Here is a 57,671-nt window from a genome sequence, read left to right as displayed (position 1 = left end):
CCCCGAACCGGCCCTCCCGGCCCAGCAGCAGCGCCTCGGTCAGCCGCAGGTCGTGGCAGCGCGCCAGCCGCTCCGGCAGGGCGGCCAACAGCGGGCCGTACCCGGTGTCCGCCGTCGGCCACACCCAGCGCGGGGCGTGCGCGGCCTCCACCGCGGCCACCGCCTCGGCGAGTCGCGGCGCGCGCTCGGGCGGGCCCAGCGGCGCGCCGTCCTCGCCGAGCGGCCGCAGTCGGCCGCCCGGGCCGTGCGGGTCGGGCACCAGGGCGTAGCGCACGGGCGGCGGCTCCTCTCGGCCGGCTGTTTCGGTGCTTCTCGGTGCTGCTCAGTGCTTCTCGGGGGCGTCCGGGGCCCGGGGACGGGACCTGACGACGGTAGCCGGTGGGGGTGACAGCCGGCGTCGCGGCGCGAGCGGGAGACGCGCGGGTGAAGGGGCGCGCGGGCCGGGGGTACGCGGCCGGAAGGGGTGCGCGGGCCGGGGGAGGGGGTGCGGGCCGGGGCGGGTGGGGCGCGCGGGGCGGGGCCGGGCGGCGGCTTGCCGTGCCAGTGTTCCGCCGGCGCCCGGGGGCCCGTAATCTCGCCGACATGAGCGACAATCCCTTCCTCTCGCCCAGCGCCCTGGTGTACGAGCTCCCGCCCTTCGCCGAGATCCGGGAAGAGCACTACCGCCCGGCCTTCGAGCGGGGCATGGCCGACCAGCTCGCCGAGGTCGCCGCGATCGCCGCGGACCCCGAGCCGCCGACCTTCGACAACACCGTGGTGGCGCTGGAGCGTTCGGGAGCGGTGCTGCGCCGGGTGACGGCGGTCTTCTTCAACCAGGACTCCTCCGACACCACCCCCGGCGTCCAGGCGCTCGACGCCGAGATCAGCCCCCTGCTGGCCGCGCACGCCGACGCGATCCACCTCGACCCGGCGCTGTTCGCCCGGCTCGACGCCCTGCACCGGGCCCGGCACGGCCTCGGCCTGGACGCCGAGTCGCTGCGCCTGCTGGAGCGCCGGCACACCGCCTTCGTCCGGGCCGGCGCCCGCCTGGACGCCGACGGCCAGCGCCGGCTGCGCGAGATCAACGCCGAACTCGCCGCCGACGGCGCCGCGTTCCGCAGGAACACGCACGCGGCCTCGCTGGCCGGCGCGGTCGCGGTGGACAGCGCCGCCGCCCTCGACGGCCTGCCCGAGGCCGAGATCGCCGCCGCCGCGGAGAACGCCCGGGCGCTCGGCCGGGACGGCCGCTGGGTGCTCAGCCTGAAGAACTTCTCCCAGCAGACCGAACTCGCCCGCCTCACCGACCGCGACCTGCGCCGCCGCCTGCTCACCGCCTCGCTCAGCCGCGGCCTGGACACCAACGGCCCGCTCGCCGCCGAGATGGCCGCGCTGCGCGCCGAACGCGCCGCCCTGCTCGGCCACCCCACCCACGCCTCGTACGTGGTCGCCGACGAGACGGCCGGCACCGTCGAGGCGGTCGGCGCGATGCTCGGCCGGCTGGTCGCCCCCGCCGTCGCCAACGCCGAGCGCGAGGCCGCCGACCTGGCCGCCGCCGCGGCCGCCGACGGGATCGACGACCTGGCCGCCCACGACTGGGCGTTCTACGCCGAGAAGGTGCGCGCCGAGCGCTACGACGTGGACACCGCGGCGCTGCGCCCCTACTTCGAGCTGGAGCGGGTGCTGCGCGACGGCGTCTTCTTCGCGGCCGGGCTCGCCTACGGGCTGACCTTCACCGAGCGGCCCGACCTGACCGCGTACCACCCCGACGCGCGGGTCTTCGAGGTGTTCGACGCGGACGGCTCGGCGCTGGGCCTGTTCATCGGGGACTTCCACGCCCGCGAGTCCAAGCGCGGCGGCGCCTGGATGAACGAACTCGTCGCCCAGTCGCGGCTGCTGGGCACCCGCCCGGTGGTCGTCAACAACCTCAACATCGCCCGCCCGGCGCCCGGCGAGCCCGCCCTGCTCAGCTGGGACGAGGTGCGCACCCTGTTCCACGAGTTCGGGCACGCGCTGCACGGGCTGTTCTCGGACGTCGAGTACCCGTCGTTCGCGGGCACCGAGGTGCCGCGCGACTTCGTCGAGTTCCCGTCCCAGGTCAACGAGATGTGGATGACCCGGCCCGAGGTGCTGGCCAACTACGCCCGCCACCACGAGAGCGGCGAGCCGCTGGACGCCGCCGTGGTCGGGCGGATGCTCGCCGCCGAGAACTACGGGCAGGGCTTCCGGACCGTCGAGTACCTGTCGGCGGCGCTGCTCGACTGGGCCTGGCACACCCGCGGCGCGGACGACCCGGTCGTCGCGGACGCGGAGGAGTTCGAGGCGCGGGCGCTGGCCGAGGCGGGCATCGCGGTCGCGGCGGTGCCGCCGCGCTACCGCACCGGGTACTTCAACCACGTGTTCTCGAACGGGTACAGCGCCGGGTACTACGCGTACATCTGGTCGGAGGTGCTGGACGCGGAGACGGTGGAGTGGTTCGGCTCCGGCGGGCGCGACGCGCGGGAGAGCGGGCAGCTGTTCCGGGAGCGGCTGCTGTCGCGGGGCGGGAGCCGGGACGCGCTGGAGTGCGTGCGGGACGTGCTGGGGCGGGAGCCGGAGATCGGGCCGCTGCTGGTCCGCCGGGGGCTCGACTAGGGGCGCGCGGTCGCCCGGGTCGGGGGCTACGAGGCGAAGACCGGCCCGTAGCCGGGGGCCGGGCGGCCGTCGGGGGTGAGGGCGCAGTAGCCGCCGTCGCCGCGGCACCAGTACCACATGGTCCAGCCGGCGGCGAAGGCGCGCATGGCGGTGAGCTGGCGGCGGATCAGTTCGGCGTTGCCGGGGGTGGCGGCGGAGGGCGGGCCCCACTCGCCGACCAGGACGGGCAGCCGGTGGGCGCGGGGGTAGGCGGTGACGGCGGCGGTGTACGCCTCGACGAAGCCGCCGGACGGGTCCCAGTCCAGGCCGGCCTCGACGGCGGTGTCGTAGAAGTGCGGGGCGTAGCCGATCCGGTCGGCGCCGGGGCGGGGGTCGGTGAAGCCGGGCAGGCGGGTGGGGACGCCCTGGCCGACCAGGACGGTGGGTTCGACGAACAGCCAGGCATCGCGGTCGGCCCGGCGGACGGCGGTGATCAGGCGGCGGTACATCGCGGCGAGCCGGCCCCGTTCCAGGGCGGCGGAGGCGGCGGCGAGGACGGCCGGGTCGGCGGGGTCGCCGGCGACCGGGCCGAAGGGCTCGTTGAACAGGTCGTAGCCGAGCAGGGCGGGCGCGCCGCGCAGTTCGCGGGCGACGGTGGTGTACAGGTCGGCCTGGGCGCGGCGCAGGTCCGGGTCGTCGTAGAGGTGGCGGAAGGCGGCCTGGACGGCGGGCTGGAAGTAGCCGGCGAACCAGTCGTCCGGGTCGGGGGTGAAGGGCAGGCCGTCGTCGCGGGTGGCCCAGGCGGGGGCGCCGCCGTCGCCGCCGAGGAAGTACTGGCCGTAGACGTCCTGGTGGAAGTCGACCACCGCGTACAGGCGGTACTCCGCGGCCCAGTCCAGGAGCCGGTGCAGCCGGGCGAGTCGGGCCCGGTCGTAGTGGCTGCGGGCGGGTTCGAGCCGGGACCAGGAGACCGCGATCCGGACCAGCCGGAAGCCGGCGGCGGAGAGCGCGCGCAGGTCGGCCTCGGTGGTCTCGTCGTACTTGTCGAGGTTGAAGCCGCGCAGGTCCAGGACCCGGCCGCGGCGGTCGGTGAGGACGGTGCGGCCGTCGGCGAGGGTGGTGGCGGAGACCTCGCGGGCGGCGGCCGGGCCGCGGGCGGCGGACCGGCCGGGGCCGGCGGGCGGCCCGGCCGAGACGGTGCCGAGGACGGCGGCGGCGGTGAGCAGTAGGGCGGCGGCGGAGCGGAGGACGCGCACGGGGGCACCTCACGGCGGGCGGGGGCGGGGTGCGCCGATCCTGCCGGAGCCGCCCCCGCCGCACAAGAGGTGAGACATGCTCATGTTCGGTGCGACGTAAGGGGGTTCAGGACTCCGGGGCGGCCAGCATCGGCGGCAGGTCGGCGGCGGCGGAGAGCCGCCCCCACAGCAGGTCGGCGAGGGCCTGCACCATCCGGGCGCGCGGGCAGGGGCGGGTCTCCAGCCACCAGTCGCCGGCGGCCAGCACCATGCCGGTGATCGAACGCCCCCAGGTCTCGGAGAGCAGCGGGCCGTCCTGGCCGAGGTCGACCTGCTGCTGGATGGCGCGGGTGATCTCCTCGGCGATCTGCCGCAGCGCGGGCGCCAGCGCGTTGCCCGCCCCGGTGGGGTCGCCCGGCTCGGGGTGGGTGAGCAGCCGGTACACCTGCGGGCGGGACTCGATCGCGGCCAGGTAGACGTCCAGCACGTGCTCGACCCGGTCGCGGCGCTCCAGCGGCTCGTTCAGCGCCGCGCGGACGGCGGCCAGCAGCCCGGCGGTGTGGCGCTGGGTCAGCGCGCCGATCAGGCCGTTCCGGTCGCCGAAGTGCCGGTAGAGGATGGGCTTGGTGATGCCGGCCTCGGCGGCGATCGCGTTCATGCTGGCGCCCGGGCCCTCGCGCTGGACGACCCGGTCGGCGGCGTTGAGCAGTTGCTCGCGGCGGGGCTCGGTGCGGTCGGCGGCGCGGGGGCCGGCGGGCGGGCCGGTGCGGGGGTCGGTGGTCATGCGCTGCTCCTCGTGCGGGCGGGTAGGCGGATCGGCGGGCGTTGACACCGGTTACCTATCGGTAGCAGACTCGCCGCCATGTTACCGGAGGTAACAGCGCAGTGGCGTGCACCCTCCGGCCCGTACGACCGTCTCCTGGAGGCCGACATGACCACCTTCTCGCTCGACCCCGGGCCGGACCAGATAGCCGTCCGCGACTGGCTGCACGGCTTCGCCGCCGACGTCATCCGCCCCGCCGCCGCGGAGTGGGACGAACGCGAGGAGACCCCCTGGCCGATCATCCAGGAGGCCGCCAAGCTGGGCATCTACTCGCTGGACTTCTACGCCCAGCAGTTCTTCGACCCGTCCGGCGTCGGCATCCCGATCGCCATGGAGGAACTGTTCTGGGGCGACGCCGGCATCGCGCTGGCCATCACCGGCACCACGCTGGCCGCCGTCGCCGTGCTCGCCAACGGCACCGAGGAGCAGATCGGCACCTGGGCCCCGCAGATGTTCGGCACCCCCGACGACGTCAAGGTCGCCGCGTTCTGCTCCTCCGAACCCGACGCCGGCTCCGACGTCTCCGCGCTGCGCACCCGCGCCGTCTACGACGAGGCCAAGGACGAGTGGGTGATCAACGGCACCAAGACCTGGGCCACCAACGGCGGCATCGCCCACGTCCACGTGGTGGTCGCCACCGTCGACCCCGAACTCGGCTCGCGCGGCCAGGCCTCGTTCGTGATCCCGCCCGGCACCAAGGGCCTCAGCCAGGGCCAGAAGTTCAAGAAGCACGGCATCCGCGCCTCGCACACCGCCGAGGTCGTCCTCGACGGCGTCCGCGTCCCCGGCCACTGCCTGCTCGGCGGCAAGGAGAAGCTCGACGCCCGCCTCGCCCGGGCCCGCGAGGGCACCAGGGGCGGCGGCAAGAACGCGGCGATGGCCACCTTCGAAGCCTCCCGCCCCGCCGTCGGCGCGCAGGCCATCGGCATCGCCCGGGCCGCGTACGAGGTCGCCCTCGACTACGCCGGGACCCGCGTGCAGTTCGGCAGGCCGATCATCGAGAACCAGGGCGTCGCCTTCCAGCTCGCCGACATGAAGACCCGGATCGACGCCGCCCGGCTGCTGGTCTGGCGGGCCTCCTGGATGGCCGTCAACAACCGGCCGTTCACCAGCGCCGAGGGCTCGATGTCCAAGCTGTACGCCGGCGAGACCGCCAGGTTCGTCACCGCGCAGGCCATGCAGATCCTCGGCGGCAACGGCTTCACCCGCGAGTACCCGGTCGAGCGGATGCACCGCGACAGCGCGATCTACACCGTGTTCGAGGGCACCAGCGAGATCCAGCGGCTGGTCATCGCGCGGGCGATCTCGGGGGCGCCGATCCGCTGAGCGGCCCGTCCTCCGGGACACGAACGGCCCGGCGGTGGCGGCACCCACCAGTACCGCCGCCACCGCCGGGCGCTCCGCCGCGCCGCCGCGCCGGGCGGCGCCGGAAGCCTCCGGCACCGGGCTCCGGGCGGCCACCGGGCGCTCCCCGGCTCCGCGGGCGGGTCAGAACTCGGGTTCGCGGCGCTCCAGGAAAGCCGCCAGACCCTCCCGGACGTCCGGGGACGTCCGGGACGCGCGCTCCCAGGGGGCCAGGGCGTCCGCCGCGTCCGCCGGGCCGGCCGCCAGTACGGCCTTCACCGCGCCGATCGTCTGCGGCGAGCGGCGGGCCAGCAGCCGGGCGAACTCCCGCGCACGGTGGTCGAGTTCGGCGGACGGGACGACCTCGTCCAGCAGGCCGAACAGTTCCGCGCGGGCGGCCGGCAGCAACGCGCCGGAGAACAGCAGGTACTTGGCCCGGGCCGGGCCGACCAGCGCGGCCAGCCGCAGCGTCGGGACCGCCGGGTAGACCACGCCCAGCTTCGCCGGAGTGATGCCCAGCCGGGCGTCCTCGGCGGCCAGCCGCAGGTCGCAGGCCAGCGCCAACTGGCAGCCGCCGCCCACGCAGGCGCCGCGCACCACCGCCAGGGTCGGGCGCGGGAACGCCGCCAGCGCCTCCTCCGCGGCCACGTTCCCGGCGTGGTAGGCGTCGGCGGACGCCGGGTCGGCGTACACCTCGGCCAGCTCGGCGATGTCCGCGCCCGCCGAGAACGCGCCGCCCGCGCCGGTCAGCACCAGCACCCGGACGTCCGGGCGGGCGGCCAGCACCGCCAGCACCCGCGGCAGCGCCCGCCACATCGCGCCGGTCACCGCGTTGCGCCGCTCCGGGCGCTCCAGCAGCAGCGTGGCCACCCGGTCCTGACCGACCCAGCAGCGCAAGCCCGCCGCGCCGGTGGGCAGTTCGACGTCCCCGGGGCCCGGGCGGTCGAGCGGGTGGGCGGTGCGCGCGGGCACGGTGGGCATGGCGGGCCTCTCGGAGGACGGGGCCGGACGGGCCGTCAGCCTTTCACGCGGGCGCGGGGCGGGCCATGTGATCCGCGTCAACCGGGCGGCGGGGCGGGGGCGATGCTCGCGGGGCGGCGGATCGGCGGGCGGAAGGTCAGTGGGCGGAGGACGGCGGGGGGCGAGGGCGACGGGTCAGCGGACGGAGGGCGGCGAGGGCGGCGAGGGCGGAGGGCGACGGGTGACGGGTCAGCGGGCGGTGGTGCGGGCGGCCCGCCACTCCGGGGCCAGCATCGACCAGACCTCCAGGTCCAGCCGGACGCCCAGGTGCTCGGTGTGCCCCCGCAGGGTGCCGTCCAGCGTCATGCCCAGGCGCCGGGCGACGGCCCGGCTGCGCAGGTTGACCGTGCTGTTCCACCACTCGGCGCGGTACAGGCCGCGTTCGAGCAGCGCGTAGTCCAGCAGGTGGCGGACGGCGGCGGAGACCAGGCCGCGGCCCTGCCCGGCCGGCTCGGTCCAGACGCCGATCTCGCAGACCCCGCCCACCGCGTCGAACTGGACGAACATCACGCCGCCGACCAGCGTTCCGCGCCGCCATATTCCGTGGATCCGGCCGGTGTCGGCGGCCTGCTTCTCGGCGAACTTCCGCAGCGTCGCCCGGGCGGAATCCGGATCGGTGCTGCGGGTCGCCCACGGAATCCACGGATCGATCCCGGCCCGGGCCCGGTCCATGTGTTCCAGGAACTCCGCGGCCTGCCACGGTTCCAGCGGGCGCAGTTCGGCGTCCTCGGCGAGCGCTACGGCGTACATCGGCATCCCCTCGGGTACATAACAAACGTTTGGTAGGTACCCTAGCGCGCATGACTCCACCCGCACGGGGCGATCACGAAGCCCGCCGGCGCGACGTCTCGGAGGCGGTGCGGCGGGTGCTCGCCGACCGCGGCTTCGGCGGACTGACCCTGCGCGCGGTGGCCGCCGAACTCGGCGCCTCCACCGGCCTGCTCACCCACTACTTCCCCCACAAGCGGGCGCTGGTCGCCCACGCGCTGGAGGTCCTCGACCGGCAGGCCGCCGAGCGCCACCGGCCCGCCACCGAGGCCGCCGCCGGCGCCCGCGGCCTGCCGGTGCTGCGCGCCGTGCTGCTCGACGTCCTGCCGCTGGACGCGCAGGGGGCCGCCGACAACCGGGTCTGGGTCGGCTCCTGGGACGCCGCCCTCGGCGACGGCGCGCTCACCGCCGAGCACGCCGAGCGCTACCGCCGGGCCCGCCGGCGGATGGCCGAACTCTGCGCGGAGGCCCAGGAACTCGGTGAACTCCCCGCCGGCCGCCCGGCCGAGGACCTCGCCGCGCGGGCCCAGTCCTTCGTCCTCGGGCTGGTGGTGCAGGCGCTGTTCGCCCCCGCGGAGTTCCCGCCGGCGCGCCAACGCGCACTGCTGGACGGGTTCCTGGCGGACCTGGCGGCGGGGGAGGAGTGACCGCGCCGGGAACGGGCAGGCGGGGTGGGGAAGCGGGCCGGGTGCGGCGCGGGAGGACTCGTCCGGTGGTGTCGCGGCCGGTCGGAGTGTGTGGGCGCCCCCAGCAGGATTCGAACCTGCGACCTACCGCTTAGAAGGCGGGTGCTCTATCCGCTGAGCTATGGGGGCCGGGGTGCTGACGTCGGCCCGCTTGCCGGGCCTGGGCCGGGACGGGATGTTCCGGGACAGGATACGGGTGTTCAGTTCCGCCCCCTCGACTTCGAAGACCGGACCGGGGTGTGTCGGCCTCCGCGGGGCGGTCCGATAATCGCAGGTAGTCCCGTGGAGTGCAGCGGTCTACCGGCTCTCGGAGCGGGACGTTGTGCAGTCGTTACGGGGCTGCGACCCCACCCGTTATGGATTCGGCGGGGGCAATCGTCCCGAGCGGGCCGCGGGTGGGGGCGCGTTTAGGGGTTCCACCGGTCGGATGACATGGACGGGGCGAGATGCGGGCCACCCGTTCGTGGTTTCGCCGCTGGACCCCGGGTGTCCGGAGGGTGTGCGGGCGGTCACCGGAAGGGGTGGTCGGCGCAGGTGTCCGAACGGTCCCTGCGGTGGACGGGGCGCGGGGCCGGGGTCCGGCCGGGGTCGGATCGGAACCGGATCGGGGCCGGATCGTGGGTGGAAGAACGCGGGGCGGGTCCGGTTGCGGACGCGGGGCGGCATTTGTCCGGGGTGCTCGGATTGTTGTCGTGGGCACGGCATTCAAATGGTCAATTTCCGACCGGAAAGCGCGTGAATTCACTCGCGGGAGTTACTCCGGTTTTCCACAGGGCCGGGTTGTCCACAGGGGCACGGAAGGACCTGGCGGGGATTTCCCGGAAGGCGGAGGATCTTTCCCGGCGGGGATTCCGCCGGGAAAGACCGTCGGCCGCCACGGCCGGGAGCGGAGGAGTCGGAATGGACGAGGCACTGGTGACGATGGTCGGCAACGCCGCGTCGGGCGTGACGTACCGGGAGACGTCCGGCGGGGTGCCGGTGGCGAACTTCCGGCTCGCCGCGCGGGAGCGGCGCTACGACCGTGAGCGCGGCGACTGGACGGACGGCGAGACGACCTGGGTGACGGTGGTGGCCTGGCGGCGCCTCGCGGTCAACCTGGTCAGTTCGGTGAACAAGGGGGATCCGCTGCTGGTGAGCGGGCGGTTGCGGGTCCGCGAGTGGGGTGAGGAGGGGAGTCGGCGGACGGAGGTGGAGATCGAGGCCCGTTCGGTCGGCCACGACCTGGTGCGGGGCACCTCGGTGTTCCGGCGCGCGCTGGAGGGCACGTCGGAGCCGGTGCGCGGCGGTTCGGCGGCCGTGTCGTCCGCGCCTGCGTCCGGGCCCGCCCCTGCGTCCGGGCCCGCGCGTGTGCCCGCGTCGGCGGAGGGCGGGCAGCGGGCGGTGCGGCTGGTGGAGGAGGCGGTTCCGGACTGGATCGTGGCGGCGGTCGCGGCCCGGCGCCGGGCGGAGGAGGCCGCCGAGGGCGGGGGCGGGACTGGTGGGGTGTCTGGGGAAGGGGATGCGGATGTGACGGAGGGGGTTCTGAACTGACCCGATCGGGGCACTTCTTGAGTCGGGGAGTGCAATCCTGATTGCCGCGGAGGCGCCTCTTGGCTTTATGTCGACTCATCAACTCGCTCCGGCAACCAGCTCCTTGATAACAGAACAGCCACGATATTGTCCTGATTCGCTACGGGCCTGGAGCGGTCGGGTCGTGTCAATAGGATGCGTCTGGTCCACACACGTGCAGCGGTGCCGCAGGGGGTGCCGCTTTGCAGGGGGCGGGTTGCCAGAAGGCACGTCGCCGCCCGGAGGGATCCCACATGTTCCACAAGCAGGGGCGGGCCGTCTCCCGCATCGTCGCTGTCATGCTCACGTCCGGCCTCGCGGTCGGTTCGGGCCTGCTCGCGGCCGGTACGGCGGCTGCGGACGACCCCGCCACGGGGGTCAAGGCGAAGCTGGACGGCGGCATCCGTTACGGGGAGCAGATCGAGCACGAGGTCCGCCCCGGTCGCTGGCTCCCGGTCACCGCCGGGCAGTTCAGCCTCAAGGTGATCGGCACCGACACCGTCCTCCAGGTGTACTGCATCGACCTGCTCAACGACACGCTCAAGGACGCGACCTACCACGAGACCGACTGGGCCTCGACCTCGCTGTCCCAGCCGGAGAAGGCCAAGGCCAAGGCCGGACCGAAGATCCAGTGGCTGCTGGAGCACTCCTTCCCGAACGTCGACGAGGGCGCGCTCAGCAAGGCCTCCGGCATCGCCGGGCTCACCAAGGACGACGCCGCCGCGGCCACCCAGGTCGCGATCTGGCACTACTCCGACCCGAACGTGCCGACCAAGCAGAGCGACGACCACGAGAAGACCAAGAAGTTCACCGACTGGCTGATCGCCCAGGCCGACGCCAAGGGCGGCGCCGAGGAGCCGAAGCCCTCGCTGGCCCTCAACCCCGGCTCGGGGGCGGGCAAGAGCGGTGACCTGCTCGGCCCGATCACCGTCACCACCGGCGGCACCACCGACAACGTCACCGTCGCGCTGGACAAGAAGGGCGCCGACGCGGGCATCGCCCTGGTCGACAAGAACGGCGCCGCGGTGAAGACCGCCAAGAGCGGCGACCAGCTGTTCGCCAAGGTCCCGGCCGGCGCGGACGCGGGCACCGCGACCGTCACCGCCGACGCCACCGCGACCATCAAGATCGGCCGGGCCTTCGTCGGCGACGACAACGGCAAGCACAGCCAGACCCTGATCCTGGCCGGTGCCGACAAGGTCAAGGTCAACGCCCTCGCCACGCTCTCCTGGGCGCCGCAGGGCGCGGTGCCGACCGCGGACGCCGCGATCGACTGCACCAAGGGCGCCCTGGTGGTCACCCTCGGGAACAAGGGCGACCAGCCCGCGACCTTCAAGGTCGGCGGCAAGGAGTACACGGTCAAGCCGAACGGCACCGAGGCCGTGACCCTGCCGGTCGAGGAGGACACCAAGTACGACTTCACCGTCACCGGCCCGGGCGGCTTCTCCAAGCAGTTCGGCGGCCTGCTGAACTGCAAGACCGACAGCGCCACCCAGACCCCGACGCCGTCCGCCTCGGCCCCGGCCTCCCCGGTGCCGTCGCCCAGCCCGACCGGCCCCGAGCTGGCCTCCACCGGTGGCGGCATGGGCACCGGCCTGACCGCCACCCTGGCCGGCGTGCTGGTCGTCGCCGGCGGTGCCGCGGTCTACGGCATGCGCCGCCGCGGCCGCCACAGCCGCACCTCCTGAACGACGAGCTGAAACCCGCCCGGCCTCCGCGCCGGGCGGGGGACGGCCCCGCCGCCCGCCCGGGCGGCGGGGCCGTTCGCGTACCGGGCCCCCGCAGCCGGCGGCCCGGCGGGCCCGCGGGCGCCCGGCCGGGCGTTCGGGGCGGTCCCGGCCTTACGGCACAATGGAAGGCTGCAAGCCGATTACTCACGACGACGCCGGAGCGATCTCAACGTGGCGGAATACATCTACACCATGCGCAAGGTGCGCAAGGCACACGGCGACAAGGTCATCCTTGACGACGTGACGCTCAGCTTCCTCCCCGGGGCGAAGATCGGCGTCGTCGGCCCCAACGGCGCCGGTAAGTCGACCGTGCTGCGGATGATGGCGGGCCTCGACCAGCCCTCCAACGGCGACGCCTTCCTCTCGCCGGGCTTCACCGTCGGCATGCTCCAGCAGGAGCCCCCGCTGGACGAGTCCAAGACGGTCCTGGAGAACGTCCAGGACGGCGTCAAGGAGATCAAGGCCAAGCTCGACCGGTTCAACGAGATCGCCGAACTGATGGCGACCGACTACTCGGACGAACTGCTCGCCGAGATGGGCACCCTCCAGGAGGACCTGGACCACGCCAACGCCTGGGACCTCGACGTCCAGCTGGAGCAGGCCATGGACGCGCTGGGCTGCCCGCCCGGCGACTGGGCGGTCACCAAGCTCTCCGGCGGCGAGCGCCGCCGCGTCGCGCTCTGCAAGCTGCTGCTGGAGCAGCCCGACCTGCTGCTGCTCGACGAGCCCACCAACCACCTGGACGCCGAGTCGGTGAACTGGCTGGAGCAGCACCTGGAGAAGTACCCCGGCACCGTCGTCGCCGTCACCCACGACCGGTACTTCCTGGACAACGTCGCCGAGTGGATCCTCGAACTCGACCGCGGCCGCGCCTACCCGTACGAGGGCAACTACTCCACCTACCTGGAGACCAAGCAGACCCGCCTCAAGGTCGAGGGCCAGAAGGACGCCAAGCGCGCCAAGCGGCTCAAGGAAGAGCTGGAGTGGGTCCGCTCCAACGCCAAGGGCCGCCAGGCCAAGTCCAAGGCCCGCCTGGCCCGCTACGAGGAGATGGCGGCCGAGGCGGACAAGATGCGGAAGCTGGACTTCGAGGAGATCCAGATCCCGCCGGGCCCGCGCCTGGGCAGCGTCGTCATCGAGGTCGACGACCTGCACAAGTCGTTCGGCGACAAGATCCTGATCGACGGCCTGAGCTTCACCCTGCCGCGCAACGGCATCGTCGGCGTGATCGGCCCCAACGGCGCCGGCAAGACCACCCTGTTCAAGATGCTCCAGGACCTGGAGACGCCGGACAGCGGCACCGTCAAGGTCGGCGAGACCGTCAAGATCAGCTACGTCGACCAGACCCGCTCCAACATCGACCCGAAGAAGACCCTGTGGGAGGTCGTCTCCGACGGCCTCGACTGGATCAACGTCGGCCAGGTCGAGATGCCGTCCCGGGCGTACGTGTCCGCGTTCGGCTTCAAGGGCCCGGACCAGCAGAAGCCGGCCGGCGTGCTCTCCGGCGGTGAGCGCAACCGCCTCAACCTGGCGCTGACCCTCAAGCAGGGCGGCAACCTGCTGCTCCTCGACGAGCCGACCAACGACCTCGACGTCGAGACCCTGTCCTCGCTGGAGAACGCGCTGCTGGAGTTCCCCGGCTGCGCCGTGGTCATCTCCCACGACCGCTGGTTCCTGGACCGGGTGGCCACCCACATCCTCGCCTACGAGGGCGAGAGCAAGTGGTTCTGGTTCGAGGGCAACTTCGAGTCCTACGAGAAGAACAAGGTCGAGCGCCTCGGCGCCGACGCGGCCCGCCCGCACCGCGCCAGCTACAAGAAGCTGACCCGCGACTGACACCCGGGCGCAACCCCGGCCCGGCAGACTGCCCCCGCGGGCGGGCTGCCGGGCCGCCCGCCCGTAGGCCGCCCGCACGGATACCCACGGGTACGGAGAAATTCGAGGAGAACGCCGTGGCTCGCCACATCTACGCCTGCCCCCTGAGGTGGTCCGACATGGACGCCTTCGGCCACGTGAACAACGTGGTCTTCCTGCGCTACCTGGAGGAGGCCCGGATCGACTTCATGTTCACCCAGGCCGCCGAGGCCGGCGCCGGTGAGTTCGCGGGCGGCTCGGTGGTGGCGCGCCACGAGATCGACTACAAGCGGCCGCTGGTGCACCGGCCCGAGCCGGTCACCATCGAGACCCGGGTGACGAAGATCGGCGGCGCCTCGCTGACCGTCTCCTACGAGATCAAGGACGTCGCCGCCGACGGCACCGAGACGGTGTACGTCACCGCCTCCACCGTGGTCGTCCCCTACAACCTGGCCGAGGGCCGGCCGCGCCGGATCAGCCCCGTCGAGCGGGAGTTCCTGAGCCGCTTCATGGACGAGCAGCCCGCCGGCTGCGCCGCCTGACGGGACGAGCCGACACCCGCCGCTGACGAAACGAGCTGACCCCGGTGACCGTGCAGACCCGACTCGACCTCGCCGACCGGCGGGAGGGCGCCGACCTGAGTGCCTTCCTCGGACGGCTGCTGCGCTTCGACCGGGCCGCGGCGGTCCGGCTCCAGGCGGTGCCGGGCGCGGACGGCGGCGGGGTGCTGGCGGTCTTCGGCCGGCTGCCGCTCGGCGGGGCCGCGGTGCTCGCGGTGCGCACCGTGCGGCTGGCCGGGCTCGACACGGCCGCCGACCTGACCGTCTCCGCCGGGCAGCTGCTGGAGTCGGTGGACGAGGCGGGCGCCGCCCTCGGGCTGCCCGCGCCGGTCACCGGCCCGTCCTGGACCGGGCTGCTCCCGCCGCGCTCCGGCTGGCAGCCGCTCGGGCAGCCGCCGGTCGACCGGGTGGTGGGCGAAGTGCTCGCCGCCGTCGAGGAGTTCAAGCGGCGCACCGCCGAGGTGCCGGACCACCACCGGACCAGGCAGGCGGTCGACGCGATCGCCGACGAGATCTGGTCCCGGCCGCTGGGCGCCGCCGAGGGCCTGCCGCTGCGGGCCGCGCACGCCGCGCACGCGATCGGGTTCCTGCGCCCCGGCACCCCGCTCTCCGCCCACCGGGCCGGGGCCTGGCTGCGGCTGGACGCGCCCGCCGGGTCCGTCGTGCTGCGCACGGCGGCCGCGCCCGGCGCGGGCCTGGGGCTCAGCCCGCTGCGCTGAACCGTGCCGCGGCGGTCCGGCTCCGGGCGGTGCCGGGCGCGGACGGCGGCGGGGTGTTCAGCCCGCAGTGTTCAGCCCGCGGTATTGATCATCGAGGCGGCGGCGTACGTCATGTAGTTCCACAGCTCGCGGTCGGCCTCGGCGGGCAGCGCCAGCTCGTCCAGGGCGGCGCGCATGTGGCCCAGCCAGGCGTCGTGCGCGGCCCGGTCGACCCGGAACGGGGCGTGCCGCATCCGCAGCCGGGGGTGGCCGCGGCGGTCGCTGTAGGTGCGCGGGCCGCCCCAGTACTGGATCAGGAACAGGGCGAAGCGCTCCTCGGCCGGGCCGAGGTCCTCCTCCGGGTACATCGGGCGCAGCAGCTCGTCCTGGGCGACACCGCGGTAGAAGAGGTGCACCAGCCTGCGGAAGGTCGCCTCGCCGCCGACCCGCTGGTAGAAGGTCTCCTCTTGTGCGGTGGTGGTCTCGCGCCCGGTGTCAGTCACCCGTCCATGGTCGCAGACGCCGACGGGGGCCGTACACCGGGACTTCCGGCGTACGACCCCCGTCCCGGGGCGGCGGGCGGCTACGCGTCGTCCCAGTTGAAGAAGCGCCAGGCGACGGCGCACAGCACCGCCGTGAAGGCGAGCAGGATGCCCATCGCGGGCAGCGCCTCGGCCAGGCCGCCGCCCTGGCTGAGCACCGACTTGGCGGGCACGATCAGGTAGCGCAGCGGCAGTGCCCGGGAGATGTCCTGGAGCCAGCCCGGGGCGAAGTCCAGCGGGATGAACGCGCCGCCGAGGAAGGACATCGGCAGGATGATCAGCTGGTTCATGCCGTTCGCCGACTCCTCGGTCTTCGCCAGCGAGCCGGTGACCAGGCCGATCGACATGAACGCCAGGGTGGCGCAGACCACCAGCGGGAACACCAGCCACCAGTTGCCGGTGAGCTTGAGCCCGAAGTAGTCGATCTGCGCGACCAGCAGGAACAGCGCGGTCTGGGCGAGCGCGACCAGCACGCTGACCAGCACCCGGGCGCCGACGATGGTGCCCGCCGAGATCGGCGCCAGCCGCAGCCGGCGCAGCACCCGCTTCTTGCGCCAGGTGACCAGGGTGAACGACGCGCCGTAGACCGCGCCCATGGCGACGGCGTAGGCGAGCAGGCCCGGGGTCAGGTACTGGATCGGCTTGGTCGAGTCGTCCTCCACCTTGGAGGCGTCCAGGGTGTACTTCGGCGCGACGTTCGAGGCCGCCTGGTTGGCGCCCTGCACCAGGGCGTTGACGATGCCCTGCACGGTGGCGGACTTCACCTGGTCGGCCTGGCTGAAGCGGAGCACCAGGGTGCCGTCCGGCTGCTCCGTGACCAGCCCGTCCAGGTCGCCCTTCCTGACCTTGGCGAGGGCGTCCGCCTCGTTCAGGTCGGTGGTGATCTCCAGCGCCTCCAGCGCGCCCTCGGCGTGGGCCCGGGCGTCGTCCAGCACCTCGACCCGGCCGATCTCGGCGACCTTCACGTGGGTGCTGCCGCCGCCCTTGTAGAGGACGCCGAACAGCAGCAGGAACATCAGTGGCAGCGCGAGGGTGAAGAACAGCGTGCCCTTGTCGCGGACGAAGCCCAGCAGCATCACCCGGGAGAGGCCGACGAAGGCGTTGGCCCGCTCGCGCTCGCCCCCGCCGGCGGGCGCGGGGGCCGGAGTACGGGCCTGTTCGGTGGCGGTCATGCCCGGTACTCCCGTCCGGTCAGCTGGAGGAAGACGTCCTCCAGGGTGGCGCCGCGGACTTCGAGGCCGCGCAGCGCGTTCTGCTCGGCCAGGACGGACAGCACCGGCCCGGGCTCGGCGGTGGACAGCGCCAGCGTGACGCCGTCGTCCTCCAGGTTGGTGTGCACCGCGCCCGCGGCGGTGAGCAGTTCGCGGGCCCGCTCGGCGCTCACCTGCCCGGACTCGATCCGGACCCGGACGGTGTCGTCGATCTCGCGGACCAGCGCGGCGGGGGCGCCGGTCTTCAGCACCCTGCCGTGGTCCATCACCGCGACGCGGTCGCAGAGGATCTCCGCCTCGTCCAGGTAGTGGGTGGTCAGGAGCACGGTGCGGCCCTCGGCGTTGATGTCGCGCAGCAGGTCCCACAGGTTGCGGCGGGCCTGCGGGTCGAGGCCGGTGGTCGGCTCGTCCAGGAACACCAGCTCCGGGTCGTGCACCAGCGCGCAGGCGATGGACAGGCGCTGGGCCTGGCCGCCGGACATCTTGTCGGTCAGCACGTTCGCGGACTCGGTCAGGCCGACCCGCTCCAGCATCGCGTCGGCCGCCTTCGGACCGATGCCGTAGAACGAGGCGAAGGTGCGGATGGTCTCGCGCGCGGACAGCTTGGTGAAGAACGCGGACGCCTGGAACTGCACGCCGATCCGCGGCAGCAGCTTCGGGTTGCGCGGCCACGGCGACAGGCCGAGCAGCTCGACCCGCCCCTCGTCGGCCTCCCGGATGCCCTCCAGGATCTCCAGGGTGGTCGTCTTGCCGGCGCCGTTCGGTCCGAGCAGGCCGTAGAACTCGCCGGTCCTGACGGAGAGTGAGACCCCGTCCACGGCCTGGACATCCCCGTACCGCTTCCGGATCCCGTCCGCGGTTATCGCATCACTCATGGGGCGAAGCGTAGGCGGTCGGCACCGCCCCACGAGCATTTTTGTGCGAATCCTGAGCTTCCGGGACGGCCGGGCGGACGCCGCGGCCCGTGCCGGGGGCGAACTCCCCCGGCACGGGCCGGTCGTGACGCCGCGTCAGCGCGCGGTCCGGCGGCCCGGCTGTCGGGCGGGCCGCCGGTGCGGGGTCAGGCCAGGTGCACCGTGATGGTGGTCCAGGCGCCGACGTGGATCCGGTCGCCGTCGTTCAGCGGGATCGCGGTGTGCGGCGGCAGGGTGTCCGGACTGCCGTTCATGGTGGTGCCGTTGGTGGAGTCCTGGTCGACCACCACCCAGCTGCCGTCCGGCTGCTCGGCCAGCAGGGCGTGGTGGTGCGAGGCGCCCGGGTCCTCCGGGGCGACCGACAGGTCGATCTCCGGCACGGTGCCGCGCTGCTGGCTGCGCCGCCCGATCCGCAGCTGGCCGCGGCCGGTCAGCGGGATCCGCCGCTCCGAGGTGTACTGCGGGAAGTACAGGCCGGCCGCCTCCGGGCCGCTGCGGGTCATCATGTCGGTGAAGTAGTCGTGGTCGTGCGCCACCACGGCGAACCAGGTGGACCGCTGCTGCGGCGCGCCGCCCGGCTGCCCGGGCGGGGTGAGCCGGAACGACGTCCCGGAGTCCGGTCCGGGCTGCGAGCGGTGGCCCGCCGGGGGAGCGGACGGCTCGGCGTACACCGGGCCGGTGCGCTCGTAGTCGACGTCCGGGAACCCGGCGGCCGAGGGCTTGTCGAACGACGGCGCGGACGGCGCGGAGGCTGCGGCCTGGGCGGCCTGCGCACCCGGGTAGCCGGGCCGCTCGTACGGCGACGGCGACTGGTGCTGCTGCGGGGCGTGCTGCTGCGGCTGCTGGTGCTGCTGCTGGGGACGCTCGTACGGCGACTGCGGTGGCTGCGGCGACTGCTGCTGGGCGTGCGGCTGCTCGTACGGGGCCCGCTGCTGCTGCTCGTACGGCTGCTGGTGCCGCTGCGGCTGCTGCTGCGGACGCTCGTACGGCGACTGCGGCGGGGCCGGCGGGTCGAACCCGGCCGGCGGGGCCGGGGGCGCGGCGGCGGGCGGCGGGAAACCGTAGCCCTGCTGCTGCTGCTGGTGGTGCTGCTGCGGCTGCGGGGCGGGTGCGGTGCCCGGCGGGCGGGCGGAGGTGGCCAGGTTGTAGTCGTAGCCGCACTCCTCGCAGTACCGGCCGGTCTGCGGGCTGCGGCAGATCGGGCAGGTGACCAGGCCGGTGGTGGCCGGGGGCGGCGGCGGAGCACCGTACGGGCCGGGGGCACCGGGGGCGCCGGGGGCTCCCGCGGCCGGCCCGGTGGGCGTGCCGGCGGGCGGCGTCTGGGTGCGGCGCGGCTCGAAGTAGCCGCCGCCACCGGCCGGGGTGCCGGACGGCGGGGTGCTGCCCGGGCCGACCGGCGGGTAGCCGGAGGAGGTGTACGCGGGCGGGGCCGACGGCGGCGCGGCGGGGCCGCCGGGGCGGTGCTGGCCGCCCGCGGGCTGTCCCTGGCCGCCGCCGGGCTGGCCCTGGGCGCCGGGCTGGGCCGGACCGTTCGGAAAACCGGGGATCGCCAGGCCGGGCGGCGGCGTCATCGGGAAACCGCAGTAGTCGCACCAGTCCTCGGCCTGTGACTCGTGTCCCCTAGGGCAGATCGGCATCAGGTCCCCACTCCAGCAGGTTCGGGTCCGGCGGGTGTCCGGCTCACTTCTTCACGCGCACGGTCTTGGTCGACCGGGTCTCGAGTGTCATCGAGTCGGCCTCGCTCACGTTCTTACGGAACCGAACGGTACCCTCCCGTTCGTCGACCACGTCCACCACCTTCCGCAGCAGCTTGAGGGTGCCCTCGTTGCCGCTGGCGTATGCGAGCCGGACGGCGGCTCCCAGCTCGGCGGTGGCGCGGTCCAAGTCGCCCGCCCGGTGGGCCTCCAGGCCGCCGCGGATGGCGTCGGCCAGCTCGGCCTGCCCGGTGCAGTGCGCGACCTGCGGGTTGATCCGGGTCGAGGCGGCCGGGTCGTCCGTCCACACGGCGCGCACCAGCCCCTGGCCGAGCACCTCGGCGGTGCCGTCCGGGTGCGGCAGGACCAGGCTGATCCGGGCGGCCAGCATCTCGCTGCCGACGGCGGCGGCCGGGACCTCCACGCACACGTGGTAGTCGCGGGACTCGTCGCCCCAGGAACCGGTCGGGTAGTCCCCGGCCCGGGTGCCCGCGTCGGCGCGGCGGCCGGTGAGGTCCTCGACGGCGGGGGCGGCCTGCTTGACGAACTTCACCCGGGCGTTCGCCGGCGTCCACACCCGCAGGGCGACGTCGGCGACCTGCTTGCCCATGGCGGCGGACATCATCGCGCGGAAGTCCTCGGCCAGGCCGGAGGACTCGGCGACGATGTCGACGGTGCCGAGCAGCGCGGAGGATATCCTCCGCAGCTCGGCGACCTCCCAGTCGGTGCCGACGCCGCGGCAGTCGGCGGTGAAGTACCCGGAGGCGGCGTCCAGGGCGCGTTGCAGGTCGGCGGGCCGCTCGTGCTCGTTGCGGCCGTCGGTGAGCAGGACGGCGTGCCGGATGGACGCCTCCGGGCGGGAGGCGAACAGCTGCCGCGCCTTGGTGATCCAGCTGCCGATCGCCGTGCCGCCGGACGGCCTGAGCCGGCGCAGCGCGTCCTTGGCCTGCTCGCGGGTGGACCGGTCGGCGACGGCGAGACGGCCGTCGCCCGGGTAGACGTCGCCCGCCTCGTGGGTGCCGGCGACCACCGCGAAGGCGACGCCGTCGCGCAGCTCGTCGATGGCGGCGGCGGTGGCCTCGCGGGCGTGCCGCATCTTGCCGTCCGGGTGCTCCATGGAGCCGGAGCAGTCGATCACCAGGACCACGGCGGCGTCCGGCCCGGAGTCGCCGATCGGGCGGCCGCCGGAGGTGCCGCCGCCGGTCGCGGTCACCGTGACGATGGCGTTGACCTCCCGGGCGCCCTGGGCGAGGTACTCGTTCTGGAAGACGTCGACGTCGAACCGGGGCGCGTCGGGCTTGGACAACGAGGCCATGCGGAGAGCTCCTGTCGAGGGCGCGGAGGGTCGGAGGGTCAGTTCCCGGCCGGTCCGGCACCCGGCGCCCCGGCCGGCGCGGCGGTGTCGGGCACGGTGGCGGTCGGCGCGGCGGCGGGCAGCGGCGGGACGGCGGGTGCGGGCGGTGCGGCCGGCGGGGCGACGGGCGCGGGCGGGACGGCGGGCACGGGCGGTGCGGCCGGCGGCGCGGCGGGGGCCGCCGGAACCGCGGCGGGGGCCGGGCGCAGCGGGACGGTGGCGTCCGGGTCGGCGGCGCGCGGCAGCGGCAGGTCGAGCAGGGTGGCCTCGTGGACGGCCGGCGCAGTCGGCGGGTCGATCGGCAGCACCGCGACGGTGATGTTGTCGTGCCCGCCGCGCTCGACCGCGAACCGCACCAGCTCCCGGGCGGTGGCCAGCGGTTCGGTGCGGGCGTCGGTCCGGACGAAGAACGCCAGGTCGGTGGCGGCCTCGGCGTAGTTCCACAGGCCGTCGGTGCAGATCAGCAGCACCCCGGGGACGTGCGGGGTGAAGCTGACGGTGTGCGGGTCGAGGTCCTCGGCGTCGGCGCCGAGCCAGCCGGTGATGGCGTGGGCGCGCGGGTCGGCGTACGCCTCGGCCTCGGCCATCAGGTTGGCGGCGACCATCCGGGCCGCCCAGGAGTCGTCCTCGGTGAGCCGGTACGGCTCGGCGGACTCGCGGTCGTCCGGGATCCAGTAGGCCCGGGTGTCGCCGACCCAGCCGATGGTGACCAGGCCGCCGGAGCTGACCGCGCTGACGTAGGTGCAGGCCGGCGCGTTGCTGTGCCGGCCGTCGGGGGCGGTGCCGTCGTGGGCGAGCGCGGTGACGGCCCGGTTGGCGGCGCCGATCGCCTCGCGCATCGCCTGCCCGGGCTCGCGGCCGACCGCCAGCGCGGCGACCAGCGAGTCGGCGGCGGCGGTGACGGCGGCGGCGGACGCCTCGTCCGGGCGGGACGAGGAGGACACCCCGTCGCAGACCACGGCGAGCACGGCGGGCGCCCCGTCCGGGCCCTCGGCGGTGGCGACGGTGAACGCGTCCTCGTTGCGGTGGTGCCGCAGGCCGCGGTCGGAGACCGCCGCGACGCCGGTCGACTCCAGCTCCTGGTGGTCGCGTTCGCGCGGCTGGGCCTGCCCGCAGCGCTGGCACCGCCCTTCCGCGAGCTCGGCGGAGCCGCAGTGCGGGCAGCTGGGCACGACGGGCAGGTCGCGCAGGGTCGGCGGTCCGGTCAGGGCGGTGCCGCAGGCCCCGCAGAAGGCGTCCTGGGGGGCCAACGGTTCGGCACAGTTCGGGCACTCGGTCTGCTGCGGCATGCTCACACCCATGTCCTGGGGCGGGCCCGGTTGGCCCGTTCCACCCACTCGATCCTCGTCTCGGCCCGGTCGGACAACCGCGCCAACATTCGGTAGGAGTGTTCCAGGGCGAGCCTCAGTTCCCGTTCCGCGGCGGGATGTCCCAGCACGGTCAGCGTGGCGGGCTTCCCGGCGGCCCCCGCCAGCACCCAGTTCAGCGCCGAGTCCAGTACCTCGACGGCGAGTTCCTCGCGCCGCCGGGCGTCCAGGGTCAGCGCCGCCAGCCGGTCGGAGCTTTCGGCGAGCTCGGCGGCCAGCGGCTCGGTGGCGGCCCGGCCGCGCAGCCGGGCCCGGACCGCGCCGATCCGGGCGGCGGTCCAGTGCGCGGAGCTCTCCGGCACGGCCTCCAGCGCGGCGACCGCGCCCGCCCGGTCGCCGTCCGCGAGCCGGACCCGGGCCAGCCCGAACGCGGCGCTCACGAAGGACCGGTCCACGGTGCCGACCAGGGCGTAGTACCCGGCGGCGGCCGCGGTGTCGCCGAGCAGCTCGGCGCAGACCGCGAGCGCCAGCTTGGGCGCGCTCTCGCCGGGGAACGCGTCGTACAGCGCCTCGAAGGAGTCGCGGGCCTCGGCGGCCCGGTCGGCGGCGAGCGCGGTCAGCCCCCGGTGCCACACCACCCGCCACTCGCCGGGGTGCTCGGCCTCCAGGGCGGCCAGCACCCCGGCGGCGGCTTCGGCGTCGCCGAGCTCCAGGTGGGTGCGCAGCTCCCGCAGCCGCAGCTCGGCCGAGCCGGTGCCGGTCGCCCGGAGCACGGCCAGCGCCTCGGCGGGCGCGGCGGGCAGCGCGGCCGGCAGGCCCGCGTTCGGGTCGGCCGGGTCGGCCAGCGGCGCGGGCAGCGCCAGGGCGGCGGCCCGGGCCTGCGGCGGGCGCTCGGCCAACTCGGTGTCGACCACCCGCAGTTCCGGCCCGAACAGGGTGGAGGGCGCGGGCCTGGCCTGCCCGTCCTGCAGGCTCAGCACCTCGCGCAGCACGCCGGTCAGCTGCCCCGCCATCTCCTCGGCGGAGCCGAACCGGCGGGCCGGGTCCGGATCGGTGGCGCGCACCAGCAGGCGGTGGAAGGACTCGTAGCGGGCGAACACCTCCACCTCGTCCGGGCCCGGCAGTTCGTGCCGCCAGTGGTCGGTGTAGCCGCGGAAGTCGAAGGTCAGCACGGCCAGCGTGCGGGCCACCGTGTACAGGTCGGAGGAGGGCGAGGGGCCGGCGGTGGCGATCTCCGGCGCCTGGTAGCCGACGGTGCCGTAGACCGGGCCGTCGTCGTCGTGCCGACGGACCGCGCCCAGGTCGATGATCTTGAGCATGTCGTCCGACTGGATCACGTTGTCCAGCTTGAAGTCGCAGTACACCAGCCGGCGCGCGTGCAGGTACCCGAGCGCGGGCAGCGCCGCCAGCGCGTACGCCAGCGCCTGCTCGACCGGCAGCGGATCGCGCCGCCCGTCCGGGGTCAGCCGCTCGTTGGCGATGTCCTTCAGCGACTTGCCGCCGACGTACTCCATCACGATGTAGCCGTCGGCGGAGCCGGTCCGGGCGTCCGGGTGCTCGACGAAGTTGATGATCCGGACGATGTTCGGGTGGTCGACCTCGGCCAGGAACCGCCGCTCGGCGATCGCCACCGCCAGCGCGTCCTCGTCCCCGGTGTCCAGCAGGCCCTTCAGCACCACCCAGCGGTCGTTCACCCGGCGGTCCACCGCCAGGTAGATCCAGCCCAGGCCGCCGTGCGCCAGGCAGCCCATCACCTCGTACTGGCCGCCCACCAGGTCGCCGCGCCCCAGCTTCGGGCTGAACGAGTACGGGGTGCCGCACTTGGTGCAGAAGCCCTCCGGGCGGCCCGGCCGGCCGTCCTTCTCCCGGCCCACCGGCTGGTCGCAGCGCGAGCAGAAGCGCTTGCGCTCCGGCACCTCCGGGTTCGCCAGCACCGCCCGCGCCGGGTCCGCGGCCGGCACCGGGGCGATCGCCACCAGGCCCGCGCCCAGGTTGCCGCGCCGGGCGGTGCCCGTGCCGCCCCGCGAACTGCGCACCGACACCGGACCGCCGCGCGCCGAACGGCCCGACCGGGACCGGCCGGACGAACCGCGCGAGGCACCCGGCCCGGACGGGGCGGAACCGCTGCGCGGCCCGGGGAGCGGGGCGGGTGCTGCCACGGAACGTGCGGCGGCGAGGCCGCACTCGTCGCAGTAGCCGTCCGGGTCGACGCTGCCCGGGCAGTCGCCGCGTCCGCACGGACCACCGGGAACGGGGGCGGCGGGGGAGACGGGGGACGCCGAGGGGGCGGTGCCCCGTTCGGGGGCGAGGCCGCACTCGGTGCAGTACCCGTCGGCGTCGATCTCCCCGGCGCAGCCCGTGCGGGCGCACGCGTCAGCCATCGGTCTCCTCCCCCTGCTCGGTGTCCCGGACCTGCGGCGACGGCGTCTCCGGTTCCTGACGCGCCTGCGGTGGCGGCGACTGCCGTTCGGACGCGCGCAGCGCCCGCTGGAAGCGGCCGACCGCCTCGGCCGCCGCCCGCAGGTCGCACGGGGCGCTCCAGAGCAGCCAGCGCGCCTTCTCGAAGCGCTCGACCACCTCGGGGTCCTCGGCCAGGCCGAGCCGCGCGGCCATCGCCTTGTACGCCTCCAGCCGTCCGCGCAGCTCGGCCCGGACGGCGAGCGGCTGGGCGACCTCGGTGAGCGACTGCCGGGCCCGGCCGAGTTCCTTGGCGGCGGCGTCCTCCAGCGCGTCCAGCAGCGGGCCGAGCCGGTACCACTGGCCGGTCTGCTGGAACTCGACGGCCTGCCCGATCGCCTCGCGCAGCCCGGAGTGCGGGCCGGGCACGGCGGGCACCTCGGTCGAGGCGATCTTCGCCAGCACCTCGCCGCGGGCCCGGCGGGCCTCGGCCAGCGTCAGGTCGGCGCGCTGGAGCAGGTCGGCGACCTGCTGGAGCCGCTCGTGGGACTCGTCGCGCAGCCGCAGCAGACCCTCCAACTCGACGCGTATGTCGTCCAGTCGGCGCCCCATCCGGTCGAACCCGGCGGTGTCGACGGCGCCGGTGGGGGCGGCCCAGGCGGTGCCCTCGGCGGCCCGGCCGCGCTGCGCGGGCACCCGGCTGGGGCGCCACAGCGCGAGCGGGTCGGCCACCACCTGGGCGCGCAGCGCGCCCAGGTGGTGGGCCAGGTCGGCGAGGTCGTCGGCCAGCGGGTGCCCGCCGGGGCGCACCCCGACCGAGACCGCGAGCATCTGGACCCGGCCGAGTTCGGCCAGCAGCAGGTCGATCCGGGCGGGCAGCGCCGACCAGACCGCGTCGACGGCGCTCACCACCTCGACCACCACCGCGTACCAGCCGTTCATCCGCTCCAGCAGTTCGGTGAGCGTGACCTGCTCCACCAGCCGGGCCGAGGAGCCGAGTTGACCCGACGGGTGGGGCAGCCGCCCGCCGGAGACGGTCACCGAGCGGCCGGAGAGCAGCTCGGCGAGCTCGGCGAGTTCGGCGGCGGTCGGCCGGGTGCGCCGGGAGCGCACCGCGCGGGCGGAGGCCAGCGCCTCCGCGTAGCGGTCGAACAGTGCCCACAGCAGGGCGACGCCGCCCTCGGCGACCTCCCAGCGCTCCCGGGTGCGCCCGGACAGCTCGGCACCGGTCAACAGCCGCAGCCCCGGGTGGTCCTGGAGCGCCAGCAGCGCCGCTTCGACCGCGTCGCGCTCGGCACCCAGCCGGGCCAGCGCGCGATCGACCTCCTCACGGTTCATCACCGGGCGGGTCGTTCCAGCCAACGCGGTTCCTCCTCTCGGCCACGGTCGTGGTGACGGGGCGTCGGTCCTGGGGCGGTCGGAGCGACGGCCCGTGGGCCGCCAGTCTCCCCGACGCCCGGCACCGTACGGACGCCGGTCCCCCGGATTCCCGGTCCGGGAAGGGGAACCGGCCCGGTTCCGTCCCGCCGCCACCGCCCCGGTCACCGCCACCACCACCGCCGTCACCCGAGCCGCCCGCGCCCCGGCCCGCGCCCCGGCCGGAGCACCGGCCCGCGCCCCGGCCCGAGCCTCGGTGGTCACCACGGCCGGTACGGGTCGGGCACCCCCATGCTGGGCCGCAGCCAGGTGTCGTAACTGGCCTGCCAGCCGCCGCCGCGCCACTCGACCAGCACCTGGTTGACCCAGGAGACCAGGTCGGTGTCGTCCTGGTTCATGCCCACGCCCATGTACGTGGGGAGGAAGGACTCCCCGGCCAGCTCCATGGTCCGGTCCTGGGCGACCATCGCCGCCGCCAGTGAACTGTCCGACAGGGTGGCGTCCGCCTCGCCGAGTTCCATCAGCACCAGGCAGTCCAACTGGTTGTCGGGCGTGACGACCGAGGCGGCGCCGTGCGGGTCCGCCTTCAGCTCGGTGTGCGAGGAGGAGTTCAGCGCCGCGCACACCCGCTTGCCGCCGAGCGCCTGCGCCACGCTGGTGGCGTGCGCGGCCTTCGGCGCCACCACCCGCTGGGAGACCTTGAAGTACGGGGCGGAGAAGGCGATCTGCTTCTTCCGCTCGCAGGTGACGGTCATCGCCCGGGCGATCAGGTCGACCTGGTGGTCCTTGAGCACGTTGATCCGGTCGGCGGTGGAGACGGTCTTCAGCACCACCTTGTCCGGGTCGCCGAGCACCGACTCGGCGACGGCGCGGGCCAGGTCGATGTCGAAGCCCTCGATCCTGCCGGTCTGCGAGTCGCGGTAGCCCCAGTTGTAGGCACTCTGGTCGACGCCGACCACCAGCCGACCGCGCCTGCGGATCTCCTGGATCTTCGCCCCGACCCGCTGCCCGGGCGGCAGCGACGCCCCGGTGTCGCAGTCGTCCGCCGCGACGCCCGCGACGCCCGCGATGCCGGCGGCGCTCGCGACGCCCGCGACGTCAGCGGCGACCTTCACCGCGACGCCCGCCGAGACGCCCGCCGCCCGGGCCGGTGCGCCGCCGTCCGCGCTACCGCCCGCGCCTGCGGTCGGACCGCCGGCGCCCAGCAGGCCCGCCACCAGTGCCGCGACCGCGACCAGTGTTCCGGTCCTCGCCCTGCGCATCCTTCGCTCCCCGTCCCCTTCCCCGTTACCGGTACTCGGCCAGTCGGCGCCCGATGCCGCGCACCGTGCCGCCGGCCGCCAGTGCGGCCAGCAGCGCCGCCGCCACCGCCTGGACGGCCAGCCCCCCGTCGACGCCGCCCGCGGCGGAGTCGAACGCGGCCTGCTCGGCCCGTCCGGCCTGCTCCCACTGCTGCTCGGCGGCGTTGAACGCGGCCTCCGCGGTGTCGTCCCGGCCCGGGGCCAGGGTCGTGCGCAGCGTCCCCTCGTAGTCGCCGCTCGCGTCCAGCTCGGCGGCGGCCGCGTGCCGCTGCTGCCACTCGTCGAACCGGTGCTGGGCGTCGGTCAGTTGCCGCCGGGCCCGGTCCGGCGGCGCGACGAGCAGCCCGACCGCCGAACCGGCGCTGTCGGCCGGGCCGGCGAGGGTCCGCGCCAGCTCCTCCCAGCGGTCGTCGTACGCCTCGGTGGCGCCGCGCGAGACCAGGTTGAGGTTCTCCGCGGTGTGCGCCTGCAACGCCACCACCCGGACCTGGTTCAACCGGCGCAGCGGGTCGATGCCCTGGGTGCGGGCCTCGTGCAGGCGGCCGCCGGCCGCCGCGGTGCCGCCGACCGTCCACACCAGCGCGACCAGCACCGCCGCCGAGGCGGCCAGCAGCCCGGGGTTGAACACCCGGTTGGTGCGCCGGAACAGCACCATCTGGTAGCGGCCCAGCGCGCCCAGCAGCAGCACCCCCAGCACCAGTGCCGCCCAGGGCACGGCGGCGGCCGCGTCGTGGTCGCCGTCCAGCGCGGCGGCCTCGGTGTCGGCCAGCTGCTGCGCGTTCGGCAGCACGGTCTTCTGCAGGTAGTCGGAGGCGTAGCGCAGGTACGCGCCGCCGAGCGGCAGGCCCTCCCGGTTGATCGCCCGGGCGGTCTCCACCAGGCCCGCGTAGCGCGGCAGTTGCCGGCTCAGCTCGGCCAGCCGGCGCTGCGCGTCGGACGAGGTGCCGCTGCGCGCGGCGGCCTGCGGGATCAGCCGGGACGCGGTCGCCAGGTCGTCCTGGTACCGCTTGCGCACCTCGGGCGGCTCGGCGGCGGCCATCAGGAAGCCCGCGGCGGCGGTGGCGTCGGCGTCGGCCAGCGAACGGTACAGCTCCGCCGCGTCCTGACTGAGCGGCTCACTGCGGGACGCCAACTTCCGCGCTGCGGACGCCCGTTCGGCGGACTGCCAGGCCGCCGTGACCCCGAACAGCAGCGCCAGCGCCACCAGCACCGCGCCCGCCGTGCGCAGCCGCCCCGGCGGAGTCCGGGCGGCCAGCCGCAGCCGCGCCAACGACCCGGACAGCGCCTCGGGCAGTGACCCGAACGACCACCCCGGCCCCCCGCCCGGCCCTCGGCTCGGCACCCGGCTCGGCACCGCTCCCGGCGGACGGCCGGGCGGCGGCGCGAGGACGCTCCCCTGTGTCTGTGCGGCCACCGTTCCCCCTCGGCTCCACCGGCCCTGTCTCCGGGCAGTATCACCACGCCCGGCTGCCCCCGGGCCGCAGTTGGTCTGGAGTTCGCCGGGCGGTGACCGATCTGTGCCCCCACCGGCCCCGACCGGTCCCGACCTCGCCCGATCCTGCCGTTCGGGCCTGGCCGCGTCCTCGCCCCGATCCGACCGATTCGGCCCCGTAGCCTCGTCCCGGCCGTCCCGGCCTGGCCGTTTCCGTCCCCCGATTTCGCCGCCCCGGCCCTGGCTTCGCCCGATCCCGCAGCTCCGACCGGGCCGTCCCCGGCCGGGGCCCCACCACCCTCGGCCCGGCCGTTCCCGTCCAGCCGTCCCCGGCCCGGCCGCCTTGGCCTTGTTCCGCCCCGGCCTCCCTTCGCCCCGGCCTCGGCCGGTCCCGCCGCCGTTTCGGTCGGGTCGCCCCCACCCCGTAGCCCCGGTCCGGCCGTCCCGGGCCCCTCGTAAGCTGGGCGTCATGCGTCTGACCGGAACCGTCACCCCCGACCGCCCGCTGCTCGTCGTCGCCCTGCCCGAGGAGGCCGCGCACTTCGACGGCGGCCTGCCGGTGCTGCTCACCGGCATGGGCAAGCTCAACGCGGCGGCCGCGCTGGCCGGCCTGCTGGGCGGCGGTGAGCGGCCCGCCGCCGTCGTCAACCTGGGCACCGCGGGCGCCCTGCGGTCCGGCCTGGCCGGGACGCACGAGATCGGCCGGGTGGTCCAGCACGACCTCGACACCCCGCTGCTGGAACAGCTCACCGGCCACCGGATGGACGGCCCGATCGACCTCGCCCCGGCCGGTCCGGTGCTCGCCACCGGCGACCGCTTCGTCTCCGCCGACGCCGACCGCGACCTGCTGGCCCGCAGCGCCGACCTGGTCGACATGGAGGGCTACGCGGTCGCCACCGTCGCCCGCCGCGCCCGGCTCCCCGTCCGGCTGATCAAGCACGTCAGCGACGAGGCCGGGGACGGCGCGGTCCGCAGCTGGCAGGAGTCCGTCGACGACTGCGCCCGCCTGCTCGCCGACTGGGCCCGCACCCACCTCGGCTGACGCCCCGACACCCCTCGTTCGCCCGGCGAACCCGCGAAAACGCCGGGGCGCCCGTCCGGACCGTTCGACGGTCGGACGGGCGCCCCGGCGGCGCGAGCGGTTACCGGCTCACCGGCGCGGATCAGTTCTTGTACGGGTTGGCACCCGGCGCCGGCGCCGGCGCCGGGGCCTGAGCCGGGGCCTGCGGGTACGGGGCCTGGCCGGGGACCGGCTGGTACTGGCCGGGGGCCTGGGCCGGCGGGTACTGGCCGGGGACGCCGGGGCCGCCGCCGAGCAGGCCGCCGGTGAAGGCGTCCATCTCGGTCCGCCAGTAACGGTGGATGTTCAGGCGGGTCGGCTGCGGCTCGCCCGGGATCAGGAAGCGCAGCGAGCTCCAGAGCGCGTTCCGGCGCACGTCGCTGATCGAGGCGCGGGCCTGGTCGAGCGGGATGACGTGCAGCAGCTCCAGCGGACGGTTGCTGACCCGGGAGGCGCGGTGGATGACGACGACCCGCTGGGTCAGCGTCACGAAGTAGTACTTCACGAACAGCTGGCCGATCAGACCGAACTGCTGGGTCAGCCACGGGCTCGGGCCGGTGACCGTGTGAAAGGTCGTCACCGGACGGTCGTTGGGCTCGATCGCGGCGATCGCCGCGGCGACCTGCTCCTGCATCGTGGACTTGCGGATCGCCATCTGGCGCTGCTCCCGGTACTCCAGGCGCACGCCCCCGTCGGACGCGCTGTGAGCGCGCGACACTAACAACCCCACCGGGCGGGTTCAACGGACAGAACGGGCATCCCCGGCACCGCGGCCGGATGTTCACTCAACCGATACCGGACCAGGGAACTTGTCGGCGCGGTGACGTACCGTCACCTGCGTGGAAGCCGCTGCGGAGAGCCCAGGCCTGGGCCCGGGCCCGTCCCCGGTGCGCGCGGGCCCCGGTCAGTCGCGCGCCGACAGGTGCCGGGCCAGGACGGTCGGCGCCGCGGTGACCTCGGCGAGCCGCTCGGGTCCGGCGTCGGGGCCGAGCGCGGCGGCCAGCGCCTCCTCGACGCCGGCGGCGCGGACGGCGGCGACCCGGGCGGAGGGGCGTTCGGCGGCGCGGACCAGGGTGCGCCGCCGGTCGGCCGGGTCCGGCCCGCTGCTGCTGATCGCCCGGAGCGGCGAGGGCGACGCCGACCGCACCGCCGACCTCGTCCCACACCTGGCCGACACCTGCACCGTCCTCACCTACGACCGGCGCGGCCCGTCCCGCAGCCGCCTCGACCACCCCGAGCGCGGCGCGAGCCCGGCCGAGCACGCCGACGCCGTCCGGGCCGCCACCACCCGGATCGTGCCCGCCGTCGGCCGCACCACCCCGTCCGCCGTCTTCGACCGCCGCTGCGCCCAGGCCCTCGGCGCCCTGCTCGACACCCCGGTCGAGCTGCTGCCCGGCGGCCACAACGGCAACACCAGCCACCCCCGGGCCCAGGCCGCCCGCATCAAGCAGCCCCTCCCGCAAGCGAGTTGACCCGCCGCCCCAACCCGCCGCCCCAGCCCACCGAATCAGTCCGCCGGGTCCGCCACCACGTCGGCGATCGCGCAGGCGGTGTCGTCCCCGGCCCGGTGCGGCCCGGCGCGCCCACTGATGGCGCACTGGGCGGGCGGGGGCGGGCGGGGTGCCTAGGCTCGTGCGGCCCCGACCGGGGCGGACGGGCGCGAGGTGCGGTGGGAGAGCGGATGGCGGGACGGGTGCGCGGGGTGGCACGGGGGATGCTGGCGCTGCTGCTGGCGGCGGGGCCGTTGGTGGCCGGGCCGCGGGCGGCGGCGGATCCGCCGACCGGCGGGACGGTGATCGTCGACGAGACCTTCGCGGGCGCCTCGATCGCCGACCCGTCCTGGGAGCCGCTGGGCGACACCTGCCTGACCGGCGCGCCCCCCGGGAGCACGCCCGCGCCGGGCACCGCGCCCGTCCCGTCCTGCCCGGCCGGCGGCACCCCGGCCGCGCCGGTGCCCGGGGTGACGCCCGGCTACCTCCAGCTCAACGACGCGGCCGGGTTCGTCGGCGGCTCGATGCTGTACCGCCGCCCGGTGCCCGCCTCGGCGGGCCTGTCGGTGACCTTCGAGCAGTACCAGTACGGCGGCAACGCGCAGCCCGGCGACGGCATCGGGTTCTACCTGGTGGACGGCGCGACCCCGCTGGACTCCAAGGGCGCGGACGGCGGCAGCCTCGGCTACGCGCAGCGCAACCTCAGCCCCGGCGTGGTCGGCGGCTACCTGGGTGTGGGCCTGGACATGTACGGCAACTTCTACAACGACGGCGAGAACCGGGGCGCGGACTGCCCGACCGGCCAGCAGTCGCCGGTGAGGCAGGACGGCCCGGTCGCGCCGAACGCGGTCACCCTGCGCGGCCCGGGCGCCGGCACCTCCGGCTACTGCTACCTGGCGTCCACCACCGAGGCGCCGGCCGGTGACCCGCCGCGGGCCGCGACCACGCTGCCCGGCAGCCTGGGCGCGCCGTTCGGCACCACCGACCCGGCGGTCGCCAAGCGCACCGTCAACGTGCAGATCACGCCCGCGCCCGACCCCCGGGTGATCGTCCAGATCGACTTCCAGGACGGCACCGGCTGGCACCAGGTGCTGGACCGGCCGGCCCCGGCCGGGCTGCCGTCCACCTACAAGTTCGGGTTCAGCGCCTCCACCGGCGGCTCCACCGACGTCCACCTGATCCGCAACGTCACGGCCTCCTCGATCCTGCCGCTGGGCGCGCTCGACCTGGTCAAGCAGGTCGACCGGAGCGGTCCGCCGCTGCCCGCGGTGATCACCGCCGGGACGGTGATCCCGTACCAGTACGTGGTCACCAACGCCGGTGCGGTGGAGGTGGGTTCGCTGACCGTCAGCGACGACAAGCTGGCCCCCGTGAGCTGCCCGGCCACCACCCTGCCGCCGGCGCCCGCGCCCGGTTCGACCGTGGTGTGCACCGGCAGCTACACCGTCACCGCGCAGGACGTCGCCGCCGGACGGGTCGTCAACACCGCGACCGCCACCGCGACCCCGGCCATCGGCCCCCAGCTCGGCACCGGACCGTCCACCGTGACGGTGCCGATCGCCTCGGCGCTGACCCTCGACAAGCGGGCCGTCACGCCCGCCCCGCACACCGTGGGCCAGGTGGTCGACTACACCTTCACCGCCACCAACACCGGAGGCTCCACCCTCTCCACCCTGGTGGTCCAGGACCCGGGGATCACCGACCTGGCCTGCCCGGCCTCGGTGGTGGAGCCCGGCGGCTCGGTGGTCTGCACCGGCAGCCACACCGTCACCGAACAGGACCTGGCGGCCGGCTCGTTCAGCAACACCGCCACCGCCGCCGCGGTCTCCCCGATCGGGCAGTCCGTCGAGGCAGCCCCGTCCACCGCGGTCATCCCGGTGGTCGCGGTCGCCGACCTCGCCGTCACCGTGGACGCCGACCCGCAGGTGCTGCCGGTCGGCTCCACCACCACCTTCACCGTCACCCTGCGCAACAACGGCCCGGCCGACGCGACCAACGCCGTCGTCGACAACCCCGTCCCCGCCGGCACCACGCTGCTCACCCCGACCGCCGCCGCCGGCACCGCCTACGACCCGGCCACCGGACGCTGGACGGTGCCCGCGCTGCCCGTCGGCGGCACCGTGCGGCTCACCCTGCTGGTCCGGCTGGACGCCGCCGCGCCCGCCACCGACACCGCCACCGTCACGGCCGCCGACCAGTACGACCCGGTGACGGCGAACAACACCGCGAGCGCCACCGTCCGGCCGCTCACCGACACCGACATCGTGGTCGGCAAGAGCGTCGACGACCCGCGCCCCGGGCTCGGCGGGCAGGTGGTGTTCACCGTCACCGCCGCCAACGACGGCCCCGCGCCCGCCACCGGGCTGGTCCTCACCGACCTGCTCCCGCCCGGCCTGGAACTGGTCCGCGCCGAGCCCGGCACCGGCGGGTACGCGGCGGCCACCGGCGTCTGGACGATCGGCGACCTGGCCGTCGGCGCGCAGGCCCGGCTCACCCTCACCGCCCGCGCCACCGCGCCCGGCACCCACACCAACACCGCGACGCTGACCGGCCTCGACCAGACCGACACCGACCCGTCCGACAACACGGCGAGCGCCACCGTCACCGTCGACGCGCCCAGCCCCAGCCCCAGCCCGAGCCCTAGCCCGACCCCGAGCCCGGCGCCGAAGCCCCCGCACCACGACCACCACGGCCCCGAGCTGCCCGGCACCGGCGCGCCGGCCGCCGCCGCGGGCGTGGTCGCGGTGCTGCTGCTGATCGGCGGCGCGGTGCTGCTGGCCGTCCGACGGGGGCACGTCCGACGGGGCCGCACCCGCCGGAGCTGACCCGCGGCAGGGCGCGAGAACGGAACCGCCGGCGGGGGCGGTCGGGGCAGGTGCGGTGCCCCGACCGCTCCCGCCGGCGGCGGTCGCGGGGGCGGCGCCCGGGCCGCCGCTGACCGGCCTGACTGGCCTGACCGGTCGGTCAGGCCGTCCTCGGACCGGTCCGGCCGGTCAGGCCGCTATCGCGTGGGCGGTCGGGTACCCGTCCCGCAGCCGGCGGTGCGCGGCGGGATCGGCGCCCAGGTGGTCCAGGCCCAGCAGGGCCGCGCCGAGCACCGGCGGGGCGACCACCACGCGCGGTTCGGCGAGCGGCGCGTCCGCGGCCAGCCGGGCGGTCAGGTTGTCGAGCAGCAGCGGCTGCCGGGAGGCCAGCACCCCGCCGCCGAGCACCACCGGCACCGGCCGGTCGAGCAGGTCCAGCCTGGTCAGCGCGATCACCGCGAGCCGGGCCACCTCGTCGGCCTGGCGGTCGATCAGGTCGAGCGCGACCGGGTCGCCCGCGGTGCCGGCCGCGAACAGCACCCGGGCGACCTCGTGCAGCCGGGCCCGGTCGATCCGGCCCAGGTGCATGGCCTCGGCGAAGGCGTTGGCCCCGGCCAGTCTGAAGTGCGCGCCGATCATGGGGGAGAGCAGGGTGGCCGGGCCGCGGCCGTCCTCGGCCCGGGCCGCGTGCCACATCGCCTCGGCGGCGAGCCCGCCGCCGCCGCCCCAGTCGCCGGTGAGCTGGCCGAGCGCGGGCCAGCGGGCGGTGCGCCCGTCGGGCCGCAGGCCGACGCAGTTGATGCCCGCGCCGCAGACCACCGCGACGCCCAGCGGCCCGTCGGTGCCGGCCCGCAGCAGGCCGAAGGTGTCGTTGGCGACGTGCGCGGAGGCGCCCCAGCCGTGGCCGGATATCGCCTCGTGCAGCTGCTGCTCCTCGATCGGCAGGTCCGCGTTGGCCAGGCAGGCGCTGACGTGGTCGGTCAGCGGCCGCCCGTCGGGGCGCGGTCCGACGCCGGCCTGCCGGGCCAGGTCGTCGACCAGCGGGGCGAGCGCGGCGACGGCCGCCTCCGGGCCGGTGTGCTGCGGCTGGAAGCCGCCGCCGCGGGCGGTGGCCAGCACCGTGCCGTCGGCGCCGACCAGGGCCAGGTCGGTCTTGCTGTTGCCGGCGTCGATGGCGAGGACGCCGGGCAGGTGTGCGGAGTGGCTCATCGGGCGGTCCCCCCGTGGTGGTGCTCGGTGGTGGTGCGGTGGTGCTCCGCCATGGTGCCGGTCACGCCCAGCTCAGGTGGTCGCGGTTGTGGGCCAGCAGCCGGTCGGTGAGCTGGTCGGCGAGTTCGATCTGCCCGACCAGCGGGTGGGCGAGCAGCGCGTCGAAGACCCGGTCCCGGCCGCCGTGCAGCGCGGCGTCCAGCGCCAGGTGCTCGTACGCGGTGACGTTGGCGATCAGGCCCGCGTAGAGCGGTTCGACCGGGCGCTGGGGCAGCGGGCGGACCCCGGCGGCGTCGACCTCGGCCGGGACCTCGATCACCGCGTCGTCGGGCAGGAACGGCAGCACGCCGTCGTTGCGGGTGTTGACCACCTGGACGGTGGTGCGGCCGTCGGTGCCCAGCAGCGAGGCGATCAGCTGCACCGCGGCCTCGGAGTAGAACGCGCCGCCGCGCTGGCCGAGCAGCTCGGGCTTGGTGTCCAGGGCCGGGTCGGCGTACAGCTCCAGCAGCTGCTTCTCGATCGCGGCGACCTCGGCGGCCCGGGATCCCTTGGCCTTCAGCTCCTCGACCACCACGTCGTGCTGGTAGAAGTACCGCAGGTAGTAGGAGGGGACGACGCCGAGCCGGCGGACCACCGGCAGCGGCAGGTGCAGGTCGGCGGCGATCTCCGGGCCGTGCTCGGCGAGCAGCTGCGGCAGCACCTCGCGGCCGGTGGCGGCGCCGGGGGCGTCGAGCAGGGTGACGCCGCGCTCCCAGGTCAGGTGGTTCAGGCCGACGTGGTCCAGGCGGACCAGCTCCGGGTCGACGCCCAGGTGGGCGGCGAACTTGCGCTGGAAGCCGATCGCCACGTTGCACAGGCCGACGGCCTTGTGCCCGGCGGTCTGCAGGGCGCGGGTGACGATGCCGACCGGGTTGGTGAAGTCGACGATCCAGGCGTCCGGGTTGGTGCGGCGGACCTGCTCGGCGATGTCCAGCACCACCGGGACGGTGCGCAGCGCCTTGGCGAGGCCGCCCGCGCCGGTGGTCTCCTGGCCGACGCAGCCGCACTCCAGCGGCCAGGTCTCGTCCCTGTCGCGGGCCGCCTGCCCGCCGACCCGCAGCTGGAGCAGCACCGCGTCGGCGTCCCGGACGCCCGCGGTGACGTCGGTGGCGGTGGTGACGGTGGCGCCGTGGCCCTGCTTGGCGAAGATCCGGCGGGCCAGGCCGGCGATCAGCTCCAGCCGGTCGGCCGCCGGGTCGATCAGCACCAGCTCGCGGATCGGCAGGGTGTCGCGCAGCCGCGCGAACCCGTCGATCAGCTCCGGTGTGTAGGTGGAACCGCCGCCGACGATTGCCAACTTCAGTGCGGACATCAGCCCTTGACCCCTGTCAGTGTGACGCCTTCGACGAAGGCGCGCTGTGCGAAGAAGAACAGTACGATCACCGGCGCCAGCACCAGCAGGGTGGCCGCCATGGTGAGGTTCCAGTTGGTGTGGTGGGCGCCCTTGAAGGACTCCAGGCCGTAACTGAGCGTCCAGGCGCCCGGGTTCTCGGAGGCGTAGATCTGCGGGCCGAAGTAGTCGTTCCAGCAGCAGAAGAACTGGAACAGCGCGACGGCGGCGATCGCGGGCTTCGCCATCGGCAGCACCACCCGCAGCAGGGTGCGCAGTTCGCCGCAGCCGTCGATCCGGGCGGCCTCCACGTACTCCTTGGGGATGGTCAGCAGGAACTGGCGCAGCAGGAAGATGGTGAAGGCGTCGCCGAAGGCCATCGGGATGATCAGCGGCCACAGCGAGCCGGTCAGGTGCAGCTGCTTGGCCCAGAACAGGTACATCGGGATCACCGTGACCTGCGGCGGCAGCATCATCATCGCCACCACCGCCATCAGGGCGAGGTTGCGGCCGCGGAAGCGGAACCGGGCCAGCGCGTACGCCACCGGGAGGCTGGAGACCACGGTCAGCAGGGTGCCGAGGCCCGCGTACAGCAGGGTGTTGCGCCACCAGGTGAGGAAGCCGGGGGTGTTCCACACGGTGGCGAAGTTCGACCACTGCCACTGGTGCGGCCACAGGTCGGAGGTGAGTGCCTGGCGGTCGGTCATCACCGAGGTCAGGAAGACGAACACGAACGGCAGCAGGAAGAACAGCGCGGCGGCGACCGCGGTGGAGTGCACGGCGACCCAGTGCAGGGCGGCGCGGCGGCGGGCGGCGCGGGCGGCCGCCGAGGCGGGGGCGGTGCGCTTGCGGGGGAGAGCGGAGACGAGGGTCACGGGGTCTCAGTCCTCATTCATGAAGCCGGACTTGCGCCGCAGCAGGATCGAGGTGAACGCCATCGAGAGGGCGAACAGGATGACGGCGACGACGCAGGCCGAGCCGGTGTCGAAGCGCTGGAAGCCGAGGTTGTAGACCATCTGCGGCAGCGTCCAGGTGGAGCCGTGCGGGTAGCCCGGCTCGAACTGCTGCCCGGAGCCGCCGATCACGCCGGAGGCGACCTTCCCGGCGACGATCGCCTGGGTGTAGTACTGCATGGTCTGGATCACGCCGGTGACCACGGCGAACACCACGATCGGCGAGATGTTCGGCAGGGTGACGTACCGGAAGCGCTGGAAGCTCCCGGCGCCGTCGAGCTCGGCGGCCTCGTACTGCTCGGCCGGCACGTCCAGCAGGGCCGCCATGAAGATCACCATCAGGTCGCCGATGCCCCAGAGCGCCAGCATGGTCAGGGCGGGCTTCGACCAGGACGGGTCGGTGAACCAGCCCGGCTGCGGCAGGCCCAGCTCGCCCAGCAGGTGGTTGACCGGTCCGGTGCCCGGGTTCAGCAGGAACGCGAAGGCCATCGTGGCGGCCACCGGCGGCGCCAGGTAGGGCAGGTAGAAGGCGGTGCGGAAGAACCCGGCGCCGGACTTCACCCTGGTGATCAGCATGCCGATGCCGAGGCCGAACACCACCCGCAGGCTGACCATCACCACGACCAGCCAGAGCGTGTTGCCCAGGCCCTTCCAGAAGGAGGGGTAGTCGGTGAAGACGTAGTCCCAGTTCCGCAGGCCCGCGAAGGTCGGCGCGCTGAACCCGTCGTAGTGCATGAACGAGAAGTAGACCGTCGAGACCAGCGGGTACAGGAAGAAGAACCCGAACCCGACCAGCCACGGGGAGAGGAAGGCCAGGGTCCTGGCCCGCTCCCGCCGGCGCTTGCGGCGCAGCGCCGGCGGGACGGTGGAGGTCACGAGCGCCATGTCACTTCGCCTGGCTGACGGCGGCGTCGATCTCCTTGGCGGTGGCCGTCAGGCCCGCCCCGAGGTCGTTCTGCCGACCGGACTCCACCTCGTAGCTGAGGTTCTGCAGCGACACCTGGTAGGCGCCGCCGTTGATGCTCGCGGGCGTGGTGGAGGAGTTCGGGTTCTTCGCGATGTCGATGAAGGTGCGGAAGTTCGCGTCCGCGTCCAGCTTCGGCGAGTCCAGCGCGGCCAGGGTGCTGGGCACGTTGTGGATCGCGTTGGCGAAGGAGACCACCGCGTCGGTGTCCGTGGTCAGGTACTTGACGAAGGTCCAGGCCGCGGTCTGCTTCTTCGAGCCGTTGGCGATGCCGACGATGGTGCCGGTCTGGTAGCCGCGCCCGTACGTCGCCGCCTGGTCGTCCGGCACCGGGAACGGCGCGGTCGCCCACTCGAAGGCCGGCTGGTCCTCGGCCAGCGAGGCGGTCCGCCACTCGCCGTCCAGGCTCATCGCCACCTGCCCGGTGGTGAACGGGTTCTTGGCGCTGAACTCGTCGCCGAAGGTGGTCCGGTACTTCTCCAGCTTCTCGAACCCGCCGAGCCGGTCGACCAGCTGCTTCTGCCAGGTCAGCGCGGCGGTCACGGTCGGGTCGGTGGCCACGTTCGACGTGCCGTCCGGGCCGAAGTACGTGCTGCCGTACTGGCCGAGGTAGTGCGCGATCGCGGTCTCGTAGCCGTGGTAGTTCGGCATGAAGCCCAGCTGCTTGTACGAGTCGCCGTCGGCGACCGTCAGCTTGGCGGCGTCCTCGGCGAACTCGCCGAAGGTCTTCGGCGGCGCGGTGATCCCGGCCGCCGCGAACGCGGTCTTGTTGTAGTACAGGCCGTACGCGTCGCCGAGCAGCGGCAGCGCGCACTGGTCGCCCTGGTACCGGCTGTACTGGAGCATCGCGCCCGGGAAGGTCTTCGCCGGGTCGACGCCGTCCTTCTTCAGCATCGGCCCGAGGTCGGCCCACACGTGCGAGGCGCAGAACTTGCCCACGTTGTCGGTGGAGAACGAGGACACCACGTCCGGGGCGTCCGGGCCGCCCGCGCGCAGCGCCTGCTCGACCTTGTCGTCGGCGATGTTGCCGACCACCTTGACGTGGATGTTCGGGTGCAGCTTCTCGAAGGCGGCGACGTTGTCGTTGATCGCCTTCACCTCGTTGTCCTGGCTCCAGCCGTGCCAGAAGGTGATCGTCACGTCCTGGCCGGAGGCCGAACCGTCCTGCCCGCCACCGGAGTCGGTGCCGGTGCAGGCGGCGGCCAGCAGGGTGGTGCAGACGGCGGCGGTGAGCGCGGCCAGCGGGCGGCGGGCGAGCGGGGATCTGCGGGTGGTGTCCACGGAAGTTGCACTCCTGGGAAGGGGACGGGGGCAGGGCGGCATGGCCCCGCGGCCCTCGGGGGGCGGTGGGGCGCGTGCGAACGTCGGTCAAGGTGTCAGTGGGTGCTGAACAGGACGTCCCGGGTGCTCGCCAGCGCGCGCTGCAGCGCGCCGGTCAGGACGGGCGGCCCCGGCACGGCCGACAGCCGCACCTCCGGCCGCGGGATGGACATCCGGCCCAGGGCCTCCTGGACCAGCTCCCGCAGGCGTTCACCGCCCGCGGTCGGCGTCCCCCCGGAGAGCACCACCAGCTCCGGGTCCACCACCGAGGCGATCACCGCCAGTCCGACCGCCAGCCGTTCGGCCAGCTCGGCCAGGAAGGCCTCGCCCTCGGCACTGCCCAGGGCCCCGGCCACCGCCTGCGCCGCGTCGGCGCCGCGCAGCCCGTGCCGGCGGGCCAGCGCCAGCACCGCGGGCTCACCGGCCAGGTCCTGGAACCCGCCGGTCACCTTCCGGCGGGAACCCAACGACACCGGGGCGTCCGGCACCGGCATGTAGCCGACCTCGCCCGCGCCCCCGGTGAAACCCCGGTGCAGCCGGCCCGCGATCACGATCGCCGCGCCGATGCCCTCCTCGGCCCACAGCAGCACGAAGTCCTCGCACCCCGCCGCCGCCCCGCCGGCCTGCTCCGCGACCGCGGCCAGGTTCACGTCGTTCTCGATCGACACCGGCGCGCCCAGGGCCTGCTCCAGCTCCTCCACCAGCCGCGGCGAGTGCCAGCCCGGCAGGTGCGAGGCGTACCGCAGCTTCCCGGTCACCGGGTCCGGCGCGCCGCCGATCCCGACCACCACCTCGCGCAGGCTCCCCGGCGCGAGCTGCGCCCGGCGCACCGTCTCGGCGACCGCCTCGGCGACCCGCGGCACCGTCTCCGCCGCGGGCCAGCCCTTGGTCGGGACCCGGTGCTCGGCCAGCGTCGTCCCGGTGACGTCCGCGACCGCGACCCGCACCGTCGTGCTGGTCACGTCCACGCCCGCGACGTAGCCCGCGGCCGGATTCACCTGGTACAGCTGGGCGTTCGGCCCCGGCCCGCCGGCGGTCGTGCCCACCGGCACCACCAGCCCCACCGCCTCCAGTCGGGCCAGCAGTTGCGAGGCGGTGGGCTTCGAGAGCCCGGTCAAGGTCCCGATCTGGGTGCGGGACAGCGGGCCGTTGGCGAGCAGCAGCTCCAGCGCGGCACGATCGTTGATGGCCCGCAGCAGGCTCGGCGTACCGGCCAGCGGGGAACGGGGTGTCTTTCGGGTGGTCACGGCCCGATCCTCCTCTGCGTACGCGGTTGCGGCCAACTGTTAGGAAAGTTTCCAATCGCGAGCCGTGGATGTCAACGCCCGGACGCCGGTTCGTCACACGAAAAATCACACGGCAAAAGGGGCGGGAGCGGACCGTGGTCCGCTCCCGCCCCTTTTCCCGGCGCCGCCGTCACCAGGGGAGCGGACCGTCCTCGTTGAAGAACCCGCCGCTGGGGCCGCCGTCCGGCAGCGCCGCCAGCCGGACGGCGATCGCCGCGCCCTGCGCGGGGGTGCGCACGCCGCGGTGGCCGTTCAGGTCGGTGGCGCAGTAGCCGGGGCAGGCCAGGTTGATCAGGATGCCGGTGTCGCGCAGCTCCTTCGCGTACTGCACGGTCACCGCGTTCAGGAAGGTCTTCGACGGGGAGTAGGCCGCCGAGATCGGGCCGGTCTCCGCCCCCGGCCGGGACTGCAGGGTCAGCGACCCCACCCCGCTGGACATGTTGACGATCCGCGGCGAGGCCGAGCGGCGCAGCAGCGGCAGCAGCGCGTTGGTCACCCGGATCACGCCGAGCACGTTGGTCTCCACCGCCAGCCGGACCTCCGCCAGGTCCACCACGGTCGGCTCCTGCGGCGAACCGCCGGTCACCGCCGCGTTGTTGACCAGGACGTCGAGCCGCCCGAAGCGCTCCGCCAGCAGCTCCGCCGCCGCGGCCACCGAGGCGTCGTCGGTGACGTCCAGCGGCACCCCGAAGGCGTCCGCCCCGCCCGCCCGCAGCGCCTCGACGGCCGCCTCCCGCCGCCCCCCGTCCCGGGCGCCCACGCCCACCCGCCAGCCCAGCGCGCCGAGGCCCGCCGCGATCTCGTACCCGATGCCCTTGTTCGCGCCGGTCACCAGCGCCACCGTCGGCGCGCCCTGCCCGTGCTGCCCGTGCTGCTCGCTCTTCTCGCTCTGCTCGCTCTTCTCGTTCATACCGCCATGCTCGGCCCGCCGCCCCGGCCGTGGCCAGGACCGATCCGGCACCCCGGCGATACCCGGCGGGTATCGCCGTAGGCTGGACGGATGGAGACCCGGGAACTGCGGTACTTCGTCGCCGTCGCCGAGGAGTTGCACTTCGGGCGGGCGGCCCAGCGGCTCGGCATGGCCCAGCCCCCGCTGTCACGGGCCGTCGCCCGGCTGGAGCGCAGGCTCGGCACCGTCCTGCTGACCCGCGACAGCCACGGCGTGGCGCTGACCGACGCGGGCCGGGTGCTGCTGCGCGAGGGCCGCACCGTGCTGGACGCGGTCGCCGCGGCCGAGGCCCGCACCCGCCGGGCCGGGCAGCCGGGCCTGGTGCTGGTGGCCAAGGCGGGCGCGTCCACCGAACTGCTGGCCAAGCTGCTGGCCGCCTACGCCGCCGAGCCCGACGCGGTGCCGGTGGACGTCCGGCTGTGCCAGTACGGCGAGCAGGGGCCGCTGCTGCGGCGCGGCGAGGCGGACGTGGCGCTGCTGCACCTGCCGTTCGACTCCGCCGCCGGCCTGGACACCGAGGAGCTGCGCACCGAGGGCCAGGTCGCCCTGCTGCCCGCCGGGCACCCGCTGACCGCCCGCCGCGAACTGCGCCTCGCCGACCTGGCCGAGCTGACGGACCTGCCCGCCCCGCGCTACCCGCGCTCCGACGGCACCCACCGCGACGGCCCCGGCCCGGCGATCCGCGACCACGCCCAGCTCTACCAGCTGATCGCCCTCGGCCGGACCTACGCCGTCCTGCCCGACTCCGCCCGCAGCCAGCTCCGCGACGACGTCGCCGTCCGCCCCGTCCCGGACGCCCCGCAGGTCACCACCCTCCTCGCCTGGCCCCCCGACAGCCGCTCCCGCGCCCTGGCCGCCCTGCTCCGGACGGCGACCGGGAGCTCGACCGGGGGCCCGGCCGGGGGCCCGGTCTCCTGACGGCCCGCCGGGGGCGGCCGCCGGGTCAGTTCTGCGTCGGTATCGGCTTGGCCGCCAGCGAGCGGGCCGAGTTGGGGTCGGCGAGCGCGGACGGCGGCAGGATCTCGGGGGCGGCGACGGCCTGGGCCGGAACGGTGGCGGCGGCCTCCTCCCGGAGCTTGACGCCCGCCAGGTCGAAGGCGGCCTTGAGCCGCAGCCGCAGCGCCCGGGCGACCTGCGCGGACTTGCCGGGGGTGCAGCGGGCCTCGACCCGCAGCTGCACCGAGTCCACGGCTACCGACTCCACGCCCAGCACCTTGACCCGGCCCCAGACCAGCTCGTCGTACGGGCTCTCCTTGGCGAACTGCTCGGCGGTCTCGGTGATCAGCGCCTCGACCTGCTCCAGGTCCTCCTTGTAGCCGACCTGCACGTCGACGGTGGCGGTGCCCCAGCCCTGGCTCATGTTGGCGATCCGCTTGACCTCGCCGTTGCGGATGTACCAGATCTCACCCGCCGAGCCGCGCAGCTTGGTGACCCGCAGGCCGACCTCCAGGACGGTGCCGGTGGCGATGCCGGTGTCGATCTCGTCGCCGACGCCGTACTGGTCCTCCATGATCATGAAGACGCCGGAGAGGAAGTCGGTGACCAGGTTGCGGGCGCCGAAGCCGATCGCCACGCCCGCCACGCCCGCGGAGGCCAGCAGCGGGGCCAGGTCGACGCCCAGCACCGACAGCGCCATCAGCGAGGCGGTGCCGAGGATGCCGAACGAGGCCACCGAGCGCAGCACCGAGCCGATCGCCTCGGAGCGCTGCTGGCGCCGCTCGGTGTTGACCACGCCGGTGTTGGCCAGCAGCCCGCCGAGCATCCCGTGGTCGCCGTCGGCCTCCGCGGGGCGGCCCATCCGGGTGACCAGTTTCTCGATCACCTTGCGGACCACCGCCCGCAGCACCAGGGCCAGCCCGAGGATCAGCACGATCCGCAGCCCGGAGACGACCCAGCCCTGCCAGTTGTCGTCCAGCCAGCCGGCCGCCTGCCGGGTGGTGTCGGTCACACCGGCCGTGCTGGTGGGCAGCGTGAACGCGGGCGTGCTGGTGCGGTCGGCAGCGGAATCGGCGAGCATCGCCCCACTGTAGCGAGCCCGTTCCGGGCCCCGTTCACCCGCTCGGACGGCCTGCGAACGGTTCCGGACACGCACCGCAGCACCACCCGCACGGTACGTGCAGGAGGGCCGCGAGCTGGGCATACCGGCTATGGCGGAACGCGCGGGGGCTCACCGCACGCGCGCGGCCCGTTCACGGAGAAATGGTGGCGTCGTACGACGACGTAAGGCGACACTGAGGGAGATCACGTCCCGCGAGGGCCGCGGTCACCCGCTCGACTCGGCGCGAGCCACGCGCCGCAGGCGTCCAAGGAGGCCCCGTGCCGCATGTCCTTGTCCTCAACGCGTCGTACGAGCCACTCGGTGTCGTCTCGATGCGACGCGCTCTCATCCTCGTCCTCAACCACAAGGCGATCGCCCTGGAGGATGCGGGCACCACTCTGCACAGCGCCACCGGTGCCGTCCAGGCGCCGTCCGTCGTCAAACTGACCCGTTTCGTGCGGGTCCCCTACCGCGGCCCCGTACCGCTGACCAGGCGGGCGCTGTTCGCCCGCGACCACGGTCGGTGCGTGTACTGCGGGGCCGCCGCCACCAGTGTCGACCACGTCATCCCGCGCAGCCGGGGCGGCCAGCACCGGTGGGACAACGTGGTGGCGGCCTGCCGCCGCTGCAACCACACCAAGGCCGACCGGCACCTCGCCGACCTCGGCTGGCGGATGAAGCGCCCCCCGGCCGCGCCCAGCGGCCTGGCCTGGCGGGTCATCGGCACCGGGATCAGGGACCCGCGCTGGCGGCCCTACCTGGAGCCGTACGGCGGCCTCGACCAGTTCCGGGACTTCGAGCACCACGACCATCCGGAGACGGTCCTGCCCGCCCCCGTCCGCACCCGTCCGATCCGCCGCGGCGAGCAGCACGCTCCGCTCTCCGCCTGAACAGACAAGGGCCTGCCCGACACGACAACCGGTACGCCTCATGGGCCGCCGGCGCCCCCGCGACGGGAGCGTCGGCGGCCCGCCGCGTGCCACGGCGCCCGCCCGCCGCACCGCTCCACGGCACTCGTCCGTTCGCCGTGCCGCTCTACGGCGCCTGGACGCCGTACAGCTCCACCCCGGACAGCGCGTACCCGTAGCGGGTGGCCCGGCCCGCGCCCTGCACCCGCAGGTAGCGCGCGCCCGGCGCGTCGAAGCGGACCGTCTCGGTGCCGCCCTGCCCGTTGCCCACCTCCGCGACGGTGGTCCACACCACGCCGTCGGCCGAGGTCTCCAGCCGGTACGCGGAGGCGTACGCCGCGCCCCAGTGCAGCACCGCCGAACCCAGCCGGACCGGCTGCGGCAGCCGCAGCTGCACCCAGGCGCCGTCCTCGGCGGGGGAGCTCCAGGAGGTCCCCGGGTCGCCGTCGGCGACCGCCGCCGCCGGGGTCTTCGCGCTGTCGTCGCCCGAGGAGGAGGCCGTCGCCGACCGCGCCAGGTCCGGCCCGCCGGTCGGCGGGACGACGTGCACCAGCAGCTCCTGGCGGACGGCCAGCGGGCCCGCGGTGAACACCACCGGCACCCGGTAGCTGCCCGACGGGGTGTCCGCGGCGGCGGTGACCAGCAGCGGCGCGCCCACCTGGCCGCCGCGCGGCACCGTCACCGCCGGGGCCGGGGCCACCGTGAGGCCCTTGGCCACGGCCGGGACCTCGGCGGTCAGGGTGCCGGTCAGCGGGTCCGGCCGGCCGGACTCCACGGTGGCCCGGGCCCGGGCCGGGGCGGCGGCGCCCGCCACCACGTCCAGGGCCGGCTCGGCCAGCGTCAGCCGGGCCGCCGGCGCGTCCGCCCACCACGGGATCACCTGGTTGACCACCGGGGCCTCGCCGCCCGGCCGCCACACCAGCCGCAGCGCCTCCACCGGCCCGCCGTCGGCCTTCAGCTCGTTGTAGCCGGGCCGGACCGGGCCCAGGTCCGCCCAGCTGCCGTCCGGGCGGCGCACCTGCGCGGTCGCCTCGGCCCGCACCGTCGGGTCGGTCAGCACGGTCAGCCGGTCCAGCGGCCGGGCCGAGCCCAGCTCCACCGTCAGCGGGGCGTCGCCCGCGGCGGGCGGCGCGGCCGCCCGGAACGCCGAGTCCGGGTCGCCGGAGAGCACCGCCTGCGGCGAGGAGCCCGGCGCGGCCGGCGGGCCGGACACCGAGGCGTCCACCGCGTCCGGCGCGGCGGTGGTGAACTCCCGCACCGCGACGGCGGTCTGCTGCCCGGCGGTGGCCCGCAGCCGGACCGCCTTGGCGACCGCGCCCGGCGGGGCGGTCGCGCTGACCGTCCGCTGCCCGTGCACGGTGGCCAGCCGCTGCCAGCCGCCCGAGCCGCTCCAGTACTCCAGCACCCCGTCGCGCAGGTAGTCGTCCGCCGCCGGGGCCGCGTCCGGGTCGTCGCCCCAGGAGCCCATCAGCACCGTCACCGAGCCGAGCGGCTTCGGGGTGCCCAGGTCCAGGCCGAAGCTGTCGCCGACCTGCGGCGGCGCGGACGACCAGTAGAAGGTCTGCCCGGAGCCGTCCGCCATCAGCGCCGGGCCGTGGTCGTGCGCGGTGCCCAGGGTGGTGGTCGGCGACGCCCCCGCGGTGATGCCCGACCAGGTGTCCGCGGACTTCGCCGCCCGGTCCAGGAACGCGTCCAGCACGCCCTTGCCGACCGTCACCGGGTTCTGCTCCAGCACCCCGCGCTGCCGGCCCAGCTCCAGCCGGGCCTGCCAGGCCGCCGCGCCGTCGCCGCCGTGCTGCGCCAGCAGCATGTCCACCGCCGCCCGGCCCGCCGCGCCGTACGCGGACAGCCGGGCCAGCCACGGCGCCGCGTCCGCCGCCAGCGGGTCGCCCGCCAGGGTCCGCGGCGCGTCCGCCATCACGGTGAACGCCTCGCGCAGCGGCTGCGCCGCCTGCTGGAGCTGCGCCGGGTCGGCCGGCGCGCCCGAGGCGGGCTCGGCCGCCGCCCAGAACCGCTCCGCCAGCGGCGCCAGGTACGCCGACTCCTGGCCGCCCAGCGGCGAGGAGGCGCTGTTGCCGGCCAGCGCCGCCGCCGCGGCCCGCTGCGCCGGGCCGGCCGTCAGCAGCCGCAGCGCCCCGGCCAGCGAGCGGTCCGGGCGGTAGCCGTCCGGCTGCCAGCCGAAGTCGGCGGCGGTCGCCAGCGGGATGCGGGAGGCCACCGGCTGGCTCATCGCCGAGGTCAGCAGCACCGCCGAGCGCCGCGCCACCTCGGGGTCGCGCCCGTCGTAGCCGCCCAGGAACAGCCGGTCCGGCGCCGAGTCGTTCACCGGGTAGTTGTCCATCGTCACCAACTGGCGCCCGAACAGCCCGGCCGTGGACTCGATCTGCTCCTCCGTCACCTGCTTCGGGATCGCCGACCCGCCGCTCCAGACCACCTGCACCGCGCCGGGCAGCCCGGCCGCCAGCGCCGCCCGGTACGGGGTCGACCCCTGCTTCAGGTACTCGGTCGGCACCACCGACAGCGGCGCCAGCTCCCGGTGCCCGGCCACCAGCCGCTCCTGCACCGCCGCGATCAGGCCGCTCTGCGCCCGGGCGGCGGCCACCGGCCCGGTGCCGAACTTCCGCCGGTCCGCGCCGCAGTGCCACTCGTCGTAGGAGACGTCCAGGAAGTCCAGCTGGAAGGCCCGCACGCCCAGCCGCCGCAGCCCGTCGAGCTTGGCGACCAGCGCGTCGACGTCCTTGCCGGAGGAGAAGCAGAACGACTGCCCCGGGGCGACCGAGTACGCCACCGTCACGTGCGCGGCCCGCGCCCGGGCGGTCAACTCGGCCAGCTCGGCGGCCTGTTCGGCCGGGTACGGCTCCCGCCAGCGCTGCGTCCGGTACGGGTCGCCGCCCGGCGCGTACAGGAAGTAGTTCTGCTTGGTGCGGCCCAGGAAGTCCACCACCGCCAGCCGCTGCGCGGCGCTCCACGGCGCCCCGTAGAACGACTCCGCGGTGCCGCGCGCCGCCGCGCCGGTCGGCCAGTCCCGCACCAGCACGCCCGGGAAGCCCCGGTCGCCCTCGCCGCCCTGCCCCTGGCCCGGGGCGACCGGGGAGAGCAGCTGGGCCAGGCTCTGCGCCGCGTAGTAGGTGCCCGCGCCGTCGATGCCCGCCAGCACCACCGCGCCGTACGAGCCGCCCGGGGTCGCCAGCCGGCCGGACGCCAGCAGGTAGCCGCCCGAGGGCAGGCCGGTCAGCTGCGGCACCTCGGTGTCCTTGAGCCCGTTCGCCACCGCGAGCTGCCGCAGCACCCGGTCGGTCGTCCCGCCCGCGCCCTCGTACGGGCCGCCCACGTACACCACCAGCGTGCCGGGGGCGGGCTGCGCCGGGGCCTGCGGCACGCTCAGCACCTCGGTCGCGCCGGCCCGGGCCAGCAGCGCGCGCACCGCGTCCACCGCCGGGCCGTCCGCGGCGTCGGCCAGCACCAGCAGCACCTGCCGGGGCACCGCCACCGGGCCGCCGCCGGCGTGCAGCTCCTGCGGGCGCGGGAACACCTGGGGGTCGGTCAGCGAGCCCAGCGGCAGCGGGGCCTCCGCGACCGGCGCGGCCGGCTCGGCGACGTCCGGCGCGGCGGTGCCCGGTCCGGTCCGCAGGCCCGCCTCGGCGGCGAAGCCCGGAGCCGGGAGCAGCAGTCCGCCGACCACCGCGGCCGCCGAGAGCGTCGCCGCGATCCGCAGCGTGCTGCCGCGCCGGCCGGTGCGGCGCTCGGCCCGCACCGAGGCCAGCAGCGGCGCGGTGCCCTTGACGTCCGCGATGAACCGGTCCGCGGCCCGCGGCGCCAGCTGGCGGGCGGTCCGCGCCGCCGTCCGGCGGGCCGCCAGCGCCGCCGGGTGGTACAGCACCTCGCGCAGCGCCGCGCTCTGTTCCAACCGCTGCCGCAGCCGCCGCCCGGCCGCCACCGAAACCCGCGCCTGCACCGGAGCCTCCTCGCCCGAAACGCCCAGCTCACCGGCCCCCGCCGCCCCGGCCCCAGCCCCCCGCTGCCGTCCGGCCCGCCCACCCCACCAGCTCCCCGCGTCCCTGTCAACGCTCCTGGCGGCTATGTCCGTTATCGGACGTTATCGGCGGGGTGTCCGACGCCGGACGGGCCCGGGTCGGCACCGGACGGGCCCGGGCCGGCACCGGACGGGCCCGGGCCGGCGGCGGGCCGGCGGCGGGCCGGAGACGGGGCCGGCGGCGGACCGGCAACCGCGCGCGGGGACGTTCACCCGACCGGTGCGGCGCGCGGGCCGTGTCGGTCGGGGTCGCCGGGCGGCGGCGCGGGTAGGACTGTGGCTGTCGACGATTCGGGAGCCCCGAGGACGGAGTGCGCTGGGTGGCCGCATACCTTGACCGCGAGCAGGCGGGATCCGAGCAGGTACCGGCGGCGGACAACCCGCCCGCCCCACCGGAGTTGACGGCGCTCGCGCACGCCCACGGGGTGGACACCGGCTACGACACCGGCTCCGGCCCGGTGCAGGTCGGCGCGCGGACGTTGACCGCCGTGCTGGCCGCGCTCGGGGTCGACGCCGGGACGCCGGAGCTGGCCGCCGCGGCCCTGGAGCGGCACCGCGCGCAGCGCGCCGCCCGGCTGCTGCCGCCCACCGTGGTCGCCTGGCAGGGCCGCCGCACCGTGCTCGACCTGCCGGCCGGGGCGGAGGTCCGGATCGAGCTCGAACGGGGCGGCGAGATCCGGGAGTCGACCGGCGGCCAGCCGCACCCGCTGCCCGCCGACCTGCCGCCCGGCCGCCACCTGCTGACCGTCCGGGCGGACGGGCGCACCGCCCGGGCCGCCCTGCTGGCCGCCCCGCCGCGGATCCCCGAGCCCACCGGGCGCAGCTGGGGCTTCCTGGCCCAGCTCTACTCGGTGCTGAGCGAACAGTCCTGGGGCATGGGCGACCTGGCCGACCTGGCCGAACTCGCCCGGTGGGCGGGCGCCGAACTCGGCGCGGGCTTCCTCCAGATCAACCCGCTGCACGCGGGCATGCCCGGCACCCCCTCCGACCCGTCCCCCTACCGCCCCTCCTCGCGCCGCTTCGCCGACCCGGTGCACCTGCGGATCGAGGCGCTCCCCGAGTACACCCGGCACGAGGAGGCCCCCGACCTGGCCCGCCGGGCCCGGCTGCTGCGCGAGGAGGTGCTGGAGCACGACGCCCTGATCGACCGCGACGCGGTGTGGTCGCTCAAGCGCCGGGCCCTGGAGCTGCTGCACACCGTGCCGCGCGGCGTCGGCCGGGAGGCCGCGTACCGGGCGTTCGTCCGGCGCGAGGGCGAGTGGCTGGAGCGCCACGCGCTCTGGAACGCGCTGGCCGAGGTGCACGGCGCCGGCTGGCACGCCTGGCCCAAGGGCCTGCGCCACCCCGCCAACCCGCAGGTGGCCGCCGCCCGGGCCGAGTTGAAGGACCGGGTGGAGTTCCACCGCTGGCTGGCCTGGCTGGTCGACGAGCAGCTGCACGCCGCCCAGCGCGCCGCGACCGACGCGGGCATGCCGCTCGGCCTGATCCACGACCTCGCGGTCGGCGTCCACCCCGACGGCGCCGACGCCTGGGTGCTCCAGGACGTGCTGGCCGCCGGGATCTCCACCGGCGCCCCGCCGGACGCCTTCAACGCCCACGGCCAGGACTGGGGCCTGCCGCCCTGGCGGCCCGACGCGCTGGCCGAGGCCGGGTACGCCCCGTTCGCCGAACTCATCCGGGCCTCCGCCCGGCACGCCGGGGCGATCCGGATCGACCACGTGATGGGCCTGTTCCGGCTCTGGTGGGTCCCCGAGGGGGCCCGCCCCACCGAGGGCACCTACGTCCGCTACGACGCGGAGGCGATGCTCGCCGTCCTCGCCCTGGAGGCGCACCGGGCCGGGACGGCCGTCATCGGCGAGGACCTCGGCACCGTCGAGCCCGGCGTGCGCGAACGCCTCGCCGAGCACGGCGTGCTGGGCACCTCGGTGCTCTGGTTCGAACGCGACTGGCGGGCCGGCGGCGCGGTGCTGCCCCCCGAGCGCTGGCGCCCCGGCTGCCTGGCCACCCTCACCACCCACGACCTGCCCTCCACTGCCGCCCGGCTCAGCGGCGAGCACGTCGGCCTCCGCCACCACCTGGGCCTGCTGGCCCGGCCGCTGGCCGAGGAGCAGGAGGCGGCCGCCGCCGAACTCGCCGACTGGCAGCGCGAACTGGTCCGGATCGGGCTGCTCGCCGAGGGCGAGCCGCCCACCCCCGAGGCGCTCTACGCCTACCTGCTGGCCACCCCCGCCAAGCTGGTCGGCGTCTGGCTCCCCGACACCGTCGGCGACCCCCGCCCGCAGAACCTCCCCGGCACCTGGGACCAGTACCCCAACTGGCGCCTGCCGGTCGCCGACGCCACCGGCACCCCCCGCACCCTGGACGACCTGGCCGCCGCCCCCGGCACCGCCGGCATCGCCGCCACCCTCGCCCCGCTGGCCCCGGTGCCGGCGGGACACGCCGACAGGCGCACCCCGCCGGGCGGAGCGGTGTAGGAGGCCGGTACCTTGGGAAACGTGGACAAGAGGAACGCAATGCGCGCCGGTGCGGTCACCGCGGCGGCCACGCTGATGATGCTGATGTCGTCGCCCGCCATGGCCTACGTGCGGGACGACGGCGACAACCCGGGCGGCGGCCTGAGCGTGGGTCAGACCCTGGGCCTGTTCGTCGCCCTCCCGATCGTCGCCTTCGCGGTGATCGCGGGCCTCTGCCTGATCCCGGGCAGCAAGCGGAAGTAACCCGGGCCCGCACCCGGACGGCGGCGACCGCCGGATCCCCGACCAGCCTCGGCGATCCGGCGGTCGCCGTCGCACGTCCGCGCGGGGGCGGCGGCAGCGGGCCGGTACGTGGTCGGATCCATCCCACCGCAGGCGGCCCCGGACGGCAGAATGACCGCATGCAGTACGCGGACACCCCCTGGCGGGTCCTGGTGGTCGACGACGAGCCCGACCTGGTCGAGGTCCTCTGCGGCGCCCTGCGCTACGAGGGCTGGCAGGCCCGCGGCGTCACCGGCGGCCTGGACGCCGTCGCCGCCGCCCACGACTGGCACCCGCACGCCATCGTGCTCGACGTGACGCTCCCCGACTTCGACGGGCTCGAAGTGCTGCGCCGGGTCCACACCGCCGACCCCGAGGTGCGCGTCCTGTTCCTCACCGCCCGCGACGCCGTCGAGGACCGGATCGCCGGGATCAGCGCGGGCGGCGACGACTACGTCACCAAACCGTTCAGCCTGGAGGAGGTCGTGGTCCGCCTGCGCGGCCTGCTCCGCCGCACCGCGCCCCCGGGCCCGGCCGCCCCCGGCACCCTCGCCGTCGGCGACCTGCGGCTCGACCCCGCCACCCGGGAGGTCAGCCGCGGCGGCGAACCCGTCGACCTCAGCCCCACCGAGTTCGCCCTGCTGCGCCACCTGATGGAGCACCCCCGCCAGGTGCTCAGCAAGGCCCGCCTCCTGGACGCCGTCTGGGCCTACGACTTCGGCGGCCAGGCCCACGTGGTCGAGCTGTACATCAGCTACCTGCGCCGCAAGATCGACGCCGGCCGCCCGCCGATGATCCACACCGTCCGCGGTGCCGGGTACGTGCTGCGCGCGGCCACCGGATGAGGCGCCCCGCCCCGCGCCCGCGCACCCTGCGGGCCCGCCTGGTGGCCGCCCTGATCGCGCTGCTCGCCCTGATCTGCGCGGGCATCGGCGTCGTCACCTGCGAGGCGATCCGGCACTTCCTGGTCGACCGCCTCGACCGGCAGCTCTCCGCGGCCGGCGGCCGGTACGCCGCCAGCCTCGACGACCCCGGCCACGACATCTGCGCCCAGTCGCCCGGCACCTTCGGCGCCCGGCTGGTCGACGGCGGCGTCACCCGCGCCGCGGTGGTCGGCGGCGTCCCGCCCGGCGGCGACGACCCCGTCCCGTTCGCCGCGGACCGCGCCGACGCCGCCGTCCCGCTCGACGCCGCCGACCTGGCCGACCTGCGCGACCTGCCCGCCGACGGCCGCCCCCGCGACCTCACCCTCTCCGCGCTCGGCCGCTACCGGGTGGCGGCCGTCCCCGGCGACGACCGCGACACCCTGGTCACCGGCCTGCCGCTGCACCCCGTCGACGAGACGGTGCAGCGCCTGCTGCTGATCGAACTGGTCGTCTTCACCGCCGCGCTGACCGCCGCCGCCACCGGCGGCACCCTCGCCGTCCGGCTCGCCCTGCGCCCCCTCGACCGGGTCGTCGCCACCGCCGAACGGGTCTCCGCCCTCCCGCTCGCCAACGGCGCCGTCGACCTCGGCGAACGCGTCCCCGACGACGACCCCCGCACCGAGGTCGGCCGGGTCGGCACCGCGCTCAACCGGATGCTCGGCCACGTCGCCGACGCGCTGACCCGCCGCCAGAACGTCGAGGAGCGCCTGCGCGCCTTCGCCGCCGACGCCAGCCACGAGCTGCGCAACCCCGTCGCCACCGTCCGCGGCCACGCCGAACTCGCCCTCCGGCACCCCGGCCCCGTCCCCGAACCCGTCCGGCACTCCCTGGAGCGGATCAGCGCCGAATCCCGCCGGATGGGCACCATCGTCGAGGACCTCCTGCTGCTCGCCCGCCTGGACGCCGGCCGCCCACTGGCCGTCCGGGACACCGACCTCACCCGGATCGCCCTCGACTGCACCGCCGACGCCCGGGCCGCCGCCCCCGGCCACCGCTGGCTGCTCGAACTCCCCGCCGAACCCGTCACCGTCCCCGGCGACCCGCACCGCCTCGCCCAGGTCGTCACCAACCTGCTGGCCAACGCCCGCACCCACACCCCCGACGGCACCACCGTCACCCTGCGCCTCGACCCGGCCGGCCGCCTCACCGTCACCGACGACGGCCCCGGCATCCCCGCCGACCTCGCCCCGCACGTCTTCGACCGCTTCACCCGCGGCGACCGCGCCCGCTCCCGCCGCACCGGCTCCACCGGCCTCGGGCTCGCCATCGTCCGGGCCGTCGTCCAGGCCCACCACGGCACCGTCACCCTAGCCAGCACCCCGGGCCGGACCACCGTCACCGTGACGCTCGGGGAGCACTGAACGGCCGGGGGCCGGGAGCACTGAACGCCCCCGGCCCCCGGCCGTCCCGTCCGTGCGGACCCCGCGTCGGCGGTCAGCGGTCAGCGGTCAGCGGTCGGCGGCCTGCGCCTTCAGCGCCCGCTCCACGCCCGCCCGGGCCTCGACGACCTGGCGGCGCAGGGCCGGGGACGGGTCCGCGGCGGCGAGCCAGGCGTCGGTGGCGTCGAGGGTGGCCTGCGAGACCGCGTAGGAGGGGTAGAGCCCGCCGATGATCTGCTGCGAGATCTCGTGGCTGCGGGTCTCCCAGACCTGCTTGACCGAGGCGAAGTACTTCTCGGCGTAGGCGGCCAGCAGCTCGCGCTGGTCGGCCTGCTGGAAGCCGGCGATGACGGCCTCCTGGACGTAGTTGGTCAGGGTGTCGGAGTCGACCACCGACGTCCACGCCTCGGCCTTGGCCTCGGCGGTGGGCCGGGCCGCCCGGCAGGTCGCGGCGTGCTCCTGCCCGGAGGAGGTGTTGTCGCGGGCGAGTTCGGCGTCGATCGCCGCCTCGTCCGCGCGCCCGGTGGCGACCAGCCGCACCAGCAGGCTCCAGCGCAGCTCGGTGTCGACGGCCAGGCCCTCGATCTCGACCGAGCCGTCCAGCAGCCCGGCCAGCAGCGCCAGCTGCCCGTCGGTGCGGGCGGCGCCGGCCAGCGCGCGGGCCCAGGCGAGCTGGTGGTCGCTGCCGGCGGGGGCCGCGCGCAGGGCGCTCTCCGCGGCGGCGGCCCAGCGCTCCAGGCCGCTCTCGCGCCAGGCGGGGTCGGCGTACAGCTCCAGGGCGAGCTTGACCTGGCGCTGGACGGACTGCACCACGCCGATGTCGCTCTCGCGGGGCAGGCCGGAGAGGGCCAGCGAGAGGTAGTCGCGGGTGGCGAGTTCGCCGTCGCGGGTCATGTCCCAGGCGGAGGCCCAGCACAGCGCGCGCGGCAGCGAGTCGGCGAAGTCGCCGAGGTGCTCGGTGACGACGGCCAGCGAGTCGGCGTCGAGCCGGACCTTCGCGTAGGAGAGGTCGTCGTCGTTGAGCAGCAGCACGGCGGGCCGGGCCCGGCCCGCCAGCTGCGGGACCTCGGTGCGCTCGCCGTCGACGTCGAGCTCGATCCGGTCGGTGCGCACCAGCTTGCCGTCGGCGAGCTCGTACAGGCCGACGGCGATCCGGTGCGGGCGCAGCACGGCCTCGCCGCGGGCGCCGGCGGGGAGGGCGGGGGCCTCCTGGAGGACGGCGAAGGACTCGACGGTGCCGTCCGCGCCGACGGTCAGCTCGGGGCGCAGCACATTGATGCCGGCGGTTTCCAGCCAGGCCTTGGACCAGGTCCGCAGGTCGCGGCCGCTGGCCTCCTCCAGGGCGCCGAGCAGGTCGGCGAGCCGGGTGTTGCCCCAGGCGTGGCGCTTGAAGTAGGCGCGCACGCCCTGGAAGAAGGCGTCCTGGCCGACGTAGGCGACCAGCTGCTTGAGCACCGAGGCGCCCTTGGCGTAGGTGATGCCGTCGAAGTTGACCTGGACGTCCTCCAGGTCGTTGATCTCCGCCATGATCGGGTGGGTGGAGGGCAGTTGGTCCTGCCGGTAGGCCCAGGTCTTCATCTGGTTGGCGAAGGTGGTCCAGGAGTGCGGCCACTTCGAGCCGGGGGCCTCGGCCTGGCAGACGACCTCGGCGAAGGTGGCGAAGGACTCGTTCAGCCACAGGTCGTTCCACCACTCCATGGTGACGAGGTCGCCGAACCACATGTGGGCGAGCTCGTGCAGGATGGTCGCGGCGCGGGCCTCGTAGGAGGCGTCGGTGACCTTGGAGCGGAAGACGTACTGGTCGCGGAAGGTGACGGCGCCCGCGTTCTCCATCGCGCCGGCGTTGAACTCCGGGACGAACAGCTGGTCGTACTTGGCGAACGGGTAGGGGAAGTCGAACTTCTCCTGGAAGTAGTCGAAGCCCTGCCGGGTGACGGCGAAGATCGCGTCGGCGTCCAGGTGCTCGCGCAGCGACGGGCGGCAGTACACGCCGAACGGCACGTGCTGGGCGCCGTTGTCGTAGCTGTCGAAGACGCCGACGTAGGGGCCGGCGATCAGCGCGGTGATGTAGGTGGACATCCGGGGGGTGGGCTCGAAGGTCCACACCCGGGTGTCGCCGTCGCCGGCGGGCTCGGGGGTGGGGGAGTTGGAGACCACGACCCAGCCGGCCGGGGCGGTGACGGTGAAGGCGAAGGTGGCCTTCAGGTCGGGCTGCTCGAAGCTGGCGAAGACGCGGCGGGCGTCCGGGACCTCGAACTGGGTGTAGAGGTAGGTCTCGCCGTCGGCGGGGTCGACGAAGCGGTGCAGGCCCTCACCGGTGTTGGTGTAGGCGCAGTCGGCGACCACCCGCAGCTCGTTCTCGGCGGCCAGGCCGGGCAGCGCGATGCGGCTGTCGGCGAAGCTCTCCAGCGGCAGGGCGCGGCCGTTGAGGACGATCTCCGTCACGGCGGGGGCGACCAGGTCGATGAAGGTGGAGGCGCCGGGTTCGGCGGCCTTGAACCGGACCACGGTGGTGGACCGGAAGGTGCCGCCCTCGCGCGCGGAGCTCAGGTCGAGCTCGATCTCGTACGCGTCCACGGCCAGGAGTGCGGCCCGGGTGCGGGCCTCCTCACGGGTCAAGTTGGTGCCAGGCACTCGCAGGACTCCTTCGTCAGGGCTCGGGTTACCGGGAATCCTCCCATGCGCGTAACGATCCGTGTTCGTGCTTGACTCCCCCTCCGAGCAGTACCGGAGCATAGAGTTCAGAAGTTGAAGCTGAACTTCTCAGGAACAGCAAGTGCGCCCTGGAGGGTGGAACATGTCGACGGACACACCGGGATCGCAGTCCTCGCTGCACCGGGCCAATCTCGAACGGGTGCTGCGGGCTGTGCGGATGGCCGGATCGCTGACCCAGGCGGAGATCGCCCGGGGCACGGGGCTGTCGGCCGCGACGGTGTCCAACATCGTCCGCGAGCTGAAGGAGTCCGGCACCGTGGTGGTGGCCGACACCTCCTCCGGCGGGCGGCGGGCGCGCAGCGTTTCGCTGAGCGGGGACGCGGGGATCGTGGTGGGCGTGGACTTCGGGCACACCCACCTGCGGGTGGCGGTCGGCAACCTGGCGCACCGGGTGCTCGCCGAGGAGAGCGAGCCGCTGGACGTGGACGTCTCCGCGCAGCAGGGCTTCGACCGCGCCGAGCGGATGGTGGAGCGGCTGCTGAGCCAGGCCGGCTTCCCGGCGGACAAGGTGATCGGGGTGGGCCTGGGCGTGCCGGGCCCAATCGACGTGGAGACCGGGGCGCTCGGCTCGACCGCGATCCTGCCGGGCTGGACGGGCGTGATGCCGGGCCAGGAGCTGTCCGGACGCCTGGGCATGCCGGTGCACGTGGACAACGACGCCAACCTGGGCGCGCTGGGCGAGCTGGTGTGGGGCGCCGGGCGGGGCCTGGGCGACCTGGCGTACATCAAGGTGGCCAGCGGCGTGGGCTCCGGCCTGGTGATCAACAGCCAGATCTACCGCGGTCCGGGGGGCACCGCGGGCGAGATCGGGCACATCACGCTGGACGAGGCGGGGCCGGTGTGCCGCTGCGGCAACCGGGGCTGCCTGGAGACCTTCGTGGGCTCCCGCTACCTGCTCAACCTCTTGAACGCCAACCACCCCGGCGAGCTGACCCTGGGCAAGGTGGTGCAGCTGGCCCAGCAGGGCGACCTGGGCTGCCGCCGGGTGATCGCCGACGCCGGCCGGCAGATCGGGATGGGCGTGGCGACCCTGTGCAACCTGCTCAATCCGCGCCGGGTGATCCTCGGCGGCGATCTCGCCGAGGCCGGTGAACTGGTGCTTTCCCCGATCCGGGACTCGGTGGCACGGTACGCGATCCCCAGTGCCGC

At 75.2% G+C, this 57,671-nt stretch carries 44 protein-coding genes and 1 tRNA gene (2 of these 45 running past the window's edge); 18 read left to right on the top strand and 27 right to left on the bottom strand.

Annotated elements, in window-relative coordinates:
* Nucleotides 1-274, bottom strand: the start of a protein-coding gene (locus K353_RS08810) for a bifunctional 3'-5' exonuclease/DNA polymerase (protein WP_111553013.1). The gene continues 1,415 nt to the left of window position 1, outside the view; the window shows 274 of its 1,689 coding nt (coding positions 1-274); its start codon is at nt 272-274; the stop codon falls past the left edge of the window.
* 308 nt (nt 275-582) lie between these two features.
* Between K353_RS08810 and K353_RS08805 the strand changes: the two genes are divergently transcribed.
* Nucleotides 583-2,610 carry a M3 family metallopeptidase gene (locus tag K353_RS08805; RefSeq protein WP_111553012.1) on the top strand — a complete coding sequence of 676 codons (2,028 nt, stop codon included), beginning with the start codon at nt 583-585 and terminating at the stop codon, nt 2,608-2,610.
* 26 nt (nt 2,611-2,636) lie between these two features.
* Here the strand turns inward: K353_RS08805 and K353_RS08800 are convergent, their stop codons facing one another.
* Complete coding sequence (locus K353_RS08800) at nt 2,637-3,845, bottom strand: glycoside hydrolase family 5 protein (RefSeq protein ID WP_111553011.1); 1,209 nt, start codon at nt 3,843-3,845, stop codon at nt 2,637-2,639.
* A gap of 106 nt (nt 3,846-3,951) precedes the next feature.
* On the bottom strand, nt 3,952-4,608 hold the full coding sequence (locus tag K353_RS08795; RefSeq protein WP_111553010.1) for a TetR family transcriptional regulator: 657 nt from the start codon (nt 4,606-4,608) through the stop codon (nt 3,952-3,954).
* A 147-nt stretch (nt 4,609-4,755) separates the two neighbouring features.
* Here K353_RS08795 and K353_RS08790 point away from each other — a divergent pair, with 147 nt between their 5' ends.
* Nucleotides 4,756-5,973 carry an acyl-CoA dehydrogenase family protein gene (locus K353_RS08790; protein ID WP_111553009.1) on the top strand — a complete coding sequence of 406 codons (1,218 nt, stop codon included), beginning with the start codon at nt 4,756-4,758 and terminating at the stop codon, nt 5,971-5,973.
* 162 nt (nt 5,974-6,135) lie between these two features.
* On the opposite strand, the gene K353_RS08785 is transcribed toward K353_RS08790, so the two are convergent.
* Complete coding sequence (locus K353_RS08785; RefSeq protein WP_111553008.1) at nt 6,136-6,972, bottom strand: enoyl-CoA hydratase/isomerase family protein; 837 nt, start codon at nt 6,970-6,972, stop codon at nt 6,136-6,138.
* Nucleotides 6,973-7,200: 228 nt separating this feature from the next.
* Nucleotides 7,201-7,761, bottom strand: coding sequence for a GNAT family N-acetyltransferase (locus K353_RS08780; protein WP_111553033.1), 561 nt, complete (start codon nt 7,759-7,761; stop codon nt 7,201-7,203).
* Nucleotides 7,762-7,811: 50 nt separating this feature from the next.
* Here K353_RS08780 and K353_RS08775 point away from each other — a divergent pair, with 50 nt between their 5' ends.
* On the top strand, nt 7,812-8,426 hold the full coding sequence (locus K353_RS08775) for a TetR/AcrR family transcriptional regulator (RefSeq protein WP_111553007.1): 615 nt from the start codon (nt 7,812-7,814) through the stop codon (nt 8,424-8,426).
* 95 nt (nt 8,427-8,521) lie between these two features.
* Here K353_RS08775 and K353_RS08770 read toward each other — a convergent pair.
* A tRNA-Arg gene (locus K353_RS08770) sits at nt 8,522-8,594 on the bottom strand.
* Nucleotides 8,595-9,365: 771 nt separating this feature from the next.
* On the opposite strand from K353_RS08770, the gene K353_RS08765 reads away from it, so the two are divergent.
* The 5 genes from K353_RS08765 to K353_RS08745 all read left to right on the top strand — a co-directional run bounded on the left by K353_RS08765 (nt 9,366) and on the right by K353_RS08745 (nt 14,876).
* A complete protein-coding gene (locus K353_RS08765; protein ID WP_111553006.1) occupies nt 9,366-9,995 on the top strand; it encodes a single-stranded DNA-binding protein in 630 nt (209 codons plus the stop codon).
* Between the two features lie 272 nt (nt 9,996-10,267).
* Complete coding sequence (locus K353_RS08760) at nt 10,268-11,701, top strand: Cys-Gln thioester bond-forming surface protein (protein ID WP_111553005.1); 1,434 nt, start codon at nt 10,268-10,270, stop codon at nt 11,699-11,701.
* Nucleotides 11,702-11,914: 213 nt separating this feature from the next.
* The gene (gene ettA, locus K353_RS08755; RefSeq protein ID WP_111553004.1) at nt 11,915-13,579 is read left to right on the top strand and encodes an energy-dependent translational throttle protein EttA; all 1,665 of its coding nucleotides are present in this window, start codon (nt 11,915-11,917) and stop codon (nt 13,577-13,579) included.
* Between the two features lie 116 nt (nt 13,580-13,695).
* Nucleotides 13,696-14,139: a thioesterase family protein gene (locus tag K353_RS08750; RefSeq protein WP_100840325.1), complete on the top strand. Its 444-nt coding sequence runs from the start codon at nt 13,696-13,698 to the stop codon at nt 14,137-14,139.
* Nucleotides 14,140-14,183: 44 nt separating this feature from the next.
* Nucleotides 14,184-14,876, top strand: coding sequence for a hypothetical protein (locus K353_RS08745; protein ID WP_100840324.1), 693 nt, complete (start codon nt 14,184-14,186; stop codon nt 14,874-14,876).
* A 71-nt stretch (nt 14,877-14,947) separates the two neighbouring features.
* Here K353_RS08745 and K353_RS08740 read toward each other — a convergent pair whose 3' ends face one another.
* The 10 genes from K353_RS08740 to K353_RS08695 form a co-directional block, all read right to left on the bottom strand.
* A complete protein-coding gene (locus tag K353_RS08740; RefSeq protein ID WP_111553003.1) occupies nt 14,948-15,358 on the bottom strand; it encodes a globin in 411 nt (136 codons plus the stop codon).
* 80 nt (nt 15,359-15,438) lie between these two features.
* Entirely contained in the window at nt 15,439-16,569 is a 1,131-nt protein-coding gene (locus K353_RS08735; protein ID WP_111553002.1) for an ABC transporter permease, read from the bottom strand.
* Complete coding sequence (locus K353_RS08730; protein ID WP_111553001.1) at nt 16,566-17,483, bottom strand: ABC transporter ATP-binding protein; 918 nt, start codon at nt 17,481-17,483, stop codon at nt 16,566-16,568. The genes K353_RS08735 and K353_RS08730 overlap by 4 nt, the downstream gene beginning before the upstream one ends.
* Before the next feature lie 185 nt (nt 17,484-17,668).
* Nucleotides 17,669-19,159 (bottom strand): FHA domain-containing protein, encoded by a 1,491-nt coding sequence (locus tag K353_RS08725; RefSeq protein ID WP_111553000.1) that lies wholly within the window; start codon nt 19,157-19,159, stop codon nt 17,669-17,671.
* A 43-nt stretch (nt 19,160-19,202) separates the two neighbouring features.
* Nucleotides 19,203-20,531, bottom strand: coding sequence for a VWA domain-containing protein (locus K353_RS08720; RefSeq protein ID WP_111552999.1), 1,329 nt, complete (start codon nt 20,529-20,531; stop codon nt 19,203-19,205).
* A gap of 38 nt (nt 20,532-20,569) precedes the next feature.
* Complete coding sequence (locus tag K353_RS37135; RefSeq protein WP_370447573.1) at nt 20,570-21,859, bottom strand: PP2C family serine/threonine-protein phosphatase; 1,290 nt, start codon at nt 21,857-21,859, stop codon at nt 20,570-20,572.
* 2 nt (nt 21,860-21,861) lie between these two features.
* Entirely contained in the window at nt 21,862-24,258 is a 2,397-nt protein-coding gene (locus tag K353_RS08710) for a serine/threonine-protein kinase (RefSeq protein ID WP_111552998.1), read from the bottom strand.
* Nucleotides 24,251-25,612 (bottom strand): hypothetical protein, encoded by a 1,362-nt coding sequence (locus tag K353_RS08705; RefSeq protein WP_111552997.1) that lies wholly within the window; start codon nt 25,610-25,612, stop codon nt 24,251-24,253. Before K353_RS08705 ends, K353_RS08710 begins: the two co-directional genes overlap by 8 nt.
* Before the next feature lie 299 nt (nt 25,613-25,911).
* Nucleotides 25,912-26,913, bottom strand: coding sequence for a glutamate ABC transporter substrate-binding protein (locus K353_RS08700; protein WP_146616430.1), 1,002 nt, complete (start codon nt 26,911-26,913; stop codon nt 25,912-25,914).
* A gap of 25 nt (nt 26,914-26,938) precedes the next feature.
* Nucleotides 26,939-28,294: a hypothetical protein gene (locus tag K353_RS08695; protein WP_146616429.1), complete on the bottom strand. Its 1,356-nt coding sequence runs from the start codon at nt 28,292-28,294 to the stop codon at nt 26,939-26,941.
* A gap of 559 nt (nt 28,295-28,853) precedes the next feature.
* On the opposite strand from K353_RS08695, the gene K353_RS08690 reads away from it, so the two are divergent.
* Nucleotides 28,854-29,426, top strand: coding sequence for a nucleosidase (locus K353_RS08690; RefSeq protein ID WP_199528042.1), 573 nt, complete (start codon nt 28,854-28,856; stop codon nt 29,424-29,426).
* A 121-nt stretch (nt 29,427-29,547) separates the two neighbouring features.
* Here K353_RS08690 and K353_RS08685 read toward each other — a convergent pair whose 3' ends face one another.
* Entirely contained in the window at nt 29,548-30,162 is a 615-nt protein-coding gene (locus K353_RS08685) for a hypothetical protein (protein WP_146616428.1), read from the bottom strand.
* Nucleotides 30,163-30,517: 355 nt separating this feature from the next.
* On the opposite strand from K353_RS08685, the gene K353_RS08675 reads away from it, so the two are divergent.
* Nucleotides 30,518-30,916, top strand: coding sequence for an alpha/beta fold hydrolase (locus K353_RS08675; RefSeq protein WP_111552992.1), 399 nt, complete (start codon nt 30,518-30,520; stop codon nt 30,914-30,916).
* 209 nt (nt 30,917-31,125) lie between these two features.
* Nucleotides 31,126-33,759 (top strand): DUF11 domain-containing protein, encoded by a 2,634-nt coding sequence (locus K353_RS08670; protein ID WP_146616427.1) that lies wholly within the window; start codon nt 31,126-31,128, stop codon nt 33,757-33,759.
* Nucleotides 33,760-33,927: 168 nt separating this feature from the next.
* On the opposite strand, the gene K353_RS08665 is transcribed toward K353_RS08670, so the two are convergent.
* From K353_RS08665 to K353_RS08635, 7 genes are all read right to left on the bottom strand, one after another.
* Nucleotides 33,928-34,947 (bottom strand): N-acetylglucosamine kinase, encoded by a 1,020-nt coding sequence (locus tag K353_RS08665; RefSeq protein ID WP_111552990.1) that lies wholly within the window; start codon nt 34,945-34,947, stop codon nt 33,928-33,930.
* 61 nt (nt 34,948-35,008) lie between these two features.
* Complete coding sequence (locus tag K353_RS08660; protein WP_111553031.1) at nt 35,009-36,289, bottom strand: 6-phospho-beta-glucosidase; 1,281 nt, start codon at nt 36,287-36,289, stop codon at nt 35,009-35,011.
* Between the two features lie 8 nt (nt 36,290-36,297).
* Nucleotides 36,298-37,191 carry a carbohydrate ABC transporter permease gene (locus K353_RS08655; protein ID WP_111552989.1) on the bottom strand — a complete coding sequence of 298 codons (894 nt, stop codon included), beginning with the start codon at nt 37,189-37,191 and terminating at the stop codon, nt 36,298-36,300.
* A gap of 6 nt (nt 37,192-37,197) precedes the next feature.
* Complete coding sequence (locus tag K353_RS08650) at nt 37,198-38,154, bottom strand: carbohydrate ABC transporter permease (RefSeq protein WP_111552988.1); 957 nt, start codon at nt 38,152-38,154, stop codon at nt 37,198-37,200.
* Between the two features lies 1 nt (nt 38,155).
* On the bottom strand, nt 38,156-39,514 hold the full coding sequence (locus K353_RS08645; protein ID WP_111552987.1) for an ABC transporter substrate-binding protein: 1,359 nt from the start codon (nt 39,512-39,514) through the stop codon (nt 38,156-38,158).
* 95 nt (nt 39,515-39,609) lie between these two features.
* Nucleotides 39,610-40,800, bottom strand: a complete 1,191-nt coding sequence (locus tag K353_RS08640; RefSeq protein ID WP_111552986.1) for an ROK family transcriptional regulator — start codon at nt 40,798-40,800, stop codon at nt 39,610-39,612.
* Nucleotides 40,801-40,969: 169 nt separating this feature from the next.
* The gene (locus K353_RS08635; protein ID WP_111552985.1) at nt 40,970-41,749 is read right to left on the bottom strand and encodes an SDR family oxidoreductase; all 780 of its coding nucleotides are present in this window, start codon (nt 41,747-41,749) and stop codon (nt 40,970-40,972) included.
* Between the two features lie 90 nt (nt 41,750-41,839).
* On the opposite strand from K353_RS08635, the gene K353_RS08630 reads away from it, so the two are divergent.
* Nucleotides 41,840-42,706 carry a LysR family transcriptional regulator gene (locus K353_RS08630; protein WP_111552984.1) on the top strand — a complete coding sequence of 289 codons (867 nt, stop codon included), beginning with the start codon at nt 41,840-41,842 and terminating at the stop codon, nt 42,704-42,706.
* Between the two features lie 25 nt (nt 42,707-42,731).
* On the opposite strand, the gene K353_RS08625 is transcribed toward K353_RS08630, so the two are convergent.
* Nucleotides 42,732-43,805: a mechanosensitive ion channel family protein gene (locus tag K353_RS08625; protein ID WP_111552983.1), complete on the bottom strand. Its 1,074-nt coding sequence runs from the start codon at nt 43,803-43,805 to the stop codon at nt 42,732-42,734.
* Between the two features lie 299 nt (nt 43,806-44,104).
* Between K353_RS08625 and K353_RS08620 the strand changes: the two genes are divergently transcribed.
* Nucleotides 44,105-44,716 carry an HNH endonuclease gene (locus K353_RS08620; protein WP_111552982.1) on the top strand — a complete coding sequence of 204 codons (612 nt, stop codon included), beginning with the start codon at nt 44,105-44,107 and terminating at the stop codon, nt 44,714-44,716.
* Between the two features lie 145 nt (nt 44,717-44,861).
* Here K353_RS08620 and K353_RS08615 read toward each other — a convergent pair whose 3' ends face one another.
* Nucleotides 44,862-48,689, bottom strand: coding sequence for a beta-N-acetylglucosaminidase domain-containing protein (locus K353_RS08615; protein ID WP_111552981.1), 3,828 nt, complete (start codon nt 48,687-48,689; stop codon nt 44,862-44,864).
* Between the two features lie 398 nt (nt 48,690-49,087).
* On the opposite strand from K353_RS08615, the gene malQ reads away from it, so the two are divergent.
* The 4 genes from malQ to K353_RS08595 all read left to right on the top strand — a co-directional run bounded on the left by malQ (nt 49,088) and on the right by K353_RS08595 (nt 53,789).
* On the top strand, nt 49,088-51,241 hold the full coding sequence (gene malQ / locus K353_RS08610) for a 4-alpha-glucanotransferase (RefSeq protein WP_111552980.1): 2,154 nt from the start codon (nt 49,088-49,090) through the stop codon (nt 51,239-51,241).
* A 39-nt stretch (nt 51,242-51,280) separates the two neighbouring features.
* Complete coding sequence (locus K353_RS08605) at nt 51,281-51,484, top strand: hypothetical protein (protein ID WP_233533445.1); 204 nt, start codon at nt 51,281-51,283, stop codon at nt 51,482-51,484.
* Nucleotides 51,485-51,642: 158 nt separating this feature from the next.
* Nucleotides 51,643-52,347: a response regulator transcription factor gene (locus K353_RS08600; protein ID WP_111552978.1), complete on the top strand. Its 705-nt coding sequence runs from the start codon at nt 51,643-51,645 to the stop codon at nt 52,345-52,347.
* Nucleotides 52,344-53,789, top strand: coding sequence for a cell wall metabolism sensor histidine kinase WalK (locus K353_RS08595; RefSeq protein ID WP_111552977.1), 1,446 nt, complete (start codon nt 52,344-52,346; stop codon nt 53,787-53,789). Before K353_RS08600 ends, K353_RS08595 begins: the two co-directional genes overlap by 4 nt.
* Before the next feature lie 87 nt (nt 53,790-53,876).
* Here K353_RS08595 and pepN read toward each other — a convergent pair whose 3' ends face one another.
* On the bottom strand, nt 53,877-56,441 hold the full coding sequence (pepN, locus tag K353_RS08590) for an aminopeptidase N (protein ID WP_111552976.1): 2,565 nt from the start codon (nt 56,439-56,441) through the stop codon (nt 53,877-53,879).
* 163 nt (nt 56,442-56,604) lie between these two features.
* Between pepN and K353_RS08585 the strand changes: the two genes are divergently transcribed.
* A protein-coding gene (locus tag K353_RS08585) for an ROK family transcriptional regulator (RefSeq protein WP_111552975.1) crosses the window boundary here: on the top strand, nt 56,605-57,671 show its 5' portion. It continues 103 nt past the right edge of the window; only the first 1,067 of its 1,170 coding nucleotides appear in the window; its start codon is at nt 56,605-56,607; its stop codon lies off the right edge, out of view.

The organism is Kitasatospora sp. SolWspMP-SS2h (assembly GCF_003259315.1).
GTDB classification, from domain to species: domain Bacteria; phylum Actinomycetota; class Actinomycetes; order Streptomycetales; family Streptomycetaceae; genus Kitasatospora; species Kitasatospora fiedleri.
This window is presented reverse-complemented; position numbering and strand designations above follow the sequence as displayed.

Excerpts from the sequence above, each read along its gene's own strand:
- K353_RS08805 (WP_111553012.1), top strand. The coding sequence starts at position 583 with ATGAGCGACAATCCCTTCCTCTCGCCCAGCGCCCTGGTGTACGAGCTC.
- K353_RS08795 (WP_111553010.1), bottom strand. The coding sequence starts at position 4,608 with ATGACCACCGACCCCCGCACCGGCCCGCCCGCCGGCCCCCGCGCCGCC.
- K353_RS08790 (WP_111553009.1), top strand. The coding sequence starts at position 4,756 with ATGACCACCTTCTCGCTCGACCCCGGGCCGGACCAGATAGCCGTCCGC.
- K353_RS08785 (WP_111553008.1), bottom strand. The coding sequence starts at position 6,972 with ATGCCCACCGTGCCCGCGCGCACCGCCCACCCGCTCGACCGCCCGGGC.
- K353_RS08780 (WP_111553033.1), bottom strand. The coding sequence starts at position 7,761 with ATGTACGCCGTAGCGCTCGCCGAGGACGCCGAACTGCGCCCGCTGGAA.
- K353_RS08775 (WP_111553007.1), top strand. The coding sequence starts at position 7,812 with ATGACTCCACCCGCACGGGGCGATCACGAAGCCCGCCGGCGCGACGTC.
- K353_RS08765 (WP_111553006.1), top strand. The coding sequence starts at position 9,366 with ATGGACGAGGCACTGGTGACGATGGTCGGCAACGCCGCGTCGGGCGTG.
- K353_RS08760 (WP_111553005.1), top strand. The coding sequence starts at position 10,268 with ATGTTCCACAAGCAGGGGCGGGCCGTCTCCCGCATCGTCGCTGTCATG.
- K353_RS08735 (WP_111553002.1), bottom strand. The coding sequence starts at position 16,569 with ATGACCGCCACCGAACAGGCCCGTACTCCGGCCCCCGCGCCCGCCGGC.
- K353_RS08730 (WP_111553001.1), bottom strand. The coding sequence starts at position 17,483 with ATGAGTGATGCGATAACCGCGGACGGGATCCGGAAGCGGTACGGGGAT.
- K353_RS08725 (WP_111553000.1), bottom strand. The coding sequence starts at position 19,159 with ATGCCGATCTGCCCTAGGGGACACGAGTCACAGGCCGAGGACTGGTGC.
- K353_RS08720 (WP_111552999.1), bottom strand. The coding sequence starts at position 20,531 with ATGGCCTCGTTGTCCAAGCCCGACGCGCCCCGGTTCGACGTCGACGTC.
- K353_RS37135 (WP_370447573.1), bottom strand. The coding sequence starts at position 21,859 with ATGCCGCAGCAGACCGAGTGCCCGAACTGTGCCGAACCGTTGGCCCCC.
- K353_RS08710 (WP_111552998.1), bottom strand. The coding sequence starts at position 24,258 with ATGGCTGACGCGTGCGCCCGCACGGGCTGCGCCGGGGAGATCGACGCC.
- K353_RS08705 (WP_111552997.1), bottom strand. The coding sequence starts at position 25,612 with ATGAACCGTGAGGAGGTCGATCGCGCGCTGGCCCGGCTGGGTGCCGAG.
- K353_RS08700 (WP_146616430.1), bottom strand. The coding sequence starts at position 26,913 with ATGCGCAGGGCGAGGACCGGAACACTGGTCGCGGTCGCGGCACTGGTG.
- K353_RS08690 (WP_199528042.1), top strand. The coding sequence starts at position 28,854 with ATGCGTCTGACCGGAACCGTCACCCCCGACCGCCCGCTGCTCGTCGTC.
- K353_RS08670 (WP_146616427.1), top strand. The coding sequence starts at position 31,126 with ATGGCGGGACGGGTGCGCGGGGTGGCACGGGGGATGCTGGCGCTGCTG.
- K353_RS08665 (WP_111552990.1), bottom strand. The coding sequence starts at position 34,947 with ATGAGCCACTCCGCACACCTGCCCGGCGTCCTCGCCATCGACGCCGGC.
- K353_RS08650 (WP_111552988.1), bottom strand. The coding sequence starts at position 38,154 with ATGGCGCTCGTGACCTCCACCGTCCCGCCGGCGCTGCGCCGCAAGCGC.
- K353_RS08635 (WP_111552985.1), bottom strand. The coding sequence starts at position 41,749 with ATGAACGAGAAGAGCGAGCAGAGCGAGAAGAGCGAGCAGCACGGGCAG.
- K353_RS08630 (WP_111552984.1), top strand. The coding sequence starts at position 41,840 with ATGGAGACCCGGGAACTGCGGTACTTCGTCGCCGTCGCCGAGGAGTTG.
- K353_RS08625 (WP_111552983.1), bottom strand. The coding sequence starts at position 43,805 with ATGCTCGCCGATTCCGCTGCCGACCGCACCAGCACGCCCGCGTTCACG.
- K353_RS08605 (WP_233533445.1), top strand. The coding sequence starts at position 51,281 with ATGCGCGCCGGTGCGGTCACCGCGGCGGCCACGCTGATGATGCTGATG.
- K353_RS08600 (WP_111552978.1), top strand. The coding sequence starts at position 51,643 with ATGCAGTACGCGGACACCCCCTGGCGGGTCCTGGTGGTCGACGACGAG.
- K353_RS08595 (WP_111552977.1), top strand. The coding sequence starts at position 52,344 with ATGAGGCGCCCCGCCCCGCGCCCGCGCACCCTGCGGGCCCGCCTGGTG.